General features: G+C 43.7%; 41 protein-coding genes (2 of these 41 only partly in view). 21 read left to right on the forward strand and 20 right to left on the reverse strand.

Annotation, left to right across the window (positions count from 1 at the left end):
• From AV939_RS04280 to AV939_RS04295, 4 genes are all read right to left on the reverse strand, one after another.
• Nucleotides 1–1,563, reverse strand: partial view of a putative bifunctional diguanylate cyclase/phosphodiesterase gene (locus AV939_RS04280; RefSeq protein WP_061997181.1) — the 5' portion only. It extends 390 nt beyond the left edge of the window; only the first 1,563 of its 1,953 coding nucleotides appear in the window; it begins with the start codon at nucleotides 1,561–1,563; its stop codon lies beyond the left edge, outside the window.
• Nucleotides 1,564–1,720: 157 nt separating this feature from the next.
• Complete coding sequence (locus tag AV939_RS04285) at nucleotides 1,721–4,591, reverse strand: ATP-binding protein (RefSeq protein WP_061997182.1); 2,871 nt, start codon at nucleotides 4,589–4,591, stop codon at nucleotides 1,721–1,723.
• Nucleotides 4,591–5,766: an ABC transporter substrate-binding protein gene (locus tag AV939_RS04290; RefSeq protein WP_061997183.1), complete on the reverse strand. Its 1,176-nt coding sequence runs from the start codon at nucleotides 5,764–5,766 to the stop codon at nucleotides 4,591–4,593. The genes AV939_RS04285 and AV939_RS04290 overlap by 1 nt, the downstream gene beginning before the upstream one ends.
• A gap of 175 nt (nucleotides 5,767–5,941) precedes the next feature.
• The gene (locus tag AV939_RS04295; RefSeq protein ID WP_057793712.1) at nucleotides 5,942–6,856 is read right to left on the reverse strand and encodes an AraC family transcriptional regulator; all 915 of its coding nucleotides are present in this window, start codon (nucleotides 6,854–6,856) and stop codon (nucleotides 5,942–5,944) included.
• Between the two features lie 84 nt (nucleotides 6,857–6,940).
• Here AV939_RS04295 and AV939_RS04300 point away from each other — a divergent pair, with 84 nt between their 5' ends.
• The gene (locus tag AV939_RS04300) at nucleotides 6,941–8,089 is read left to right on the forward strand and encodes an iron-containing alcohol dehydrogenase (RefSeq protein ID WP_061997184.1); all 1,149 of its coding nucleotides are present in this window, start codon (nucleotides 6,941–6,943) and stop codon (nucleotides 8,087–8,089) included.
• A 213-nt stretch (nucleotides 8,090–8,302) separates the two neighbouring features.
• Nucleotides 8,303–8,833 carry a 3'-5' exonuclease gene (locus AV939_RS04305; protein WP_061998158.1) on the forward strand — a complete coding sequence of 177 codons (531 nt, stop codon included), beginning with the start codon at nucleotides 8,303–8,305 and terminating at the stop codon, nucleotides 8,831–8,833.
• Nucleotides 8,834–8,861: 28 nt separating this feature from the next.
• On the opposite strand, the gene AV939_RS04310 is transcribed toward AV939_RS04305, so the two are convergent.
• Nucleotides 8,862–9,332: a hypothetical protein gene (locus AV939_RS04310; protein WP_061997185.1), complete on the reverse strand. Its 471-nt coding sequence runs from the start codon at nucleotides 9,330–9,332 to the stop codon at nucleotides 8,862–8,864.
• Between the two features lie 316 nt (nucleotides 9,333–9,648).
• On the opposite strand from AV939_RS04310, the gene AV939_RS04315 reads away from it, so the two are divergent.
• On the forward strand, nucleotides 9,649–10,176 hold the full coding sequence (locus tag AV939_RS04315) for a CYTH domain-containing protein (RefSeq protein WP_057793706.1): 528 nt from the start codon (nucleotides 9,649–9,651) through the stop codon (nucleotides 10,174–10,176).
• 204 nt (nucleotides 10,177–10,380) lie between these two features.
• Here AV939_RS04315 and metK read toward each other — a convergent pair whose 3' ends face one another.
• Nucleotides 10,381–11,526, reverse strand: coding sequence for a methionine adenosyltransferase (gene metK / locus AV939_RS04320; protein ID WP_057793704.1), 1,146 nt, complete (start codon nucleotides 11,524–11,526; stop codon nucleotides 10,381–10,383).
• A 388-nt stretch (nucleotides 11,527–11,914) separates the two neighbouring features.
• On the opposite strand from metK, the gene tkt reads away from it, so the two are divergent.
• The 5 genes from tkt (at nucleotide 11,915) to AV939_RS04345 (ending at nucleotide 19,757) form a co-directional block, all read left to right on the forward strand.
• Nucleotides 11,915–13,909 carry a transketolase gene (gene tkt, locus AV939_RS04325; protein WP_057793702.1) on the forward strand — a complete coding sequence of 665 codons (1,995 nt, stop codon included), beginning with the start codon at nucleotides 11,915–11,917 and terminating at the stop codon, nucleotides 13,907–13,909.
• A 17-nt stretch (nucleotides 13,910–13,926) separates the two neighbouring features.
• On the forward strand, nucleotides 13,927–14,937 hold the full coding sequence (gene epd / locus AV939_RS04330; protein WP_057793699.1) for an erythrose-4-phosphate dehydrogenase: 1,011 nt from the start codon (nucleotides 13,927–13,929) through the stop codon (nucleotides 14,935–14,937).
• Between the two features lie 77 nt (nucleotides 14,938–15,014).
• Entirely contained in the window at nucleotides 15,015–16,190 is a 1,176-nt protein-coding gene (locus AV939_RS04335) for a phosphoglycerate kinase (protein ID WP_057793697.1), read from the forward strand.
• A gap of 122 nt (nucleotides 16,191–16,312) precedes the next feature.
• On the forward strand, nucleotides 16,313–17,212 hold the full coding sequence (locus AV939_RS04340; RefSeq protein WP_057793695.1) for a fructose bisphosphate aldolase: 900 nt from the start codon (nucleotides 16,313–16,315) through the stop codon (nucleotides 17,210–17,212).
• A 424-nt stretch (nucleotides 17,213–17,636) separates the two neighbouring features.
• Nucleotides 17,637–19,757 (forward strand): alpha/beta hydrolase family protein, encoded by a 2,121-nt coding sequence (locus AV939_RS04345; protein ID WP_082604964.1) that lies wholly within the window; start codon nucleotides 17,637–17,639, stop codon nucleotides 19,755–19,757.
• 113 nt (nucleotides 19,758–19,870) lie between these two features.
• Here AV939_RS04345 and ppx read toward each other — a convergent pair whose 3' ends face one another.
• The 3 genes from ppx to AV939_RS04360 all read right to left on the reverse strand — a co-directional run bounded on the left by ppx (nucleotide 19,871) and on the right by AV939_RS04360 (nucleotide 24,139).
• Nucleotides 19,871–21,400 carry an exopolyphosphatase gene (gene ppx / locus AV939_RS04350; protein WP_057796332.1) on the reverse strand — a complete coding sequence of 510 codons (1,530 nt, stop codon included), beginning with the start codon at nucleotides 21,398–21,400 and terminating at the stop codon, nucleotides 19,871–19,873.
• Nucleotides 21,401–21,423: 23 nt separating this feature from the next.
• A complete protein-coding gene (gene ppk1, locus AV939_RS04355; RefSeq protein ID WP_057793693.1) occupies nucleotides 21,424–23,505 on the reverse strand; it encodes a polyphosphate kinase 1 in 2,082 nt (693 codons plus the stop codon).
• Nucleotides 23,506–23,632: 127 nt separating this feature from the next.
• Nucleotides 23,633–24,139: a glycine cleavage system protein R gene (locus tag AV939_RS04360; protein ID WP_057793691.1), complete on the reverse strand. Its 507-nt coding sequence runs from the start codon at nucleotides 24,137–24,139 to the stop codon at nucleotides 23,633–23,635.
• A 250-nt stretch (nucleotides 24,140–24,389) separates the two neighbouring features.
• Between AV939_RS04360 and AV939_RS04365 the strand changes: the two genes are divergently transcribed.
• From AV939_RS04365 to AV939_RS04385, 5 genes are all read left to right on the forward strand, one after another.
• On the forward strand, nucleotides 24,390–26,573 hold the full coding sequence (locus AV939_RS04365; protein ID WP_057793689.1) for an ABC transporter permease subunit: 2,184 nt from the start codon (nucleotides 24,390–24,392) through the stop codon (nucleotides 26,571–26,573).
• Entirely contained in the window at nucleotides 26,566–28,143 is a 1,578-nt protein-coding gene (pstA, locus tag AV939_RS04370; protein WP_061093574.1) for a phosphate ABC transporter permease PstA, read from the forward strand. The genes AV939_RS04365 and pstA overlap by 8 nt, the downstream gene beginning before the upstream one ends.
• A gap of 8 nt (nucleotides 28,144–28,151) precedes the next feature.
• Nucleotides 28,152–28,958: a phosphate ABC transporter ATP-binding protein PstB gene (pstB, locus tag AV939_RS04375; RefSeq protein ID WP_057793688.1), complete on the forward strand. Its 807-nt coding sequence runs from the start codon at nucleotides 28,152–28,154 to the stop codon at nucleotides 28,956–28,958.
• Between the two features lie 36 nt (nucleotides 28,959–28,994).
• Entirely contained in the window at nucleotides 28,995–29,711 is a 717-nt protein-coding gene (phoU, locus tag AV939_RS04380) for a phosphate signaling complex protein PhoU (protein WP_013785311.1), read from the forward strand.
• A 290-nt stretch (nucleotides 29,712–30,001) separates the two neighbouring features.
• The gene (locus AV939_RS04385) at nucleotides 30,002–31,270 is read left to right on the forward strand and encodes an inorganic phosphate transporter (RefSeq protein ID WP_057793685.1); all 1,269 of its coding nucleotides are present in this window, start codon (nucleotides 30,002–30,004) and stop codon (nucleotides 31,268–31,270) included.
• Between the two features lie 118 nt (nucleotides 31,271–31,388).
• On the opposite strand, the gene AV939_RS04390 is transcribed toward AV939_RS04385, so the two are convergent.
• The gene (locus AV939_RS04390; protein ID WP_057793683.1) at nucleotides 31,389–32,387 is read right to left on the reverse strand and encodes a universal stress protein; all 999 of its coding nucleotides are present in this window, start codon (nucleotides 32,385–32,387) and stop codon (nucleotides 31,389–31,391) included.
• Between the two features lie 199 nt (nucleotides 32,388–32,586).
• Between AV939_RS04390 and AV939_RS04395 the strand changes: the two genes are divergently transcribed.
• From AV939_RS04395 to AV939_RS04410, 4 genes are all read left to right on the forward strand, one after another.
• Nucleotides 32,587–33,495 carry a hydrogen peroxide-inducible genes activator gene (locus AV939_RS04395; protein WP_057793681.1) on the forward strand — a complete coding sequence of 303 codons (909 nt, stop codon included), beginning with the start codon at nucleotides 32,587–32,589 and terminating at the stop codon, nucleotides 33,493–33,495.
• A gap of 92 nt (nucleotides 33,496–33,587) precedes the next feature.
• Nucleotides 33,588–34,118 carry an RNA polymerase sigma factor gene (locus tag AV939_RS04400; RefSeq protein WP_057793679.1) on the forward strand — a complete coding sequence of 177 codons (531 nt, stop codon included), beginning with the start codon at nucleotides 33,588–33,590 and terminating at the stop codon, nucleotides 34,116–34,118.
• Entirely contained in the window at nucleotides 34,119–34,841 is a 723-nt protein-coding gene (locus AV939_RS04405; protein WP_057793677.1) for a hypothetical protein, read from the forward strand. It begins immediately after the preceding gene.
• 16 nt (nucleotides 34,842–34,857) lie between these two features.
• A complete protein-coding gene (locus tag AV939_RS04410) occupies nucleotides 34,858–35,769 on the forward strand; it encodes a hypothetical protein (RefSeq protein ID WP_057793675.1) in 912 nt (303 codons plus the stop codon).
• 110 nt (nucleotides 35,770–35,879) lie between these two features.
• Here AV939_RS04410 and AV939_RS04415 read toward each other — a convergent pair whose 3' ends face one another.
• From AV939_RS04415 to AV939_RS04445, 7 genes are all read right to left on the reverse strand, one after another.
• Nucleotides 35,880–36,395: a hypothetical protein gene (locus tag AV939_RS04415; RefSeq protein WP_057793673.1), complete on the reverse strand. Its 516-nt coding sequence runs from the start codon at nucleotides 36,393–36,395 to the stop codon at nucleotides 35,880–35,882.
• The gene (trhA, locus tag AV939_RS04420; RefSeq protein ID WP_057793671.1) at nucleotides 36,392–37,027 is read right to left on the reverse strand and encodes a PAQR family membrane homeostasis protein TrhA; all 636 of its coding nucleotides are present in this window, start codon (nucleotides 37,025–37,027) and stop codon (nucleotides 36,392–36,394) included. Before trhA ends, AV939_RS04415 begins: the two co-directional genes overlap by 4 nt.
• A 388-nt stretch (nucleotides 37,028–37,415) precedes the next feature.
• Nucleotides 37,416–39,020 carry a sensor domain-containing diguanylate cyclase gene (locus AV939_RS04425; protein WP_057793669.1) on the reverse strand — a complete coding sequence of 535 codons (1,605 nt, stop codon included), beginning with the start codon at nucleotides 39,018–39,020 and terminating at the stop codon, nucleotides 37,416–37,418.
• Nucleotides 39,013–39,456 carry a hypothetical protein gene (locus tag AV939_RS04430; protein ID WP_057793667.1) on the reverse strand — a complete coding sequence of 148 codons (444 nt, stop codon included), beginning with the start codon at nucleotides 39,454–39,456 and terminating at the stop codon, nucleotides 39,013–39,015. The genes AV939_RS04425 and AV939_RS04430 overlap by 8 nt, the downstream gene beginning before the upstream one ends.
• Before the next feature lie 10 nt (nucleotides 39,457–39,466).
• Entirely contained in the window at nucleotides 39,467–40,714 is a 1,248-nt protein-coding gene (locus AV939_RS04435; protein ID WP_057793665.1) for a hypothetical protein, read from the reverse strand.
• 244 nt (nucleotides 40,715–40,958) lie between these two features.
• On the reverse strand, nucleotides 40,959–42,377 hold the full coding sequence (locus tag AV939_RS04440; RefSeq protein WP_057793663.1) for a sugar porter family MFS transporter: 1,419 nt from the start codon (nucleotides 42,375–42,377) through the stop codon (nucleotides 40,959–40,961).
• A 32-nt stretch (nucleotides 42,378–42,409) separates the two neighbouring features.
• Nucleotides 42,410–43,624, reverse strand: a complete 1,215-nt coding sequence (locus tag AV939_RS04445; RefSeq protein WP_057793661.1) for a XylR family transcriptional regulator — start codon at nucleotides 43,622–43,624, stop codon at nucleotides 42,410–42,412.
• 172 nt (nucleotides 43,625–43,796) lie between these two features.
• Here AV939_RS04445 and xylB point away from each other — a divergent pair, with 172 nt between their 5' ends.
• Nucleotides 43,797–45,257, forward strand: a complete 1,461-nt coding sequence (gene xylB, locus AV939_RS04450; RefSeq protein ID WP_057793659.1) for a xylulokinase — start codon at nucleotides 43,797–43,799, stop codon at nucleotides 45,255–45,257.
• A 71-nt stretch (nucleotides 45,258–45,328) separates the two neighbouring features.
• Nucleotides 45,329–46,648 carry a xylose isomerase gene (gene xylA, locus AV939_RS04455; RefSeq protein WP_057793657.1) on the forward strand — a complete coding sequence of 440 codons (1,320 nt, stop codon included), beginning with the start codon at nucleotides 45,329–45,331 and terminating at the stop codon, nucleotides 46,646–46,648.
• Between the two features lie 334 nt (nucleotides 46,649–46,982).
• Here the strand turns inward: xylA and AV939_RS04460 are convergent, their stop codons facing one another.
• Nucleotides 46,983–48,752, reverse strand: coding sequence for a glycoside hydrolase family 9 protein (locus AV939_RS04460; RefSeq protein ID WP_057793655.1), 1,770 nt, complete (start codon nucleotides 48,750–48,752; stop codon nucleotides 46,983–46,985).
• A gap of 241 nt (nucleotides 48,753–48,993) precedes the next feature.
• Between AV939_RS04460 and AV939_RS04465 the strand changes: the two genes are divergently transcribed.
• On the forward strand, nucleotides 48,994–50,154 hold the full coding sequence (locus AV939_RS04465) for a helix-turn-helix domain-containing protein (protein WP_057793653.1): 1,161 nt from the start codon (nucleotides 48,994–48,996) through the stop codon (nucleotides 50,152–50,154).
• A gap of 96 nt (nucleotides 50,155–50,250) precedes the next feature.
• On the opposite strand, the gene AV939_RS04470 is transcribed toward AV939_RS04465, so the two are convergent.
• Both AV939_RS04470 and AV939_RS04475 read right to left on the reverse strand, forming a co-directional pair.
• Nucleotides 50,251–51,756, reverse strand: coding sequence for a tryptophan halogenase family protein (locus AV939_RS04470; protein ID WP_057793650.1), 1,506 nt, complete (start codon nucleotides 51,754–51,756; stop codon nucleotides 50,251–50,253).
• A gap of 63 nt (nucleotides 51,757–51,819) precedes the next feature.
• Nucleotides 51,820–54,876 carry a TonB-dependent receptor gene (locus AV939_RS04475; protein ID WP_082604963.1) on the reverse strand — a complete coding sequence of 1,019 codons (3,057 nt, stop codon included), beginning with the start codon at nucleotides 54,874–54,876 and terminating at the stop codon, nucleotides 51,820–51,822.
• A gap of 464 nt (nucleotides 54,877–55,340) precedes the next feature.
• Here AV939_RS04475 and AV939_RS04480 point away from each other — a divergent pair, with 464 nt between their 5' ends.
• On the forward strand, nucleotides 55,341–57,671 hold the 5' portion of the coding sequence (locus AV939_RS04480) for a glycoside hydrolase family 3 C-terminal domain-containing protein (protein WP_061997186.1). It continues 267 nt past the right edge of the window; the window shows 2,331 of its 2,598 coding nt (coding positions 1–2,331); the start codon lies at nucleotides 55,341–55,343; the stop codon falls past the right edge of the window.

The following is a 57,671-nucleotide window of genomic DNA, read 5'->3' on the forward strand; positions in this document are numbered from 1 at the left end:
CTCTACGCATTCAGGGGCAATGCTATATTGCTCTAATAGGTGTTTTACTTGGGTAGGAAATACCTCATTATGAAGCTCCACACCCGAGATGTTAATGCAAATTTGCCCTTTGAAATCATGTTCTTTTTGCAAGGTGACTAGCGCTTGAAAAGCATTTTCAATCACCCATAAATCAATTTCTTTGATAAGGCCGGTAGCTTCCGCAACAGGTATAAACTGGTCAGGACCAATACCTTCAAGCTCAGAGCTAATACCTTCAAGCTTAGGGCTATTACCTTCAAGCTCAGGGCTATTACCTTCAAGCTCAGGGCTTTGGCAGCGCAGCAGTACTTCAATCGCGACAATGCTGTTATCTTTACAGTCGAATATTGGCATATAAACTAAAGAGAAATGCGCGTCATTCAAAGCCTGCCTTAAGCCTTTCTCGATGCGTTGACGTTGGCGTAGCGTATCAGCTATATTTTGGGTGAAAAACTTAAAGCAATTACGACCGTTATGTTTTGCGTCGTACATTGCAGCATCGGCATGATGAAGTAATGTTGAAGGATCACAGGCATCATCGGGATAAACGGCAATGCCAATACTGGCATAAATCATATGTGTGACGTCATCCACTTCAAAACCGCCGTCGAAAATATTAAGAATACGTGTTGCCACGACACTGGCATCAAGAGGCGCTTTAATATTGGGCAACAATACAACGAATTCATCACCTGCTAGCCTTGCTAGGCTTTCCGTCTGCGGCTTTAAAAGCTGGTCCGTAGGGCGGATTTCTTCCCAAAGTCGTTCACTGAACTCAAGTAATAATCTATCGCCTGCTTCATGGCCGTATTGGTCATTCACCTGCTTAAAATTGTCTAGGTCAATATACAATAAGCCAATGCGTTGTTTATCTTTCTCAGCTCGGGACAAGAGGCGCTCTAGATTGGTTTTAAAACTCCACCGATTGGGAAGGCCTGTCAACGTGTCGTAATAGGCCATCTTGCGAATATCATCATCATGCAATTGCATAATCGTCTGGTAGGCTTGTTCCTCGGAGCGTAAGGCGGCCAAGCAAATGGCATTTAGAGCCAACATGGTTAGAATGAACCGAATTGCTTCTACGAGTGAGTAGCTAGTCATCATTAAAAGAGAAGCTGGCGTAAACAGCAGTAGAATACTGGCCACACTAAAAATCACAAACCAAAATACAGCAGGCCAAAAGCGATTGATAAAAAGACTGATGGCAACAATAGGGTAAACCCACAGTAACCCAGTATTATTTTTACCGCCTGTAATGATTAAGCTCATTGATAATAAGAAAAGAATACCACTTAGTATGGAGGCTGCACGCTCAACATTACCGGTACGTTTTAATAGATAAATATTAAGTAAGCCGACCAATGCGTTGACGATTAATATAGTGCCTAGGACTTCGGCGCCGTCGACTAAGCTAAAACTCCCTAACGCAAATAAGAAAATAACGCCTAATATAGTTAATACTTGACAGAGCCTGTAGCGCCGTCGGTATCGTACTGCCAACATTTCTTGTTGGCCTGCTTTAATTTCACCGGTGTGAGTCATATTTACCAAGGCTTCATTAAGTATTGATATTAAGCTATTGCTGCTTAACAGTATTTACTATCAATGAGTCAATTTTTCTGATGTGTGCAAATAGGATAGACGACAAATCTACCCTATTCAAAGTGCGTGTTATTTGGGGAGATGAGGAGGGGCTGTATCAGCTAGGCTGTAATTTGGCTTCGGTGCTTTTTTCCGCCCAGTAGTTTACTTTTTCTAGTAGGTCTTGAACGTCGAAGGGTTTACTTAAATAGTCGTTCATACCAGCGTTAAAACAGTCTTCTCTGTCACCTTTCATGGCATTCGCTGTTAGTGCAATGATGGGAGCATTTACATACCGCTCGCCCGCCTCACCGCGACGTATTCGGCGGGTTGCTTCAAAACCATCCATGTCAGGCATTTGGCAGTCCATCAATATTAAATCAAAAGTCACTTTCATTTTCTTTAAGGCTTCTAATGCTTCAATACCTGATTTCGCACTCAAGGTTTTGTGGCCGCTTAAATGCTGTTTCACAATGACCTGGTTGATGTCATTATCTTCAACAATAAGAATTTTACGTTTTTGTGTTGCGGTGTTGTTGCTATTAGCCGCACTTAGTTGGGGCGCTACTAGGCTATCGTCGCCCTCTTTCAGTATGATGTTAAAAGTGAAAGTACTGCCTTCGCCTTTTTCACTTTCTAAACGAATTTCACCATCCATAAGCTCACACAACTGTTTACTGATAGAAAGCCCAAGCCCCGTGCCACCAAATTTGCGTGTTGTAGACAGGTCTTCTTGGGTAAAGACCTCAAAAATCCCTGCTTGTTTTTCTTTTGCGATACCTATCCCCGAATCTTTGACTGCGCAGGTCAAGCGAAGCTTATCGCCATTGGCATGTTCTAAGGTGGTAGTGACGTCAATTTCACCCTTCTCGGTGAATTTAACTGCGTTACCAATCAAATTAGAGAGAATTTGCCGGAAGCGAACCGAGTCTCCAATGACCACATGAAAACCTTGAAGGTTAAAATGAAAATGAAGGCGAAGCCCTTTTTCTTGACACAAAATGGCGTATTGCGACTGCAAGCTTTCTAGGGTTTCTAATAAATCGAAAGGTTGATCATCTATTTGAAGTTGCCCAGCTTCAATTTTAGAGAAATCAAGAATGTCATTGACGATGTGCAGCAGGCCTTGAATACTGAAATTAGCAAGCGAGAGGTAGTGCTTTTGCTCGTCGTTCAATGGGGAATTCGATAGCAACTGCAGTACCCCAGAAATACCGTGAATAGGAGTACGTATTTCATGGCTCATACTGGCAAGGAAGCCAGATTTCATATGCGCCGACTCTTCCGCTTTTTGCTTCGCATCTTGCAAATAACGCTCGGCTTGTCGCTGTTGGGTCACGTCTTGTTGAAAACCAATATAGTGGGTGACTTCGCCCCCAGACTTTACTGGAGTAAGTATAAGCCTGTTGTAGAAAGACGTTCCGTCTTTACGGTAGTTAAGTATTGTGGTTTCAACAGGTTCACGGTTTGCAATCGCTCTGCGAATCAATGTTGTTGCATGGCTATCAGTACCCTCACCCTGCATCAGCCTGCAATTTCTACCAATAATATCTTCTTTACTGTGCCCTGTAAGACGGTGAAATGCATTGTTAACATAAATTATTGGCTGGCCTGTGCGTTTTATGTCTGAAATAACAATAGAAACGGTAGCTTCATCCATGGCGTGATTGAGAATTTGTACATGACTTTCAAGGGAGCGCTGGGTGCTATAATCAACCCCAACGAAAATAGCGCCTTTGATATTATGGTTAGCATCTTCAAGTGGCGTATTGGTCCATTTAATATGCTTTTCTAGTCCGTCTTCTACCGAGAAGTGTTTTAACTCTCCAGAAGATTTATTAATGAGCTTGTTGAGAATGTACTTAACCGTACCCTCACGTTCTCCGTACTGATCTTCACAAAAAGCATCGAAGCGTTTGTTGCTTAACATCACGCGATGCTTTTCATCTACCACTAAGAGCATATCTCCCATCGAATCAATAACATTAGAAAACTGTTCATTCGATAATGACATCTCTGCAAGATCTGATATTAAAGTATCAAATGCACTGCGAATATTAGCTAATTCTCGGGCTTCTTCTACAATCACTGACTCTTGAGTATCGGTATCTTTAATACGATTAACAATGTCTTTATAAAGGGTTGAAAGGGTATTCTCCGCAAGCAGCGCAGTGGTACGAATCATGTGAAAATTAACTAAGATAATACCTATAATAATGGCCAACATGAGTAGTGCTAACCAATACAAACCTTTTAGGGCGTTGCCGATAGGTTTAATGCTATACAGGGTTAAGTTCTGATAGCGAGAGTCCTGCAACACATAGCCCATGGTATCCACGTCACTAAACGGAGTGCCTGGAATGATAAATTCAGGATCACTGCTGAAAAGTACTAACCCATTTTCATCAGTCACGACTTGGTTAGTTAGTCGAGGGTAGGGGGCTAATAAGGCTTGAAGGCTTTCCACGTACATGACTAGCGCACCTTCTGCAGCGCCGCTTAGCAAAACAGGCACTGAAAAAAGCACCCCATTTTGGGTGATTGAAGAAAATGATAGCGAAGCGCCAAGGGTCTTTTGCTGCCATGCAGTATCCAGTTTTTCAGAAATAGAATGACTCCAATTTTTCTGAATAACCATTTCGCCGGAAAAGTCGTATAACGCAAATTCTACATTACGGGTTTGGGTTAACTTTAACGATCTGAAGAACATAGGGAGATAATTATCCCGCTGTTCTAAATCCACCATTGAGTTGATAATAATATCGTTAGACGCAAGGTCAGATAACTGCCGGGTGGTATCATTAACGATGAAAGAAAGATCTTGCTTTAAGCCTTCAATAGACTGTTTTTGAACGCTCTCAATTTGCTGCTTGGCAAAAAAGAAGGTAAACGCAAAAAGCATTAACGCTACAATTAAAATTAACCCAAACAAACGGGGCAGCATACTGGTTAATAGGCGCTTTCTAAGCGGTGGTGGCTGGAATTGCATTACTGATTTTCCAGAACGACCAAGTTACCTTTTTTATCAAATGAAGCCATAAAATAGTCCTTAGCCATTAATGCGTCATGCTGTGTGGGGGTAAATGCTGGGTCATAAGTTTTCAATGCACCCTCGAAAGTACCTAAGTCTTCTAATGTGTTTCGTAGCGCATCTACATCCGTGGTACCCGCTTTTGTTACCGCTAATGCTAGCATATTGACAAGGTCATACGCGTGCGCAATGCCTGTAACCGCGTGAATAGCTTCAGGAGCGATTAAGCCATATTTGCGGTGGTAAGCTTCTAACAACTGCTGGGCTTTTGCGTGCTTCTGATAGTCAAAATGAAATGTTTGCAATACCGACAAATTCAGTAAGTCGGGCTCTACATTTAAACGCTCGATAAAGTTGCCTGAAGCAATGCCCCAATGGGAAACAACAGGCAAAGCTGTAAGGTTTTGGGCGGCTAATTCGTTCACTACCAACGCACCTTCAGGTGCATTAGCAACTAAAATGATGGCTTCTGCTTTGTCTGACTTGATAGCAGATATATCTTCTTCAAATTTTTTCTGTTGCCAGTTAATCCAGCGGGTAGTGGTTATGGTGATCCCCATTTCGGCCGCAGCCAAGCTGAGCGATGTCTCGTTAGAGCGCCCCCACCCAGTACGTTCTAAAATCAGTGCTACACGTTTAATACCGCGAGAAGCAACATGCTGAATAAGTACTTTTCCCGCCTCGGCATCACGGACTGATACGCGAAATACATTGTTGGGAGCATATTGGTTGTCTACCACTTGCGTACCCGCCGCCCAAGGAACGAGATAAAGCAAGTTAAGTTGATGAATAGTCTCAAGCTCGGCTAATGCCACAGGGGTATGTACGCCTCCTATTACCGCGATTAAATCGCTGTTGGTGGCGAGCTGTTTAATATTGTGAATACCGCGGGCAGGGTTACCTCTGTGATCTTTTAAGAGGATATCAACCGGACGGCCTAGCAAGCCCCCCTTTTTATTAATTTCATCTACCGCAAGTTCAACGCCTCGTTTAATGGCTACACCACCGTCCACGGCAACAGCCGAAAAGTCAGCATCTATACCAATATAGAGTGGTGTAGACGTCTCACTGCCGTTGGAGTGAAAACTTAACGTCAATAACGTTAACAGCCAAAATGTGAAACGTAAGCGCATAAAATCTTGAAGTTGAGGATAAGGCTAGTAATTGTATAGCATTAATTGGTTAGTTTTACCTTCCAAATCTTATTCTTTCGTCTATTTTTGTTTAATTATTAGCCATGCATAAACCGCACTTTTAGCAAGGTTTTGTTAGGCGAAAAACAGCCTTAAGTGAGTTATATTACTGCAATTAATTCGCAGATTGACGATCTTGGACTGGGGTGAATTGGTAGTATCGCTTAAACTCTCTAGAGAATTGCGATAGGCTGTTGTAACCCACCGCTTCGGCCGCGTCTCCCACTCGATGACCTAGCGCGATTAACTCTCTGGCTTTAGACAATCTAAATTTCTTTATATATTGGACGGGTGAGTCCAGCACGACATCACGAAATGCGCGGTGGAAACCAGATACACTCATGTTCACACTCGCAGCAAGTGAATCTACATTTAACACCGATGCATAGTCATCATGAATCGTTCGTAATGCTTGTGCGACTCTCGCATAGTGGCCGTTGTCAGTTAATCCACATAGTACGTGACCAGCTGGGCCATTGAGAACATAGTATACAATTTCTCGCACAAAACCTGCGCCCAGTGCCTGTGCACTATTACCGTGTGTTAATGCTTGTAGTAGTCTGCGTGTAGCATCGGTAATATTTTCATCTAATGACTGCTGACTGACTGTAAACGTAGGGGCGGGGCTGTTTTTTTCCTTGTCGTCACGCCATTGGGAAAGCTCTACCAGTAACGATGCGGGAATATCAATGACCAAACCTAATATGCAATCGTCATTGTCTAAGGTGGCAGCACATTGCGCAGGCAAGGGCACACCGAAAACAATGTAATCGCCTTTCTTGTATTCGATTTCACGATTATCAACATACAAGCGTTTAGTGCCTTGTAACATGATAATAATACCCGACTGATAAAGTAGCGGCTGCTTGGGGCTTCCGTGAGGATCGCGGAAAACTCGCACTCCTTCTATATCCGTTTTGCTCACGCCATTCAGTGCCGATTTACCTTTAGCGTTTAAAAACTGTTTCAGAATTTGGCTTAAAAAAGCCAGCTCAGTAGTGGAAACTGGATTGTTTGTAGAAATAGGCAAATTTTTTCCAGAAATAGACGGTTTGTTTACACGTAATGGCACTATTATGCATTAACACAGGCATGCAATGACAGAGGAAAGACCATGAAATTTTCATTTAGTAACCCAACTCGCATTCAATTTGGGCAAGGACAAATTGGCTCAATCAACACCCTTATTCCAAAAGACAGCCACGTTCTTGTGTTGTTTGGCGGCGGTTCGATTAAAAAGAACGGCGTTTACGACCAAGTAGAAAAAGCATTGGAAGGCTATAACTGGGAAGCTTTCGGTGGCGTTGAACCAAACCCAACCATTGAAACCCTAGACAAAGCTGTTGCCCTAATCAAAGAAACTGGTGTTGACTATATTCTCGCGGTAGGCGGTGGTAGCGTGATTGATGGCGCTAAGTATGTGGCGGCAAGTGCCGTGTATGACGGCGACGGGTGGGACATTCTAACTGGAGAGCACAAGGTTGATAAGGCACTACCTATTGGCGCTATTCTAACCTTGCCGGCAACAGGTTCTGAATCTAATGGTGGCTCTGTTATTAGCAAGAAAGCGACTAAGCAAAAGTTGGCGTTTATGTCTCCGTTAGTTTATCCGCAGTTTGCTGTATTAGATCCAGATGTAATAAAAAGCCTTCCGCATCGCCAGGTAGTTAACGGCTTAGTGGATGCCTTTGTTCATGTTTGCGAGCAATACTTAACCTTCCCGCAAAATGCTCCGGTTCAAGATGGTTACGCTGAAACCTTGCTAAAAACCCTAATTCAACTTGGCGGAAAAATTGATAATAAAGATGACGCATGGCGCGCTAACCTTATGTGGTCAGCAAACCAAGCACTGAACGGCCTCATTGGTTCAGGTGTTGCGCAAGATTGGGCTACGCATATGATAGGCCACGAACTCACGGCACTTTATGGTGTAGATCATGCTCGTTCATTGGCGATTGTTCAGCCGTCACTACTACGGGTTCAACTTGAGACCAAATCAGCGAAGTTAACGCAGATGGGCCAAAACGTGTTTGGTTTAGCACAAAGCGATGATATTGCCCTTCGCACTATCGATGCTATAGAAGCGTTCTATCAAAGCCTTGAAGTGGCTACCCAGCTTACCGAGCATGAAGGCGACAAGCAAAGTGCAGTGAATGCCGTGCTGGAAAACTTAAAAGGAAATAAGATGCTTTCCCTTGGCGAAACGGGTGCTATTACCCCAGAGGTAAGTGAGCAAATTCTTAACTTGGCGGTGGCTGAGTAATACCTATCTAAAAGTGGACTATCACTTTATATACAGCCTGCCTTCTGATTGTGTATTGATACAAACTGGCACGATTCTACTATTAACAAGGTAGATGAAGTGTCGGTTTGTTTTTTAATTATACAACAGAAGTATGATTTTCAATTCCGTTTGCGCTTTCTGAGTTCGTTTATTAAGTTTAAAGAAGGCAAGGCGTATATCACGCCAGCGCAGATGGGAGTTAGCTTGCAAAGAAATTATCCCCCTTCCATTATTGATGTGGAAGCCAGTGGGTTTGGTGCCCGTAGTTATCCTATTGAAATAGGGATAGTGCGCTATGATGGTGCAAAGTGGTGCAAACTCATTCGTCCCGTTGATAGTTGGGTTCATTGGGATCAAGAAGCAGAATCTTTACATGGTATCACCAGAGCCATGTTGAACACTTACGGCGTTTGCCCGGTCAAAGTGTGTCACGAGCTTAATGCCTTTCTAAGCAATACCATTGTGTATAGCGACGGATGGGTGGTAGATAACCCTTGGCTCATAAAACTTTTTGCAGCAGCCTCGGTACAAATGTCTTTTTCATGTCGAGCATTGGAGTATGTCTTGAGCGAACCTCAAATGGCGCTTTGGCATGACGTAAAAACAAATATTGAATCGCAAAGCGACGATCGCCGCCATCGAGCAAGTACCGATGCGAAAGTTATTCAAAGCACGTATGTGGAAACTCGTAATAAAGTGGAAGCGGCAAAGCACAAAAGTTAGTACCAGCTTTTAGTAATGCTTTTTAAAATCAGAAAAAGTATTGAACACCTAACGTAAGCGCATTGTTTTCTTTGTCTCCCACCTCTCGATGTTCAAATTCTAACGCCATATTCAAACCGCTCTCGTCACCAACTAGCCAACCTAATCGAGTAAACGTGCCTAAGTCTTCAGGTATGTAGCGCCATTCAGGATAGTATTGCAAAGGTGAGTGAGTCGTATTAAACGACGCATATACTTGCTGTTCAAAAAGTAGCGTTAAAGCACGCTGGGCGCGAATAGAAAGTTGACTGTTTTTGCTGGCGTTAAAATGATTATCGTAGCCAGGTATGGATTCAAGGCGCGTTTCATTAAAGCGACTTTTAATTTTCCACTTTGCTATTTTTTCGCTTTTGAACACGATGGGGCCGTAGTAGCCATCCCAATCAGCAGCCTCGCTGTAAGTGGCACTCAAAGGGGCAAGCAATATTAAACAAACCACGCAAGTTGGGTAAGTTTTCATGAATAAATTCCTAGTCGAGTGAGACAGCGTAAACGTGTTCTTTTGAATACCGATTATTATAAATTTAAGTGGTAGCTTCAAAGCCACAAAGGTTTTGTTCGCCCTAAGTGCCTAACTTTTCCTTAAAAAAATGACACAAAACTGAAACAAAAAATTAGAGCTGAATAGTAAGTGTAGTCTTTTATCCAAAAGGTGAAAAATAAACTTGTTAGATATTTCTATTGTGAACTAACTTTTAAAGGGTAGTAGTAAGACTTACTTCAATTGAGTGGGCAAAGCAGTACTTTCAAATAGGGAACATGGCCGGAGGTGAGTGATGCAAACGGAATGGGAATTTGAACGAAAGTTTTTAGTAAGTTATGTGCCAGAAGGTTTGTTAGATACACGAAAACCTGTGGCAATTAGACAAGGTTATTTAGCCACCGAGCCGGATAAGCATATTCGAATTAGGGACGAAGGTGGCAACTACACCATGGCCGTCAAACAAGGTGTTGGCCTTAAACGCAGAGATACGCGAATTGCGTTGGACTCTGAGCAATTTGCTGATTTATGGCCGTTAACCCAAAACATGCGGGTGGAAAAGCAGCGATATCGTATCGACTTTTTTGGTGCACAGCTGGTGGTAGACATTTTCACCGGTAATTTAGCACCTTTGAAAGTGGTGGAAGTTGAATTTGACAGTGAAATGAGCAGTCGACAGTTTTTACCGCCAGATTTCGCTGAAACGGAGGTAACCCATAAGAAAGAATTTCAAAATGTCGCGTTAGCGCGATTTGGTTTGCCTGATATGGTTATTGCAAGCGGCAGTATGAATAGTGCTTCTATTTTTGCAGGATCCATATAGTCCTATATAGCCATTATATAATCACTATGTAGCGAAGAAACTGCCTAGATATGGCTTGAAGATAGCCAAGGTTAAATAGATAAATATCTGAAATTAAAAAGGGTCGCTTTACTTTATAAAGTGAAGCGACCCTTTTTCTGTCTTTAGCTTTCAACAGCCTTGAGCTAGATAAACAGCCTTCGGCAGACTATACCGCTGAGCAAACTATACCGATGAACGAAGTGCTTCAGCTTTATCAGTCGCTTCCCACGGGAATGCCTCACGGCCGAAGTGACCATATGCAGCAGTAGGTAAGTAAATAGCACGCTCTAAATCAAGCATTTTGATTAGCCCATAAGGGCGTAAATCGAAATGTTCGCGTACCAACGCCACTAAGGTTTTCTCATCAACCACGCCAGTACCGAAAGTATCAATGCTAATAGAGGTTGGCTCGGCAACACCAATGGCGTAAGAAACTTGAATTTCGCAACGCTTAGCTAGCCCTGCAGCAACAATGTTCTTAGCAACATAACGGCCAGCGTATGCTGCGCTTCTGTCTACTTTTGAAGGATCTTTACCAGAGAAAGCACCACCACCGTGACGGGCCATACCACCGTAGGTATCTACAATGATTTTACGACCAGTTAAACCACAATCACCAACAGGTCCGCCAATAACGAAGCGACCGGTAGGGTTAATGTGAAATTGAGTGTTGCTATTAAGCCACTCGCTAGGAAGCACCGGTTTAATAATTTCTTCCATTACTGCTTCACGTACTTGTGCAGTAGAAACAGAATCACAATGCTGCGTAGAAAGTACTACCGCATCAATGCCTACAGGCTTGTCGTTTTCGTACTTAAAGGTAATTTGGCTTTTCGCATCTGGGCGCAAAAAGTCTAGCTTGCCAGACTTTCTTACTTCAGCTTGTTTTTGAACCAAGCGGTGAGAATAAGTAATTGGCGCTGGCATCAGTACGTCAGTTTCGTCACTGGCGTAACCGAACATAAGGCCTTGGTCGCCTGCACCTTGTTCTTCTAAACTTTCGCGGTCAACACCTTGGTTGATATCTGGCGACTGTTTACCGATAGCGTTTAACACTGCACAAGAGTCAGCATCGAAACCCATATCAGAGTGAACGTAGCCTATGTCTCTTACGGTTTTACGTGTAATTTCTTCAATATCAACCCACGCTGAGGTAGTGACTTCACCACCTACTAATACCATTCCGGTTTTAACGTAGGTCTCACAGGCCACGCGGGCACGAGGATCTTGCTCTAGAATAGCATCTAGAACCGCATCTGAAATTTGATCGGCGATTTTGTCCGGGTGTCCTTCAGACACAGACTCGGAGGTGAATAAATGCGTGGCCATACATGCTCCATAAGCGTTTATTGTTCAAAATAGGTGAGTATTGTACTAAAACAAGGTATAAATACCAGTCTTTACTTCTAGACGTCTAAAAGTCCTTTCGTTACGATTTGTTGACAGTGGCGGATCACTTTTGCAGACAATTAAGTAAATTTAGCCACGCTTACCCAAAGAAGCGATATTGGCTAGCAAAGGAATGATGTGAATATTCATTATTTTAGCCAACTTTCGGTAATGGCAATGAAAAGCCATTGAACTGAATGGTGGCATGGGTAAGAATAACGCCCACATTAAGATATACAGCAATGCAGCGCTTTAAGGTTGAACAAAGGGATTTTGCCCACAGTGTTCCCTTAGCGAAATTCAGCTACAAAATAAATCAGGAGACAACATGCCCTCTCGTCGTGAACTTGCCAATGCCATCCGTGCTTTAAGCATGGACGCTGTTCAACAGGCCAAATCTGGTCACCCAGGCGCCCCTATGGGGATGGCTGATATTGCCGAGGTATTATGGGGTGATTTTCTATCACACAACCCAGCAAACCCGTCTTGGGCAAACAGAGACCGCTTCGTGCTTTCAAACGGTCACGGCTCTATGCTGTTGTACTCTTTGCTTCATCTTTCAGGCTATGAACTGCCTATTGAAGAGCTTAAGAACTTCCGTCAGCTACATTCTAAAACGCCAGGTCATCCAGAATATGGATATGCACCGGGTGTTGAAACTACCACTGGCCCATTAGGTCAAGGCGTAAGTAATGCTGTGGGTATGGCGCTAGCTGAGAAAGTATTAGCAGCGCAGTTTAACCGTGACGGTCACGATATTGTCGATCACTACACCTATACTTTCATGGGCGATGGTTGCCTTATGGAAGGTATTTCTCATGAAACTTGTTCACTTGCGGGTACATTAGGCCTTGGTAAGTTAGTGGCATTTTGGGATGACAACGGTATCTCAATTGACGGTGAAGTTGAAGGTTGGTTTACCGACGATACGCCAGCACGCTTTAAAAGCTACGGCTGGGAAGTGATTGAAGGTGTTGACGGTCATGATTCAGAACAAATTAAAGCAGCCATTGAGCAAGCTAAATCGAACAGCGCTCAGCCTACGCTAATTTGCTGTAAAACGGTGATTGGTTTTGGTTCGCCAAACAAAGAAGGCACTGAGTCTTGTCACGGTGCACCATTAGGTGATGACGAAATCATTGCTACTCGCGAAAAGCTTGGGTGGAAACACGGTGCATTTGAAATTCCAGACGACATTTATGCCGGTTGGGATGCGAAAGCCAAAGGTGGCGACGCTGAAAGTGCGTGGAACGATGCCTTCGCAGCATACGAAAGTGCTTACCCTGAATTGGCGGCTGAATTTAAGCGTCGTGTAAATGGCGAATTGCCAGCCGACTTCAGCGATAAAGCAGACAAAATCATTGCTGATTTGCAAGCTAACCCGCAAAACATTGCGTCACGTAAAGCATCTCAAAATGCATTAAACGCCTTTGGCCCATTACTACCAGAGCTTCTAGGCGGTTCTGCCGACTTAGCGGGTTCAAACCTAACTATTTGGGATGGCAGTAAAGGCGTTGAAGCCACTGACGCTTCTGGTAACTACATTTACTACGGTGTACGTGAATTCGGTATGTCAGCCATGATGAACGGTATTACCCTTCATGGTGGTTTTAAAGCCTACGGCGCAACTTTCCTAATGTTTATGGAATACGCCCGTAACGCTGTACGTATGGCGGCGTTAATGAAGCAACCTGCTATTTTTGTATACACCCACGATTCAATCGGTTTGGGTGAAGATGGTCCAACGCACCAGCCAGTAGAACAAGTAGTGGCACTACGTGCTACACCAAACCTAGATAACTGGCGTCCATGTGACCAAGTTGAATCGGCTATAGCATGGAAGTTCGCAATTGAGCGTAACGATGGCCCTTCAACATTGATTTTCACTCGCCAAGGTTTGCCACAGCAACCTCGTGATGCCCAGCAATTAGCTGATGTTACTAAAGGTGGTTATGTGCTTAAAGATTGTGCAGGCACGCCTGAATACATCTTTATTGCCACTGGTTCTGAAGTTCAACTTGCCGTTGAAGCAGCTGATAAACTAACTGCAGATGGTAAAGCGGTTCGCGTAGTTTCAATGCCTTCTACCGACGTTTTCGACCGTCAATCAGCGGATTACCGTGAAAGCGTGTTGCCTTCTAGCGTAACTAAGCGTGTTGCAGTTGAAGCACTATCGAAAGAAAGCTGGTACAAATATGTAGGTTTCAACGGCGCCATCATTGGTATGGATACGTTCGGTGAATCAGCACCAGCGGGTGACTTGTTCAAACATTTTAATATTACTACTGATGCAGTGGTAGAGGCAGCATTGTCTCTTAGCTAACGAGGTCACCGCAGTCTATGGTAAACATTGCCATAAACGGGTTTGGTCGTATTGGTCGTAACGTATTGCGCGCGCTTTATGAAAGCGGGCGCAATAGCCACTTCAACGTGGTTGCGATTAATGATGTGGCTAAGCCAGAAGGTATAGCTCACTTATTGAAATACGATACCGCCCATGGGCGGTTCGGTTTTGATGTGACATTAGAAAACGAAACACTTAACGTGGCAGGCGATGCTATTCGCTTGTTAGCACAGCCTGATATCAACTTACTGCCTTGGCGAGAAATTGGGGTGGATATTGTACTGGAATGTACAGGTAAGTTTGATGATAGGGCATCAGGTCAATCGCATATTAATGCGGGGGCAGGTAAAGTGCTCTTCTCTTCTCCGGGTTCCCCCGATTTAGACAATACCGTGATTTTTGGTACCAACGACGACACGCTAAAAGCGGAGCATAAGTTGGTGTCTAATGGGTCGTGCACAACCAACTGCATTGTGCCGGTTATTCAGGCGCTAGACGCAGCCTTTGGGGTTGAAAGCGGTACGATTACGACTATTCACGCTTCTATGCACGATCAGCAAGTTATCGATGCTTACCACCCAGATTTACGCCGTACTCGCGCAGCCAGTCAGTCTATTATTCCAGTAGACACACGGTTAGCCGCGGGAATAGAACGTATTTTGCCTAAATTTGCAGGTAAATTTGAAGCTATTGCGGTACGGGTGCCAACCATTAATGTTACTGCAATGGATTTAAGTGTAACCTTAAGTACGCAAGTAACCATTGCTGACGTTAATCATGCATTGAAGCGAGTGAAAGCAGGGCGATTGCAGGGTATTTTAGATTACACTGAAGAGCCGTTGGTTTCTGTTGATTTCAATCACGATCCCCACTCTTGTATAGTGGATGGTACCCAAACCCGAGTAAGTCACAAACAACTGGTAAAAACGCTGGTGTGGTGTGACAACGAATGGGGTTTCGCAAACAGAATGCTCGACACCGCGCAAGCAATGTATGACGCAAGCTAATTAAGAATTTTGCTGCCAAGGTTGGTAGCGCCAGCCTTGGCAGCTTTCACAGTTATTCGATTAACAAGGGAAAGACAATGGCAATTCCAAGTATGAGTGATTTGGCCTTAAACGGTCAGCGCGTATTAATTAGACAAGACTTAAACGTGCCAGTAAAAGATGGCGTAGTGACCTCTGATGCGCGTATTAAAGCTTCGATCCCTACTATTAAAGCCGCACTAGATGCTGGTGCTGCGGTAATGGTAATGTCGCATTTAGGCCGCCCTACAGAAGGCGAGCCAGCGGAAGAATTCTCACTTCAGCCTGTTGTGAATTATTTGAACGACGTGTTGGACGTACCGGTTACCCTAGAAAAAGACTATTTGGACGGTGTTGATGTAGCACCAGGTTCTTTGGTTGTTCTAGAAAACGTGCGCTTTAATGAAGGCGAGAAAAGCGACGACGAAACCCTATCAAAGCAATATGCCGCCCTTTGCGATATCTTCGTAATGGACGCATTTGGCACCGCGCACCGCGCACAAGCTTCTACCCACGGTGTGGCAAAATTTGCCACTAAAGCGTGTGCAGGCCCACTTCTTGCGGCAGAGCTAGATGCACTAGGCAAAGCATTAGATAATCCTAAACGTCCAATGGTAGCCATTGTAGGCGGGTCTAAAGTATCAACTAAGCTTACTGTACTTAAAACCTTAGCTGAAAAAGTTGACCAACTTATTGTTGGCGGCGGTATTGCCAATACATTTATTGCCGCGCAAGGTCATAATGTAGGTAAGTCTTTGGTTGAAATGGACTTAACTGAGCAAGCGAAGCAGTTAATGAGCGATGCAGTCGCCAATGGCGGGAATATTCCAGTGCCTACCGATGTAGTAGTGGGTAAAGCCTTCGATGAAAATACAGAAGCAACTCTTAAAGCCGTTAGTGATGTCGCTGACGATGATATGATTTTTGATATCGGCCCAGATTCATCAAAAGCCCTTGAAAGCATTATTAAAAATGCGGGTACTATTGTATGGAATGGCCCAGTAGGTGTATTTGAATTTGAACAGTTCAGTGCAGGTACAAAGGCCTTAGCCGAGGCTATTGCTGATAGCGATGCGTTCTCAATTGCAGGTGGTGGTGATACACTGGCAGCAGTAGATAAATATGAAATCGCTGATAAGATATCTTATATCTCTACAGGTGGTGGAGCATTTCTAGAGTTTTTAGAAGGCAAAACATTACCTGCAGTAGCCATGCTAGAAGAAAAAAACAAATAAAATTAGCAGACTACTAAAAAATCGATTCCGATTTTCGCCGGCGATACATTGAAGTACGTCGGCATATAACGATAAACCCTACACCTGTTCTTAGAGCAGTATTATAAAAAAGGAGTGTTGCAATGGCATCACAAGCACAGCAGGCCATGCTAGATAAACTTAAAACGCAAGTTGGTTTTATTGCAGCTTTGGATCAAAGCGGCGGTAGTACACCAAAAGCGCTACGTTTATATGGCATTGAAGAGTCAGAATACAGTTCTGACGAAGAAATGTTTAACCTTGTTCACCAAATGCGTACACGTATTATCACCAGCACCCCTTTCAGTGGCGAGCGGGTTTTAGGCGCTATTTTATTTGAAAATACCCTAGACCGTGAAATTGAAGGCATGTCTACTGCGCACTATCTGTGGCAGAAGAAGCGCGTTATTCCTTTCTTGAAAGTGGATAAAGGGCTTGTTGAAGAGAGCAACGGTGTACAGGTGATGAAGCCGATAGTTGGTCTAGATGCGTTACTGGCTAAAGCCGTTGCCCAAGATGTTTTTGGTACTAAGATGCGTTCAGTGGTAAAACTGGCAAATCATCAAGGTATCAAAGATGTAGTAGAGCAGCAGTTTGAAGTAGGTAAGCAAATTATCGCAGCAGGTTTAGTGCCTATCATTGAGCCTGAAGTGGATATTCATAGTCCTCAAAAAGCGGAAGCAGAAGCACTGCTTAAACTTGAAATTCTTACTCAGCTTAATTTGTTGAGCGAAGGCCAAGAAGTGATGTTAAAGCTAACACTGCCTAATGAAGCTAACTTCTATAAAGAGCTTGTTGATCATCCTCGTGTACTTAAAGTGGTAGCGTTGTCTGGCGGTTACAACCGTGAAGAAGCCAATGCGAAGCTTTCAGAAAACCAAGGCATTATCGCAAGTTTCTCAAGAGCGCTAACTGAAGGTGTTTCTGACAAACAGTCTGATGACGAGTTTGCAGCTACACTAGATGGTGCGATTGAAGGTATTTACCAAGCTTCAAAAGCATAAGCTTTATTATTGAAAGGGGCGCTGAGAGCGCCCTTTTTTGTTAGCTATCTCCATCCCCCCCCTAATTGGTTAAAAATCACACCAAAACTACCCCAAATTCATCTTACAACCAGGTTTACTCACCGTTTATTTTTAAAACAGATGATTTATTCCGTAATACCAGTCCGCATAGATAATTACCCTCTCAGCGAGACTTAAAATGTTCGTAATCGCGGCGTGCACAACAAAGAGTACGGACATTTTAAACTCGCCCTTCGGGAAGGTCTGGCAAGCTTCCTAGCTTCATTCTGGAAATTTGAAAGGGAACAGCCATTCCTGTATTCCCACGCTTTGCTAGGAAACTTGCCAGCGCCTTCTGAGTGGGCGATTATCTATGCGGATTGGTATAGGATAAAGAAACACCAATAAAAATATCAGGGGTATCATGTTTTCAACTCAAATTGTAAGTTGTCAGCGAAGACGAGGTAGACGAGATTTTCGTGTTACAACAGGTTTAACCGTATTCTTTCTATGTATCTGTGCAGGCCTTTCATCATTCTCGTACGCTGATGATGTGAAGGAAGATACTGATAATGATATGTTTTTTCAATCTGAAGATATATTCGATTTAGAGTACGTGAGTGATGTACGGGTATCGCCCAATGGTAAACAAATCGCCTACGTTCGTCGTTCTAATGACATTATGACAGACAGCACACGCTCGAACATTTGGCTGGCGTCAGTGGATGGAAAGTCTCATCGCCCATTATTATCATCTAAGAAAAGTTACTATTCTCCAAGGTGGTCGCCAGATGGTAAGCGGCTCGCCTATTTGTCTAATGAAGAGGGCAAACCTCAGCTTTATGTGCGTTGGATGGATACGGGGCAAACGGCGCTAATCACCAATGTTACGTCATCCCTTGGCAATATCACCTGGTCTCCTAACGGTAAACATATCGCATTTACCATGAGTGTGGATGTTGAAGAAAAGCCCCTAAAAGTTAATTTGCCTAAGAAGCCAAAAGGCGCAAAGTGGGCGCCTAAATTTGAGTACATTACCAAAGCGCGTTATCAAGCTGACGGTAAGGGAATTTTAGAACCTGCTTATACGCATATATTTATTGTTTCAACTGATGGTGGCACGGCTCGGCAACTCACCTCTGGTAACTATCATCATAGGGGAGGTTTAAGCTTCTCTCCTGATTCGCAAAAAATATTCTTTGCGGCTAATCGCAGCGATAACTGGGAATATGAGCCGGTGGAATCCGATATCTTTACGGTAAATATGCAAGGTGTTATTGAGCAGCTTACCGACTTTAAAGGTACGGAGTCCGCTCCGGTAGTATCACCGAATGGAAAGTATGTGGCGTATTCACGTCGTAGTGACGATAAAGTCATGTATAAAAACCGCTATTTATACATCATGAATGCAGATGGTACTGAGCACAAAAACCTTACCGCTGATATCGATAATTCGGTGTCTAACTTTCAGTGGAAAGGTAACAAGAGTATCTACTTTCAGCAATCGGTACGCGGCCTCGCTCAAGTTGATGTTGTTACGCTATCTGGCAAAGTTAAATCTGTTGCCAAAGGCTTAGGGGGCACTACGTTAGGGCGCCCTTATGTATTTGGTATGTATCATGCTGCAGACAACGTAGTGGCTTATACCAAAGGGCGTACCGATCGCCCCGCAGATGTGTTTGTTACCACACGTAGCGAACAACAACTTACGTTTTTGAACGAAGATGCGCTAGGTCATAAGCAGCTTGGTGAAGTTAAAGAAATTATGTATCGCTCATCAATCGATGATGAGGAAATTCAAGGCTGGTATATCTTACCGCCTGATTACGATGAAACTAAAAAATACCCGCTTATTCTAGAGATTCACGGTGGACCAAACTTGGCGTACGGGCCGGTGTTCACTGCCGAGCTACAGCGTATGGCAGCAGAGGGCTATATTGTATTTTATGATAACCATCGCGGTAGTACAGGATACGGCGAGCGCTTTGCACTGCTATTGCAAGGTAAGTACAGTTCTAAGTACGATTTTGCAGACCATATGTCTGGCGTTGATGCTCTTATTGATAGAGGGCTAGTCGACCCTGAAAAGCTCTTTATTACAGGCGGCTCTGCAGGAGGAATAGCATCAGCTTATGCTATAGGGTTAACCAACCGCTTTAAAGCGGCTGTTGTTGCTAAGCCGGTTATTAACTGGCTTTCAAAGGTACTTACTGCTGACTCAGGGCTATATCAAATTCCTTTCCAGTTTCCCGCTAAACCATGGGAAAATATCGCGCATTACTGGCAGCGTTCGCCGCTTTCGTTAGTAGGAAATGTGACAACGCCAACCATGTTAATTACCGGCACAGAAGATAAGCGCACGCCTTCATCTGAAGCCGAGCAGTTTTACCAAGCGCTTAAGCTTCAAAAAGTGGATACGGTATTAGTGAAAGTGCCCGGCTCCCCCCATGGCATCGCTTCGAAACCTTCCCGAATGATAGGCAAGGTAGAGAATATATTGGCATGGTTTAAGAAGTATTCCGCCGAGCACAATGACGAGCATTAATTGATTGCACGCTTTTGTAAAACCTAAAGCGTAAAACGCAAAAAGGGAGCATTAATGCTCCCTTTTTATTCTTCGCAAACCGGCTTATTTGACAAAGATTATTTAAACGGGGTTTACTTAATAGAAAGCGTTAAGTCTAACGCTTTCCAATAGGCACTTTCTCGAACCAAGTCGGCTGCCAGAATAGGCTTTTCTTCCAACCAATCTTTAGGAAAAGTAAGGCTTAAGCCGCTCTTATCTACATCAATTTCTAGATTGGGCAAGAAGCCCTCTTGGCGTTTAATATTAAGCAACGCGCCAATGCGCAACAAGGCGATAAGCTTTTTAACCGCAGCTAAATCATACAAATTAAAATTAGGAAGGTCGTTAGCCCGTACTTTCTTTCTATGAAAGCGTACTAGGGTTGCCAATAATTCCTGTTGTTCTTGCGTAAAGCCAGGCATATCAACGTTAGCCAGAATATAGGCACTGTGGCGCTGTACACCCCGAGAGTTAATTTGAATACCCACTTCATGCAACAACGCCGCCCAACCCAGCATACTTTTGAAATCGTGATGTTTAAGTTTCCATGCCTTTTCAGCATGACTAAAGAGGTTAAGTGACGTGTTAAGCACAAGCGTGGCTTGTGCGGTATCAACATCGTAGCGAGTGGCCAAGCTGCTGGCAGTTCTGCCTCGTATATCGGCATGATGCAGCTCATCTTCCATCTGGTAAATCACCCCTTCACGCAAGGCGGCAGGGGAATAAACTAAGGTATCTATTTCTAGGGCTTTAAATACTGCAATTAAAATAGCCAAGCCGCCAGCAATAACCACGCGTCTATCTTCGGTTAAGTCCGGGTAGCTAAGCTTGTCGATATGGCCTGCACTAATAAACTGCTTCATTAGGTTACGTAGGCTTTTAAGCGTAACGGGTATATCGTGATCGTTGGGCTTATCTTGTTGACACAGCGTAAACAAAGAGCGGATCGTGCCCGATGTACCAATACATTGCACCCAACCTAGCTTGCGGTACTTATCTTGAATAAATTCCAGTTCTTGTTCAGCAGCAGTAATCGCCAGCTCAAAAGATTTGTTCTTTAAAGTCCCATCTGGGAAAAAGCGCTTGGTGTAGCTCACACAGCCCATTTGTAAGCTTCTACAAATAAGTGGGTTAAACCCTTCGCCAATGACAAATTCTGTAGAGCCACCGCCAATATCTACCACCAGCTGCTGACCATCAGCATGGTTGGTATGTGCTACGCCAGAGTATATCAAACGGGCTTCTTCTACCCCCGAAATAACTTCTACGGGGTAGGGCAGAATATCTTTTGCAGCATTAATGAAGTGGTGGGCGTTTTTTGCTTTGCGAAGCGTGTGGGTAGCGACAATACGCACCGAGTCGGGTTCAAAACCACGCAGGCTTTCAGCCACAATACGGAGCATTTTTAAGCCGCGCTCCATGGCTTCGTCCGACAGAATATTATCGTCGTCTAAGCCTTCAGCCAATCGCACTTTTTGCTTAACTCGATGCAGAATTTGCACAGACCCAGCAACAATACGCGCTACCACAAGGTGAAAGCTATTCGAGCCAATATCTAACGCGGCTACCTTATTAACCTCACGGCTTTCAACGGTATCAAAAACAGATTCATGCTGAGTCATTTCATGCTGAGTCATTTAGGGTTCTATTTTCCTGCTTCTTTTTCTTCTTCTTTCACAAGATAGTCGTAAATCTCTATCTGTGAACGTAATTTTTTACGATTGCCTCGGGCAACGTACTTGTTGCTTTGTTCCTTGTCAATCACTCTCGCTTTTAGCGTATCACGGAATTGTATGTCCATAATATCGACAATGCGCTGTTGCAGGTTTTTATCGTATATAGGGCAACCGACTTCAATGCGATTATCCATGTTACGGGTCATCCAGTCAGCAGATGAAATAAACACTTTCCTCTCGCCGCCGCCTTCAAATACCATCACCCTAGGGTGCTCTAAGAACCTATCGACAATAGAAATAATCTCGATGTTTTCGCTAATACCTCTTAAGCCCGGTATTAACGAACACATACCACGTACAATGCCGCGAATTTTCACCCCAGCTTGGCTGGCACGATACAAGTCATCCATCAATTCATTATCAACAAGGTTATTAATCTTGAAGGTGATTTGCGCAGGGCGGCCTTCTTTCAAGTGTTGAATTTCTTGACGAATAAGCGACTGAATACGGGTTCTGGCGTTTAAGGGGGAAATCTGCAAATGCTGGAATTTATACCGGCGGAAAGGGTATTGAATTAAATCGAACACGGCTACTGCTTCATTTGCTAACTCTTGGTTTCGCGTAAATAAGCTGTAATCGGTGTAGATTTTGGCGGTTTTTTCGTTGAAGTTCCCTGTGCCGAAATGCGCATAGTTAATCATCGCACCACGTTCTTCACGGGTGATCACGCAAAGCTTCGAGTGAATCTTTAATGTGGGCACGCCTAGAACCACGCGAATACCCGCATCAGTCATACGTTTCGACCACTCAATGTTGGCCTCTTCATCAAAACGGGCCCGAAGTTCAACGACTACGGTAACTTTCTTACCGTTATCTACCGCATCAATTAGCGAGTTGATAATACGAGAGTTGCTGGCCACACGATAAATATTAATGCGGATAACTTTTACGCTAGGGTCGAAGGCCGCTTGACGTACAAATTCGGTAACATGTAGAAATCGGTGATACGGGTAGTACAGCAGAATGTCGTGGGCGGTAATGGCATCGAATACCGTATTGAATTTAGAAAAGGCATTGCTGTCAATCGCCGGTAGTGGTGCGTGCTCTAAGTATTCGCGGCCCACATTTGGAAAACCAATGAAATCTTTAAAGTTACGATAGTGCCCCGCAGCATGCATGGTATCGAGTTTAGTTATACGTAAACGCTTGCGTAAGTCCTGCATCATATCTTCAGGCATGTCGTTATCATAGATAACCCGAACAGGCTCGGCAATTAAGCGCTGTTTCATGCTCTCAGACATTTTCTCAACATAACTTTCATCAATCTCGTCATTGATAGAGTACTCGGCGTCTCGAGTCATCTTGAATGAAAACGACTCTACCTCGTCGAATTTCACAAAGCCGCGGAAGATGTCTTCTAAGCAAAGCTGAATCATGTCATCCAGCATAATAATATGTTTTTTCTTTCGGCTTTTTTCCGGCGGAATAAGCATAAAGCGAGACATGTCAGATGTAGGCACCTGAATAACCGCATAGCGAGTATTGCGGTCTTTACGGCGCAGGGCGACATACAAATAGACAGATGTGCCATTTAGTCGGCTCAACAAATCCATCTTCTTATCAATAATAATAGGGGCAATATGGCGAAGCACCTTATTTACAAAGAAATTGCGCACCCACTGCTTTTGATAGTCATTTAATTCATGCTTTCGCAAAATGTGAATATTGTAACGTGCAAGCGCTTTCAATACGTCTTTGTGGATATGGTCGAACTTGTCGGAAAGTTGTACTACTTTTTGCTGGATAATAGCCATTAACGCTGTTTGTTTTTCAGCTTCTTCTTCGTTGCCATCATTTTGGGCAATAGTAATTTGGCGCTTCACGTCAGCAGCACGAACACGATAAAATTCGTCAAGATTGTTGGAGTAAATACCTAAGAACCGAATACGTTCTACAACAGGGTTGTTCTTATCAGCAGCTTCCTGCAAAACCCTTTCGTTAAATGCTAGCCAGCTAAGCTCTTTGGGATAATATAATTCTGGGTTATCCATAATTTATCGTTTTTTCACTTCTTAAAATGGCCAAAGACTGACATCAGTCAGTGACATTACTGTGACAACCCTTAGATATAATAGGGTTAATTCGTAGTCCTTTACCTCAACGAGGTGGTTCTAAACCTTACTGCTTGGCCTGTATATCCACTACCAAGTCGTTCGCCAACGATTCAAGGGCATCTTGCAGTGCATCGTCATCAAAATCTTCAGGTACTGCAATAACCGCATTGGCCTTAAAGATTAAACTTCCCCAGTTAGGCGCGCTTTCGCAACGTGATGAAAAGTTGAGGATGTTAAGGTTAAATTGGTTTAGCACTGAAGTTAGCTCTTGCACTATGCCTGCTTTGTCGTTGCCCATAACATCAACGGTTAGTTGGTTCGTTAATGTATTGCTCGCGGTATTAACTGCCACAGACTGAACAGACAAGTCGGAAATAGCGTTTAGAGCATCGACCAGTTTTTCGTTCTCGTCAGCGGGAACATGTACTTCAACAAAACCGGTAAACATGCCTGCCATATGCGCAAAGCTTGAACCTTGCCAATTGCCTTTGTGCTTGTAAATGCACTTAGCTAGCGCATCAACCAAACCCGGTTTGTCTTTACCCATAATACTGATAATGAGCGATTGCATGAGAAACTCCTATTTCAGAATCTGTAGAAATACGTTTGCTACTGTGGTTTTACGGTAATACCATAAGTCACACTGAAAAAACGCTACTGGTTAGTATTGCTAATAAAACTTGATAACAACAGTGGTTGAGGCAGCCTACTTTAGGCGTTATTCACCCGAATTAACCTAAAAGTTTTCGCTTGCTATTAGCATAACAAAACTTACACTGCTCACCAGTGTAATTTACACCTGATAATATTATTAAATAAGAATGACTTCCTATAGCGACAGCATCAATAGAAAACGCCAGCGCAACGATAGGTGGGGGCGGTATATCGTCACCGGCTTTGGTGGTTTGGTATTGCTGACGCTGGTTATCTTAATTTCGCACCTAGTCAGTCAGGCTTTACCCTTGGCGTTAGTGCCTAACATTGAGAAAGAGCACCAGTTCGCATTACCCCAAGGCAGCCATGTTGAAAACGCCGGCGATTTGCTTGGTGGCCAGTTAGTGGTAATTAGCGGCGAGGAATGCCGCTTTAGCTTATTTGGTTACAGCGATAATAATATCACTAAGCATCACGACTATATTCGCCCTTGTGATCATCAATTGTCGACCACCTCATTAATGGGCGAAAATGCAATTGTAGATATTTCCGCTGGTGGACAAGTTCGCGTGGTGCCCGTCAGGTCGTTAGCGTATCGCAGTGTATTGATTGCGAATAATTCAGATCCTATAGCTCAGTCTTCAAGCCTAGCATCCTCGACAATATCTTTTGCACTACCGAGCAAATATTGGTCACAAACTTCGTCCTGGCATTTTGCTTTGTCGTCTAAGTGGTCGGCAATAGCGTTACATACACCATCAGGTACTTTTATTCGCTGGGTTAATCAACTTAATCCCACGCAAATGATTGATAAGTTCTTTGCCAATGTCGATAAAGTACATTTGTTACCTGGTGCACAAATGATGTTGGTAGAAAAAGAAGCACATTTGTTCCTTTCACGTCTTTTTGAGGACGAATCAGAACTCTCGCTATTAACGTCTTTTAATAAGCCCAGCAGCCACGACACTTCTATTTTAAGCCTAGAAAAAGACAGAACCTTTTTCTTGCAAGATGGCGCTAGCCACGTTAGCCGGTGGGTAATACATCGCGATGCTAACAAGCTTGGCTTCATTGAAACTTACCAGTTCTCGTTAAATGTGGGCGAACGGTTGGTTGATATAAAAGAGCATGCCAGTATTAATGTGGTGGCAGCGCTTACTGATAAACATCGCCTACTATTTATCAATCGAGTATCAGGTGAAGTGGTCACAACCATTGATTTACCTGAACCTATACAGTCAGTTTCTTGGTTCGGTAACCGACTTTACGGCTACAATGATGACGCTATTTTCATTTGGCAGGCAAACCACCTAAGCGGTATTACGACGTGGCGCTCGCTATTTGCACCGCAACATTATGAAGGATATACCGATGTAGATACGGTGTGGCAAACCACAAACGCCACCGATTTCCAAGAAGCAAAGTTTAGCCTTACGCCATTAATAATAGGTAGCATGAAGGCATCACTACTGGCGTTATTTATTGCCATTCCGGTAGCAATCGGTGCAGCCATTTACACCGCCTTTTTTGCTAAAGAGCGACTTCGTCATGCCCTAAAACCCGCCATTGAGATGCTAGAAGCTGTCCCCAGTGTGCTTATTGGCTTTATCGCCGCCATTTGGCTATCACCCATGGCCGAACAATTTCTCTTCTCTTTTGCTTTTTTTCTTATTGTTATTCCATTTGTATTGATTGCAGTAGCCTTTGTTCAACGCCCCATTGCCGATCGCTTGCCGGCTAAAATTCGACATGGTGCTGAGTTAGGCTTTGCGATACTTGGCGTATTTATATTGGGTTATATAAGTGTGGTATGGGCGCCAGAGTGGTTCTTTAGCGTAATTAATGTAGATGGTTTTGACATGCTAGCCGCTGAGTCTGATAGCCCTATAGGTAAAACGACGATAGTTGTGGCGTTAGCGCTGGGCGTCGCTATTTCACCGAGTATTTACTCTATTGCTGAAGATGCCATAGGTGGTGTGCCCGATGAATTAAAGCATGCTTCGTTTGCGCTAGGGGCTACGCGGCTTCAAACCCTTAAACATGTGGTATTGCATGTCGCCTTTCCAGGTATTACGGCGGCGATTATGCTTGGATTTGGTCGCGCATTCGGGGAAACCATGATTGTACTTATGGTGACAGGGAACACGCCGATATCAAGTTGGGGCTTAATTGAAGGCTTACGTGCATTAACGGCCAACTTAGCCATTGAATTACCCGAAGCCGATGTATCATCGGCGCATTATCAAATTCTTTTCTTTACCGCTGGCATACTCTTTGTTTTTACTTTTGTTGTAAATACGATTGCTGAATTTACTCGTCAACGCCTACGCAGTAGATCTTATTATGAATAATATTTTCAATGGAGGCTTTAACGCCGTTCATCGCCAGTCGTTAGTTATATCGTTAACGGCGTTTTTGACGAGCTTGCTATTAATTGCTTTGGTCAGTGTGTTGTTCCTTATCACCTTTCGTGGCGGTGCGTATTTTTGGCCCGAGCCTATTTACAAGGTGACCTATAAAGTTGCTACAGCCAATGAAAGCGCTCAGTCCGACAGTAGGATGTTCGCTCAGCTTTATATGGCTGACGAAGATGAGCAAATCTATCAAGTTCACTTTGCTGACGAGCAAAGCCCGTATGGTTCACAAATGCAGTTGGCCAGCGCGCATATCATTAACAAAGAACTTGCTTATGGCAGTGCCGAAATAAAAGTTAAAGACGGGCGTTTCGTATTGGGGCAGCCTGAGTTTTTAACCACACCGGACAGCCGACGGGAAGACTTATCGCTATTTTCAGATATTCAAGACAGAGTATCCGCACTAAGTGCGCAAATTGAGAAAATCAGAAGCGAACGACTATCGCCCATTCATGAGTCGTTGGCATCACTAGATAGCAAAGGTGTGGATCAAAATGCGCCGGCAAGAAAGCGCTTAGAGACGCAGTTCGAACGCTGGCAGCACGAAGTTATTCACCTTGAGGAAGAGCGAGACGAATATGAACTCAGTGTTACTTTTGCCAATGCGCAAGCGTACGCTATTCGAGTGTCTGAAATTAAAAGCGTCGATTATGTAAGCCAGCTTAACTATTTTGAAAAGTGGCAGGTGGCATTGAGTCGTATCGCGACCTTCCTGACTGATTCGCCCAAACAGGCGAATACGTCTGGTGGGGTGTATCCCGCGCTATTTGGCACTGTGCTAATGGTATTTTTAATGACCATTATAGTGACGCCGTTTGGCGTGCTGGCAGCGATTTATTTAAGTGAATACGCTCCTGATACGCCGTTTACCACCGCCATAAGAATAAGCGTTAGCAATATGGCAGGCGTACCTTCCATTGTTTATGGGGTTTTTGGTTTAGGCTTTTTTGTTTATACCTTGGGCGGCAATATAGATGCACTTTTCTTTGCAGATAAATTGCCCGCACCCACCATGGGAACCCCGGGTGTGTTCTGGGCGAGTTTGACCATGGCTATTTTAACCTTGCCGGTCGTTATTGTTGCCACCGAAGAAGGCTTGCGACGAGTCCCCGAGGGGTTAAAACGGGGGAGTTATGCCCTTGGTGCCACCAAGGTTGAAACTATCGCTAAAACCATTCTGCCCATAGCGTCACCTGGAATAATGACAGGCGTTATATTAGCGATTGCTAGGGCGGCTGGTGAAGTCGCACCTTTAATGTTAGTTGGGGCGGTGAAATTTGCCCCAACGCTACCTATAGACGGTGAGTTCCCGTATCTGCATCTAGAACGGCAATTCATGCATTTGGGCGTACTCATTTATGATGGCGCTTTTCATAGTCATACTGATGCGAAGAACTCTTCAATGATGTTTGCCGCCTGCTTGCTGCTATTAATCGTGGTATTTGTATTGAATGTGCTTGCAGTTATACTAAGAACGCGGTTAAGAAAGCGCTATTTACAAGGGTAACCTTTTACATGCTGAAGTTGTTTGAACGCAATACGCTCAACGTGGCTGACATCACAGATGACACCACGGCTATCGATGTGCGTAACCTCAATTTATGGTTTGGAAATAAGCATGTGCTTAACGACATTTCAATGCGTATTCCAAAAAATAAGATCACCGCATTAATTGGCCAAAGTGGGTGCGGTAAATCTACCCTAGTAAACTGCTTTAACAGACTTAACGATTTGTACGATGGCTGCAAATACGAAGGCGAAATTATTATTGGTGGTCGCAATATCAATAGTAAAAAGGTGAACGTATCGCGGCTACGCACTCAAGTAGGTATGGTATTTCAGCGGCCTAACCCTTTTCCCATGAGCATTTACGATAATGTTTGTTACGGGCTTCGCTTGCAAGGTATTAAAACCCGACGCCACTTAGACGATGCGGTAGAAAGTGCGTTAAAAGAAGCTGCATTATGGGATGAAGTTAAAGACAGATTGTTTGAATCGGCTAACGCGTTATCTGGCGGTCAGCAGCAGCGCTTAGTTATTGCCAGAGCACTAGCCCTTAAACCCGATATTTTGTTACTAGATGAGCCTACCTCGGCGCTTGACCCATTAACGACCTTGTTTATTGAAGAATTAATGGCTGAGCTTAAGAAGCGTTGTACCATCGTGATTGTTACCCACAATATGCAGCAAGCCTCAAGGGTTTCAGATTACACGGCGTTCTTCCATCAGGGGCGATTGGTTGAATATGCAGACAGCGATTCGCTATTTACCATGCCAGAGAAGAAACAGACTGAAGATTATATTACTGGCCGCTATGGCTAACTAGCTAAAACAGCAGTAGCGAATAGGAGCGATACAATGCGTCAGGTTGCACTGAATACCCATATTTCCGGAACCTTTAATATCGAGTTAGAAAACTTAAGAAACTCGGTGTTAACCATGGGCGGCGAAGTAGAGCAGCAATTACTTGATACCTTGAAAGCACTCAAATTAAATCACCCTGGCTTGGCTGAAAAAGTAGTGTTGAATGACCTTAAGATTAATTCTATGGAAATTCAGATAGACGAAGAGTGTATTCGGATTATTGCCAAGCGCCATCCTACCGCAAGCGATCTTCGCTTAATCATGACCATATCTAAAGCCATCACTGACATTGAAAGAATGGGCGATGAAATAGAACGTATTGCTAAGCTGGTCACCCGCAACAAATTACCTAGCTCTGACACTATCAAAAGCAGCATGTTGTTAATCGGCGAGCGAGTAGCGGCGATGATGCGAGGTACTTTCGATGCGTTTGCACGTCAGGACGAAAGTGCGGCTTTGGCGGTGTATAAACAAGACAACCGAATAGACAGCGAATATAAACGCTTGCTCACTTACACCACCACAGAAATGGAAAAAACCACAGAAGATATGCAAGATTGGCTAGACGTATTGTGGGCCATGCGTTCATTAGAGCGTATTGGTGACAGGTGTAAAAACGTGTGCGAATACGTGGTTTATTTAACCAGAGGGACAGATGTAAGGCATACGCCGCTAGAAAACATTCACCAAAAGTTAGAAGATTTGAGTTAAAAATTGCTCAAAAACTGTCACAAAACCGCAATACTTGCCCAAATTATCATCGTATGAATTTAATTCCGTTGCGTTTTCTGTTTTTTCGTAGATTTTCACTATGGCTCTGCAGACGATTACGCTATCATGCGCCGCAGCAAAGTATAATTCGTGCAAAAAATAATCTAAGCCTTTGCTAAGAATCGTTTTGCCGTGTAACTATCATTTTTTGTCTACATCACAGCCGCACATTTGTCGGGTGATGTGGCAGTAGCTAGCTTAAATCGCGTAAAGATCAGGAGCGGTTATCCGTGGAATTTTTCGAGAGTTATGGTCTCATTCTTATTCTCCTTGCTGCCGGTGTCGGCTTCATTATGGCTTGGGGTATTGGTGCAAATGACGTCGCCAATGCAATGGGAACATCTGTTGGTTCTAAAGCGTTAACGATAAAACAGGCAATTGTCATTGCCATGGTTTTTGAATTCGCCGGAGCATACTTAGCGGGTGGGGAAGTTACTTCTACCATTCGTAAGGGTATTATTGATCCAGAGTATTTTTCTGCTATTCCTGAGTACCTTGTGCTCGGTATGATTTCTTCCTTGTTTGCAGCAGGTATCTGGTTAGCCTTTGCATCTTGGTTGGGATGGCCTGTATCTACCACTCACTCTATTATCGGCGCTATTATCGGTTTCACCGCAACTGGCGTAAGTATGGACGCGGTTGCATGGGGCAAAGTAGGTGGTATTGTTGGTAGTTGGGTAGTAACGCCTGCTATTTCGGGCATTATTGCTTACCTCATCTTCATGAGTGCCCATAAACTTATATTTGAAACCAAATCTCCGTTTGAAAATGCCAAGCGTTATGTTCCGTTTTATATGGCACTAGCAGGCTTCATTATGTCGCTAGTTACCATTAAAAAAGGGCTAAAGCACGTGGGCTTAGAAATGAGTGCCATGAACGGTTATATATTGGCTGTGGTTATCGCTATTATTTTGGCCATCATTGGTAAGTGGTTTATTGGTCGCATGAAGTTCAGTGGTTCAGAAGACGCTGATTTACAAGCTGCCAACGTAGAAAAAGTATTCGCCTTACTGATGGTAGTGACTGCCTGCTGTATGGCTTTTGCGCACGGCTCAAACGATGTTGCTAACGCTATTGGGCCATTGGCTGCGGTAGTGAGTGTTGTGACATCTGGCGGAGAAATTAATGCCAATGCTAACTTAGCATGGTGGATTTTACCTTTAGGTGGCTTGGGTATTGTGCTTGGTTTAGCCATATTCGGTCATCGCGTAATTAAAACTATTGGCCAAGGTATTACTCATCTTACGCCAAGCCGTGGTTTCGCCGCTGAATTAGCCGCCGCCACAACCGTAGTGATAGCGTCAGGCACAGGCCTTCCTATTTCGACTACGCAAACCTTGGTAGGTGCAGTTTTAGGAGTAGGGCTTGCTCGAGGCGTGTCTGCGCTTAATCTTGGGATAGTAAGAAATATCGTGGTGTCGTGGATTGTTACCCTGCCTGCAGGCGCTATCCTTTCTATTATTTTCTTCTTCGCACTAAAAGCAGCCTTCGGCGTTTAATTGCCTATTAAAGCTTGAAAACAAAAAACCGCGTTAAACGCGGTTTTTCGTTTTTAAATAACGCGTATTTTTAAATAGCGAGGTAGCCTGGGCTTATTGTATGTTTACTCTAAAGCATTTACTCTTCAGCTTGTTCAGGTTCATCAAGCTTGATGGGAGAGTCAAACCCTTCGGGCTTAATGCCTACCACGGCGCAGTTAAGTTGTTGAATAGTCTCTTCTGCCGTTCCGCCCATAATAAAGCCTGGAACCCCAATACGTGCCACCGTACCCATTACAATCACATCAGTGTTAAGTGATTTTGTGGTGGCCGCAATTTCTCTTCGAGGGTACCCATGCACGATATGCCTTTCAGGTTGCAAGAAATCGATAATGTCAGGGGCTAGCTCACTTTCTAATTCGCTCAATAACGATTCGAGGGCTAGCTCTCTTTCATCATGAATTTTTGCGAGATCGGTTTCCATTTGGTCGTTGTCTACACTAATAAAACCATCTCGTACAATGTTCTCAGGAACCGCATCAAAAACGTGCACAATATGAAGCTGGGCAAATTCCAACATGGCGATGCGGGCAGCATGGCGTAATATATCTAAATTCAGCTTTTTACGAATTGAGATTTCATGTTTAGGATAGTGGTAATTTAAATCCAGTGCCGCCACCACGTTTTTATATTGGCTACGGTTCTTCTTGCTTAACACCCAAACCGGACAAGGGCATTTACGAAACAAGCGTATATCTAGCCCTCCAAAGAGGCGGTCTAAAAAGCCCTCTTCACTTCGTTTAATAACCAAGTCGTAATTATGCCTTAGCACGTCGGTTACAATATCAATAAGTGGGTGTCCAATTTTAACCACAGTTTGCACAGGGTACTCTTTCGACCAAGTCTCTTCCTGCTCACTTAGCCAATGTTTAGCCTGAGACTCCATAGATTGGTGAGAGTCAATATAGGCAAATGACTCCATGACCATGTTGGCATTAGGCGGCAGAGCTTCTAATGTAAGCATGATAGTTAATGATGCTTGGTTGCTCTTTGCAATATGAATGGCCTGAGCAACCACATCGTCTTGTCGATGTGAGTCACTAAGTACACATAAAATATTAGTAAAATGGCTGTCCATAGAAATCCTTAGCTATTAATGCGCTATATGCTCTTATACTTCATCCTAACGCTTGAATTGCATGCTTGCTACCTTGAAAACATGATTTACATCATAACAAAGCTCGATTTCATAAAAGGGTAATAACCGTATTCTTATTGGGTCTTTGTAATCTTTGTGCTAGATTAAAACCTAATTTTCTAATCAGTAAAGAGTTGTTATGAAGTGGCCTAATCTCAAACACTTACATTACCTAGTTACCTTATATCAAGAGCAGCATTTTCACCGTGCTGCCCAGCGCTGTAATGTAAGCCAATCTACATTGAGCACGGCAATTCAAAACCTAGAAGAACATTTTGGTAGCCAGTTGCTTGAACGGGAACACAAGACTTTTGTGTTTACTTCTTTGGGGTTAGATATTGTTGAGCGAAGCAAGTTGTTGCTGCAAGAAGCCGGTGAGTTGGTGGAATACGCACAAAATGCGGGAAATTGGCAACGAGGCACACTCAAATTAGGGGTTATTCCTACCATCGCGCCCTTTTTGTTTGAAGGTATGCTGGGAGCATTTAACGCATTCTTGCCTGACATTAACGTAGAGATGCAAGAAGACACCACCGAAAAGCTGCTTCAGCAGTTAATCGATGGGCGATTAGATTTACTTATTTTAGCGTTACCGATGGAAACCCCAGGATGTAAGCAAATGGTATTGGGGCACGACCCGTTTCATCTTGTGGCCCATGAAGAAATGGCTGACAAACTGCCTGACCCCGTCGATATTTCTTCTTTACCTAAGAAGAGTATTTTCTTGCTTCAACAAGAGCACTGTATGACCGGCCACGCGGTAAGCGCATGTAACCTGCAACACAGCGACCAAATTAGCTCGGTAGCGGCCAGCAGTTTGTACACCTTGGTTCAGTTAGCAAACAGTAAAATGGGTTATACCTTCTTACCCGAGCTTGCCATTAATCAATCAATCTTGGCTCATACTCACCTAAAAAGCTTTGCTGCCGAAGAGCAAGGCTTCAGAGAAATAGGTTTAGTGTGGCGTTCAGGCACCACGCGTATGCAATTGTTCCGTCGTATTGGCGAAATTATCTCTCCACTTCTACCTGTCCCCACCCTTAAATAATGTTTTTGGCGAAAAAGTTTCAAACTTTTTCGCCCACTGCTTCGACTCTAAGAGTAGGGAATATAAAAAACACCTATATCGCGGGGAACGCAGTGTTCATAAAACGGGATGAAAAGCTCGTACAACAAGCATTAAAAGGCAATAGAAAAGCGTGGTTCACGCTTATTTCACGCTATGAAACGGCCATGTACCAATACGGTATTCGCATGACTGGAACTAGCCATGACGCCTCTGATTTGATGCAGGATATCTTTGTTTCGGTTTATCGAAGCCTAGCGAATTATCGCGGCGAAGGCACATTTAAGAGCTGGTTGTATCGAATAGCCCATTGCCGATGCATGGAGTTATACCGAAAGCGAAAAGCATTTACCGACATTGATGATATTCCAGAGCCTTTATGTGAAACATCATGCCCTGAAATGCAGCTTACTAGCGACCGTCAAAGTCGGGCGGTAACGCAAGCTATGCAAGCTTTGCCGTTGGCACAAAAAGCCGTGGTGGAGCTCAAATTCTTTGGGCAATTCACCTTTGAAGAAATTGCAGAGCAAATGGATATTTCGGTGAATACCGCCAAGTCGCGTTTGTATAGCGCACTAACCAAATTAAAGTTGGAGTTGGAATAAATGAATCAACCTGATCATACCAATGAAGCATTAATTATCGCGTGGGTAAATAACAGCCTTACCCAAGAGCAGAAAGCCACATTTACTAAAAAATACGCCCAAGATAGCGTGTTTGCGGCGGCGGCTGATAATGCCAGTTTACTGGCTGGCAGCGCCAGTGAATTTGTTGCACCGCCATTGCCTGATTGGAATAAAGCGCAGCTATTTCCGGCACAAGATAAATCTAGTTGGTTTCAGTGGCAAGGCTTTCCTGCACTGGCTTGTGCGCTATCAGCAGTTGCTATTGTATTAGTGTTTACGGGAATGCCTAATAAAGATAATGGGAAGTCTTTAGCGGCGCAGGCACCTAACAATGTGGATGCTGAGCAGCTATCGAACTTGGTTGCCGAACAAGTACGTGTGCAAGTGCAGCAGCAAGTAATTCAGCAGCGAGAAATGTACCAAGAAGCCAACCAAGTGTTATTTAAAGAATATGCACAATCACTTGCGGCACAGCAACAGCAGACGAGTGCCGATCTTACTCAGTATTTATTGGCCTCTAGTCGGGAGGCACGTAAGCAAGATTTTGCCGAGTTACTTCAATTTATTAACGATCAGCGTATTGATGATCAGCGATTTTACGCCCGTCAGTTCAGTAAATTACAAGATGAAATTGATGGCATAGGTATGGGGTATAGCGTTGTGCTTCCCAACTCGAATTCAGCGTCTTCAGAAGACGAATAACCAACAGGTAGCCCTTATGAAAAGACTATTATCTCTATGCTTACTCACCAGTGTTAGTGCGTTAGCTTTTGCGCAAAGTAACTCCACTTCGTATGCTTCATTGTCAGATGAATTGGAAATTATGTCGGGCGTAATGAACACCGCTTTTCGTCAAAACGCCAACCCGAAAGGGTGGCGGGTATCGCGACTAGAAAGCAGTTATCTGGCAGGGCAGGGGGCCGTGTTCACGGTATCTGTACGAGGCAAAAGTGCTGATTGGATCCGCGATATTGAAACCATGGTGGAAGGTATGCCAACCCCTCCAGCAGCACCGGTTGCTCCAGAAGGTGGCGGTATTGTTTTTGAGCTAAGCCGCGAATGGGAAGATTTTGCTGGTGAAGCAAGCCGTCGAATTGCTGAGGTTTTTGAAGATAATAATGACCAAATACGTGATATTCGCTCTCGCTCTAGAGAATTGGCATGGGAAACCCGCGAGCTAGAGCGCCGCAAGCGCGATATGTCTTTCGAATTACGACAAGCTGACGACAATAGAAAAGAAGCACTTCAAAAAGAAATGCAGGAACTCGAGTCATCTTTAGCATCTATAAATGCTCAGTCGGCGGAACTGGAAGAGGAAGCGCGTCAATTAGAAGGTGAGCAACAGGCGAAGCTAGCTAAACAAAAGGAGAGCCGTCAGCAAGCTTATCGTTCATTTTTGGCTAACTTTGAAGCCAGCATTGGCGGCACATTTTGCCGATTCGGCTCAGGACTTCGGGGGTTACCTGAAGGAGAGCACGTCAGCATGATATTAAAAGACTTTGAATACGGCGATGATAACAACAAACACGACCGAATTTATGTGTTTAGCAAAGCGAATATAAAAGCGTGTGTGCAAGAGCGGATTGATGCCGAAGCGCTATTGACCAGCGCCACTATCTACACGTTCTAACTGTAGCTTGGGCTATAGCTGTAAGAACTATAACGCTTAGGGCTAAAACCATAAGCTATAGCTTCGACATCGGCGCTTAATTAACAGCGCGAACTGAGTACAAAGCGTCATTAAGGGGCGGTATGACCAAGCTCTGCCGCCCATTGTAGTTCACCGCGCGACAACCCATTTGCCGAATTAGCTCCAAAGCTATGCAATGCGCTGTAGGCACTGTTTGAAGGCACACGGCAGTAATGACACAAGGCATAAAATAATAGGCTACAGCGATGCTGTGAACCATCACAGTGTAGATACACGCTGGCACCTTCAGTGAGCATTTGCGACAGTTCGTGTAAATATTGATGTAAGTGAACATCGTCGGTAGGTGATTCTGCGGAAGGGTGCAAAAAAGGCAACCATATCCATTCTAACCCGGCGGCTTTAGCACCATCGCGAATAATAGGGGCATCTTCCTCACCGGTTTGTACCGTGGCAAGGTGGGTAACACCCAGCCCTTTCAACCTAGCATAGGTATCTGATGTCGGTTTTTGTCCCAGACAGATTTTTCCCGCGCTAAGTGAAAACCACGCCAGAGAAGTTTGGCTACTTGACCCTTTAGATACAGATGATGATTCGATTTTATTCATACCACATAATAATATATTGAGAAGTAATGGCAGCTGCACCCGCCCAATACGAATACATGCCAGATAGCATGGGTGTATTTTACCTTTTTTGCCACATAAAAACACACTCCAAGGCTGAAGCATAAACCACCCGCGACCAGCAACCATAAACCAGCACCGGGTAGCGCAATATAAAGCGGGTAAATAAGGCCAATAGCAATCCACCCCATCAACAAATAAGTCATCACGGATATTTTTGGAAAACGGTGCTGCGCAACTAATTTAAAAGTCACGCCACCTAGTGCCAAACACCAAATTACCGCTGTCATAGTAATTCCGAGCACGCCTCCAATCGACACTAATAGTAAAGGTGTGTAAGTACCTGCTATCAACAAATATATTGCACTGTGGTCGAATAGTTTCAACCAACCCTTTGCTCTATGGTTCGATGTTGCATGGTAAAGGGTAGAGCTCAAAAACATAAGAATGAGTGTCGCGCCGTATATTGCGGCGGCGGTAATGGTTAGCGTGTTGTCTGCGCGGTAGAGTAAAAATACCATGCCTACTATGGCAGCAATAAACCCCACACCATGACTAATACTATTAAGCCATTCTTCCAATACAGAATAGGCTTTTGCCGTAATGCTTGTCATGACTTCCTCCAACTCTGTTTTAATCTAGCGCCCATAATGACACGTGCGTACTATTACTTATGTACTCATATTTTTGTATCTTGGCGCCTATCATTTATATAACGCAAATTCTTTCAGCGTACACTTGTTCGCTAAATTGTAACAGAAGCGTATTCAGCGAGTATGACAATTTTAAATGGCGCGATGATGAAAACGTGGTGTTTAGTATCTTAGATACTAAAAGTATCCGCCACATATCTCATAGCGTGTGAATAGCAAATAGCAAAAGTATTGAACGCAGAGTCTTGTTTAAATATTGAGGTTAGGTATTTAAGACAAGTATTTGAATTAGCTAATTGGGAGGCGGAGGAACACTATTGGTGAGGCGGTAAACTCAATTGGCTTCGCTTTACTGGTTATCGCTGCTGCTTAACCCCTCGGGGTCAGCAAAAATAAGATAGTTGTCTGGGGCAGCTACCTTATTTTGCTTGGCTTTATACATAGCGATATCTGCTAGCTTTATTAACGTATTCATGTTGCGACTCATGCGAGGGTAAAACGCCACCCCCACGCTCATAGAGACCACTGTGGGTGCAGTATCATCATTAAAATAAAACGGCTGCTTCACCCCTTCATTCACCTTTGATATGACTGTTTCAACAGACTTTTCGTCTTCAGCCTGTAAAAGCAGCACAAATTCATCGCCGCCCCAGCGAACCGCCACATCAACTTTGCGGATTTTTTCTCTTAATTGCTCAGATACAAAAATAAGCACTTCGTCGCCCGCATCGTGGCCGAAAATATCATTCACGGCTTTAAATCCGTTTAGGTCAATTAACGCTAGTGCAAAGTGGTGGCCTTTGCTCATCAGCTTAGCAATGAGCTTTTCACCACCATTTCGATTGTATATTCCGGTTAGTGAGTCGAAGTCCGCTTGCAATGCCAGCTTTTGCAGTTCACGTTTTCGAGTTGAAATATCATTGAAGGTAATTTGATAAAAACGCTCACCATCGTCAGTAATTAATGGGCTAGCAATCAACTGAACCCAAATGGCGGTTTTATTGGCTCCTGACTTCAATTTGAATTCGCCCGTGGCAAACTCGTTGCGTGAAAATGCCTCTAGAAGTGAGGTTTTTATTGCGACAGGGTTTTCAAATAACTCTTCTAATAGTTCGCCATAGTCCTGTTTTTCTTCAAGACCGATTTTTTCAACGAGGTCGATAAAAGCTTTATTCTTGAGTTCAATTATTCCACTTTCAGTCATTAACACCGTGGCTGACTTCGCATTTTCAAAAAGCATTCTAAAACGCATTTCCAAAAACTCAATTTCTTCTCTTAATTGCCGTTCTTGAGAAAACTGTTCTTCAACCTTGCCTAGCAGCTCATTGGTATCATGCACAAGTGCACCAATTTCACTGTCAGTGTGGTATTCAGGCACAGCAATACGCTGGGTTGTACCTGGTGTGATTTCATGTAGTGAACGCCCCACACGAAGCATGGGTGAAATGATGATGTAGTAAGTAATGATCAAGGCAACAATACCCACAACAAGCGCTTCTATGTATAGCGAATAGCTGTTGTCGGTACTGATTTTCTCGGCTTGCTGGATGATATGATCGAAGTTTGGGTAAATGTTAACTTCCGCTAACGATTCTTCAGGTATGAAAGGGTGTCGAACTAAAAATACCCGAGGCTCAGTGCCTTTGTTAATCGCATCGGTAACATTAAGCTGGTAATACAAAGCGTCACTTTTGATAGACGCTGCAAGAATTTTTTCACTCTTAACTAATCCGTTTATCGCCTCTTTGGCTAAATCTTCTTCTTCTAAAAATGAAGCTATGGACGCGGTTGCGCCAACGGTTCGATAGAGTTCTTCGATATCGTGGTTTGCTTCAGTGATCTCGTTCTCGTATGTGATGCGATAAAAAAACTCCGCGGTGGTAAGTACCACCAACATGGCGGCAGCCACCAAGAAAAGCGAAAAACGAAAACCTAAACCTCGAATATTAATCAAAGCGATACACTACCTTCATCTTGTCGGTAACAGACGACTCATAAATGTAAGCTAAGGCCGATTCATCCTTTTCGAGTCGCTGTTTAACGTCATCTATTGTCAGTTCGATTTCAGGTGGTTTAACCCGACCGGAAAACTTTAACCTAGCCCAATAGGCATTAACGCGAGCGGGGGGTAAGCCGACTAATGCCTTGTAAAATTGCGCTTTAAGTTTAGCTTCGAGTTCAATGTCGATGGGCGTAGCTTGTTTCCCATTGGGAAACGCAGAGTACTTGCCCATAAAAAGATTAATTAAGCCTTTTTTATCCAATACTTCCACATCGTTTTTTGGATTTGTAACGACGACAATCTTCTCTGATGTGTATGCAAAGCAAGTGAAGCTGTGTAATGCTATTAATGCAGTAAAGATGAGAGAGATGAGACGATAAAATTTCATATCCCCACCCCTAAAAACTAAAGTTTAGTGCGAGAAACAGGGTATGAGCAATGTTGTCTTCATCATCATCGACAACTAGTCCTTCTCGGGCTCTAAGGCCGCTTCCTCTTGCTTCTATATCGGTTCTTTCTACTTGCACTTTAAAGGCTAAATTTTCTTTTACATCCCAACGCCAGCCTAAGGAGAATGATTGTTGATAATGTGCCAAGGTACTGGCGACTTCTTCTACAAACACGGCTAACTCGGCTGTATTCGCATTAATCGGAAAGTTGGGCTGTTCTTCGCGTAAGAAATAGGCGTCTGTTTTTGCAAACGAATACAAGCCATAGAAGGTATGCGCACCATGGAAATAGCTTATATTTACAAATCCATTTAAAGAAGGCCTTAATGCAATTGAGTCAGAATCAATATGAGACAACTCGCCAGAGACTTCCCAGTCGCCTAAGAAGCGATTTAAATAAACAGAGGTGTATTGAATAGACGCACCGCGTAAGCTCAATGAATCTGCGAAGGCGGTGGCACCACTCCAGAACTGCTGTAACTGTTCCACGCCAGAGGTAACCAATGCTATATCTGCGTTATCATTTTCAGCTTCAATTCGTGTGTGTTTAAATGCAACACTCCAATCAAATGAGGCAAGTTCAATACCTACAGAGCGCAAATCATTAAAGATTACTGGGCTATAATCGTTTCTGGTATAGTCGCTTTCACCTTGGCCCCAGAAGGTTTTGATTTTTAAGTTAAAATCGCGATAGGGTTTGAGGTAGCTGATATCCGCTCCATCAAAACTTCTGGCTGGCACAATGCCATAAACTTCTGTAGGCACTTTTACCCAAGGATAAGCAATCGAGACGTCTCTGGTATCACTAAAGTGAAAGATATCGGCGGCAAGTCTTCCTGCTCTTAATTGCCACGAAGGCGTGATGCCGTATCTAAGAAAGGCCATTTGCGCAATTGAGTCTAGGTTTTGTTCATCTTGTTCTCGATAAACAAATTGGCCAACAAAATCGAGGTTAGCTGAAAAGCTGTAGTCGACTTGTAAGCCAATTAAACTCAAAGGTTTAAAGGCCAAACCGTCTTTTTTAGCTGATTCTGCTTGTGAGCGGTCGGTGCGGAATTGATAAGTCCGAGTATCGGCGGTTGCTGAAGCTAACGTCCCAAACCCGCTAATTTTGAGTTTTTCTTGTTCTGCTAAAACGCTAAAAGTTGTCAGCAAGCTCATCATTATTGCAATGAGAGAAAACTGCTTTTTTATCATTTATCTTTACCTTTATCTTGCCCATGTGGAAGATGGTTCTTGCGCACCCTGAAAGTTCTTAAATTTTAGTATTGTTGCTACTTCAAGCATAGTAAATAAACGAAAAAAAACGACTGATAAATCAGCCGTTTTTTTCTTACTTATATTATATTGTAAATATTAATAGACCAGATAAGGCGTATGAACTTACCAGTAGCGCCTTTTGTTCCTACAAAGGGCTTTGAATACACAGGCTCCGGAGCTGTTACCCTTTCATCTCCTCTAATTCTAAGCCCTTTGTTTCATACACATAGCGAAGGACGAAGCCGATAGAAAGCAGGGCAAAGAAAGCATACAGACCATAAGCACCCGCAAGCCCTATTCCTGCAAGAAGCATTGGGAAAGACCAGGTGATAACAAAATTAGTAAACCACTGCACTAACCCAGTTACGGCCAAGCCAGAGCCTCTTAGCTGGTTTGGGAACATTTCGCCTAGCATTACCCACATTACCGGGCCCCAAGAAAAGTTGAAGCAGAAAACATAAAGATTGGCAGCGATAAGTGCAACAGGCCCCCAGTCATTCAACGCCAACCTTCCATCAACATGTTGTTCTGAATTTAGGAACGCTAACGTTACCACGGCGAGAGACACTGTCATGCCTATAGAGCCCCACTTGAGCAAAGGTTTTCTTCCAATTTTGTCAATAACAGATAACGCCACAACACATGCAGCAATGCTGATAGCCCCGCTTATAACATTAATAAGTAGTGCATCTGCTTCTGAAAAGCCAACCGCTTGCCACAATACGGCTCCGTAATAGAAAACAACGTTTATGCCGACTAACTGTTGAAGTGCAGCTAGCCCAATCCCTACCCAAACGATTGGCCTTACTTTTCCAGAGTTTTTATCGATAAGGTCTTTTAATTGTGGTTTATGATCTTGCGACAAAGAGGCTTCAATTTCGGCCAGTTTATTTTGTCCACTAGCCCCATAAAGTTTGTGCAATACTTCGCTCGCTTGCGCTGTTTTTTTCTTAACCACTAAAAAGCGTGGGCTCTCTGGTATAAAAAGTAACATCAGGAAAAAAAGTAACGCTGGGATGATTTCCATCCAGAACATCCAACGCCAAGCTTCAAAGTTTAACCAAAGCACTTGCGTAGAGCCTGATGCATAGTCGGCAAGAAAATAGTTACTTAGAAAAGCAGCGAACAAGCCGCTAATAATGGCTATTTGTTGAATAGACGCAAGGGTACCGCGATACTTTGCCGGTGAGACTTCTGCAATGTAAGCCGGTGCCATGACTGACGCAGCCCCTACAGCAAGGCCTCCAATAATGCGAAATAAAACGAATTCTAACCCGCTGCCTGCTATGCCTGATCCCCAAGCGCTGATAAGGAAAAAGACTGCTGCGACAAGGAGCAATGACTTCCTTCCGTATCTATCGGCTAAGCGACCGGCAAAAAATGCACCTACTGCACACCCAAGTAGCATGCTGGATACATTAAATCCTGTACCGACGCTCTGTGATTGAAACGCTTCGCTTAGCCCATCAACTGTTCCGTTAATGACACCGCTATCGAACCCAAATAAAAAGCCCCCTATGGTAGCCACGATAGTAATAAATAGAACGAAGCCATTACCCGAGGCTTCGATAGGCAGGTCAATATTTGTTGTAGTGTCCATATTATTATTCTCTTTAAGGTGAGGTTCCGATTTCAAATGACTTTTATGACTGACGAGCGAGGCTCATCTTCAAAATGATTTGGCTGTGAATCTTGGCGGTACTCAACGGGGGTTTTATCAAAGTGCTTTCGAAATAAAGCATACATATACTGAACCGACGGGTAGCCGCATCGCTGCGCTATATCACCACTATTAGCATCAGTTTCTTTGAGCATTTGACATGCGCGGCTTAGTTTCTCGTTATGTATTTCTGTATGAATGCTGTGGCCTCTTTCTTCCCGAAATCGTGATTCTAAGTTAGATCTTGAGATGCCTACATGATCTAGCACCTGATCTACTTTAATTCCCTTACACGCATTCATGTGTATGAAATGGGATGCTTGCATCACAAGTGGATCTTTAATCGCTTTGAAGTCGGTAGACTGACGCTCTGCTACAGTTACAGGTGGCACTAGCAATTGCTTGTTTTTTATCAATCTTCCGTTTAATTGCTTGTGCAATAATCGTGCTGCCTGATACCCCATTTCCAAGCTGCCTTGCCGCACAGATGTTAAGCTAACTCGGCTTAAAAAACGTGTTAGTTCATCGTCGTCAATGCCTATGACGGCAAATCTTTCGGGAATAAGAAAGCCTAGGTGGTCGCACGCCTGAAGTAGGTGGCGCGCGCGGGAGTCTGTCACTGCCACTATACCGGTGGGTGAGGGCAGGCTTTTGAGCCAATCGGTTAGACGTTTCTGAGAATATTGCCACGTTTCGGCTCTCACTGCATGACCCCGATAGACATAGCATTCATAGCCATAATGTTTCGCGAGAGACAGCATGGCCTGCTCTCTTTCTTGTGCCCATCTTTGCTCTCTACTGATTGGCGAGCCGTAAAAGGCAAACCTTTCAATTCCCTTGTGCCGCAAATGATTGAAAGCCGCTTCCACTAAAGCGTAGTTATCTGTTGCTACATAGGGCACATTTGGATAGCTAGCGTCATCTTGGTAAGAGCCGCCTATCGCAACTACCGGTACTTTGGTATTACTCAGCGCTCGTTCGATAGCAGGGTTGTCAAAGTCTGCAATAACGCCGTCACCACTCCACTCATCAAAATGTTCTAGACGAGTTAAGAAGTCTTCTTCTAAATACAAATCCCAATCGGCATTTGATGATTGTAGGTAGCTTCCGATACCTTCAATTATCTGCCTATCAAATATCTTACTCGCATTTAAAAGCAGCGTAATACTGTGCGCTTTTTCGACCATGGTTCATTCCTGAATATAAACAAATTACGTAAAGCTAATTACGTTTATTGGTTTTAAATATACTAAACGAGTAAGTGGTAATTAACAAAACGATTACAAAATTTCATAATTGATATTGACGCTTTTAGTAATCAATATTTAACGCATAGCTTTATATAACCGCGGAAAGACTATGTACTTAGGAATAGATTTAGGCACATCCAGTGTAAAAACAGTGTTAATGGATGAGGCAGGGATAATTAAACTCTCAGTGAGCCGGCCTCTTAATATTTCTATGCCTAAACCATTGTGGTCAGAACAAGATGCTGGCGAATGGTGGCAGGCAACATGCGATTGTTTGGATGAGTTATCTAAACAGATTAAATTGTCTAACGTTAAATCAATAGGGTTAAGCGGACAGATGCATGGCGCAACACTGATTGACCAGTCAGGAAGCGTGCTAAGACCTGCAATTTTGTGGAACGACGGACGTTGCGTTGCCGAATGTGAGGAGCTAAGCAAGGCCGTTCCTGATTCAGCTATGCGCACCGGCAATATTATTATGGCTGGGTTCACTGCACCAAAACTGCTTTGGGTCAAAAAGTACGAACCCGAGGTATTTGCGAATGTAAGTAAAGTACTGCTACCCAAAGATTTTTTAAGGTATCAACTCTGCGGCGAACTTGCTTCTGATATGTCTGATGCTGCCGGCACCATGTGGTTGAATACCGAGACTCGTCAATGGGATGAAGTGTTACTAGCTGCATGTGGTCTTACTATTGATAACATGCCCGCACTTTTTGAAGGAAATGAAGTCACCGGCACACTGAAAGCTACACTGGCTAAGCGTTGGGGTATGCATGATGTCGTGATTGCAGGTGGCGCAGGGGACAATGCCGCAGGAGCGATAGGCTGTGGTATTTTCGAGCCCGGACATGCCATGTTGTCACTTGGAACCTCTGGGGTTTATTTCGCCGTTACCGACAGATTTTCAGTAAATACCGCTCAAGCTGTTCATAGTTTCTGTCATGCATTGCCAGACAGGTGGCACATGATGTCCGTCATGCTCAGTGCGGCAAGTTGTTTAGAATGGTATTGCACGCAAAGTGGCTACGAAGATGTAGCCGAAATGTTTTTAGACGTACAGAACAATACTTCCCACTTAGATCCTCAAATCCCACTATTTTTACCTTACTTAACGGGTGAAAGAACACCTCACAATAACCCAGCAGCAAAGGCCGCATTCTTCGGTGTATCTGTGTCGACTCGCCGTGTACATATGGCTCGCGCTGTTGTTGAAGGGGTATCAATGGCGCTTGCAGATGGCATTGATGCAGTACACCAAAGTGGCGTGACGACAACGTCTATTAGTCTCATTGGAGGGGGCGCTAAAAGTATATTCTGGCGACAGCTTCTCAGTGACATTAGTGGGTACGACTTAGAGTACCGAGAGGGTGGCGATGTAGGGCCAGCATTGGGCGCAGCACGATTAGCAAAGCTTGCTGCCAACCCAGATTTATCACCCAGTGATGTTTGTTTTAAGCCGCATCTTGAGGCGTCCTACACACCTCAGAAAGAAATTCACAATGCATACCTCATCAAGCGCCAAAAATTCAGAGAACTTTATTACGCAGTAGAGCCTTTTTTCTCGTAGCGACGCACGCAAGCCACGGAAAATTAAAATCCTATTGTCATTTATTACGCATTCTAGAGAAAGGAAAAAACATGAATAACTACTTCGAAAATATCCCAGCCATAAAATATGAGGGTGCAGAATCGACAAACCCTCTTGCCTTCAAGCACTATAATCCGAAAGAAGAGATTGGTGGGAAAACGATGGAAGAGCACCTGCGCTTTGCGGCGTGCTATTGGCATAATTTCTGTTGGGATGGCGCTGACGTATTTGGCGCTGGTACGTTCAATCGACCTTGGCTTGCAGCGGGCAATCCTATGGAGCGTGCCAAGCAAAAAGCCGATGTGGCCTTTTCTTTTTTTGAAAAGCTAGGCGCACCTTTCTACTGCTTTCACGATATTGATGTCGCACCTGAAGGTGAGTCAGTCAATGAATACATTCGCAATCTTTCAGAGATGACAGATGTGCTTGCGCGTAAGCAAGACGAGACGGGTATGAAGTTACTTTGGGGTACAGCAAATGTATTTAGCCACCCACGTTATATGTCTGGCGCTGCAACAAACCCGAACCCAGAAATATTCACTCGTGCCGCAACCCAAGTTTATCACGCCATGAATGCAACAAAGACGCTTGGCGGTGAGAACTATGTATTGTGGGGTGGTCGAGAGGGCTATGAAACACTGCTAAATACAGATCTTAAACGAGAACGTCAGCAATTTGGTCGCTTCATGAATATGGTTGTTGAGCATAAACACAAAATTGGTTTTAAAGGGCTATTGCTCATCGAGCCAAAGCCGCAGGAGCCTACTAAGCATCAGTACGACTACGATACGGCTACCGTACATGGGTTCTTAAAAGAGTTCGGGTTAGAGAAAGAGTTTGCGGTTAACATCGAAGCGAATCACGCCACACTTTCTGGGCATTCTTTCCACCACGAAATAGCGACAGCGTTTGCGCTAGATATTTTTGGTTCCATTGATGCGAACCGTGGTGATCCGCAATTGGGCTGGGACACCGATCAATTCCCTAACTCGGTAGAAGAAATGACTCTTATTTGCTACGAGATATTGAAAAATGGCGGCTACACATCAGGGGGCTTTAACTTCGATACCAAATTACGACGCCAAAGTTTAGATGCTGAAGATTTGTTTTTAGGCCATATAGGTGGCATGGACACCTGTGCGCTAGGTTTAAAGAAAGCCTATGAAATGCTTTCAAATGACATACTCTCAGAGAATGTGAAAAGTCGCTATGCTGAATGGGATTCAGCCTTGGGGCGTAACATTCTAGAAGGTAATATGTCTTTAGCATCCTTAGCTGAACATGCACAAACCAATGGATTAGAGCCTAAGCCGGTTTCTGGTAAACAAGAGGGCTTAGAGAATTACGTAAACCGAATTATTTATAAATAAATTGGTGTGAAAACGTAAAAAAGCTGCCAAATGGCAGCTTTTTTCTTTTAGACGAGAAGCCTTAGAAGAAAAACACTTAGCCTAGAACGGTTTATGACATGTTGTTCTAACCCATACTTACTACACCAATTAGAAACTCCTACCTAGTGGTACGCAGCCACTTGCGTCAACTCACCGTTGTTTAGGGCGTTTCATGCCAAAGCGCTTAATAACAAAACGCTTGATAATAGAGCTTAGTGCAAACCGCATTCACCAAATGAAGCACAAAAAGCGCAGCGGAATCGACATTCGATACCGTGCGCGTTCAGTTTGATTTAGGTATCACCAAGCAGGTCTACTGTGATAACGCGTTAATAGCACCTAGCACATATACCAAAGGGGCGTTCCAATTAATGGCAATCTCATTGGTAGAAAAGCTGCACCAATCGTCAATGTAGGAGTCTGCTGGTTTAAGGTAGGGGTAATCGCATTCATCTTGACGCCCGGCATGCGGACCACCTACCAGCATGCCGGGTATGGGCGCTATCACCCCATCGCTTGCTGATATGCGATGATGTGGCGACATAGGCGTGAGGCTTCCATAGCCCGTAACAAAGCTATAGCCGGTTGGGTTCATACCGAAAATATAAGAAATGCTGTCGTAGACGGCATCTTTATATTTAGCATTGCCGTTGAGTTCGTAGGCGGTTAATAGAATTAAGGCTTTATTCAGCAGCACACTATTACTCCCCCATACAAAATCATCTTCTTGCATTGGCACTAAATAAGGTGAAGTGGGTATCTGCTCGGTAATATTCTCTGCCAGCTTAATAAAAGCAGATTCTAGCCGAGCAAATTCTGAAACTGACAGCATATCCTGCGCATTCTTTAATAATGAAATGAGGCCTAATGTTTCAACATCGGCCCACCCAGGTACACCAAAATTCACTTCATTATCTATAATCGAGCTGAGGTAGAGGGTATTCCCTGTGGCAATAAATAACTCGGACGCCGCCCAGAAAAACTCGTCAACAAACTTGTCATCGCCATACTCGCCGCTTTGTACATCGTCAGGTTGAACATAACGAACATCTGGGTTGAGCACAGCCCATTGCCAAGCGGCTTCAGCCTGTAGTAACCATTGGTTGGCTATATTAGGTGCTAGGTCTTTATAAATACGGCTCGCCGTGGCCATGGTAGCGGCAAAATCTAACGTTGCGCTCGTCGATACACCAATCATAAAGCGCTGCGACTTATCTTCATGGGGCATCTCTATACCCGCCCATTCCAGCGTAGTGAGTTTGTGAAAGACAGCGCCGTCATGTCGCTGCATACTCGCCATCCAGTCTAGGTTCCATCGTAGTTCGTTTAGTAAATCGGCAACGTCATCACCTGATTCTGGGATAGCGACGTCTACTGCTTGATAGTATTGAGGGAAATGTTCGTAGGCAGCAAGTAGTGTGTAAGTCGCAATGCCAGCATTAACACTATATTTCCCGTAGTCGCCTGCATCATACCAGCCCTTTTCAGAGGACAAAGTGGTAAGAGCATCCATTGAAGAGGTAGTTGCAGAGTGGTGCACATTTACTTGAGTATCCGGATGACCAACTGGTCGTTTCCATTGCCCTGCATATTCTTCGCTTAGCGCCATACCAGAACGATTAAAATAGTAGGACTTTAATGCAGCGCGAAGGGCGTCGTCATAAATGGTTGGGCTTATTGAAAATGGCAAAGAGGGCGGTACACCTTCAACGTCTATGTAAAACTCTCCAACATCATCGAAGTCACTAAAACGGGCTAATTTTAAATATGGGTCATTACTGAGCTCCCACACCTTCAACTCTTCCAGCTCTCCTTGATAGACAATGTCATCGCTTGTTGCGCGTTTTATTACAAAGTTGCCTGATGTAGAGGTTGGCACTAGGGCATGCTTTTTCCCACTTGGCAGGTATCCCACCTGATTAAGTTTAATACTCAATGGTTTTTCTGAACGGGCTTGTTGAAATTTGGATTTGCGATTGTCATCTGAACATCCGGTCATAAATAAGCTAGTCAGACCTGCGAATAGCAAAAGTAAAAAGGTTCGGCTTTTAAAACGCAAACTAACAGATAAAAAACGATACATGAGAGACCCTAGTGTTATATAGTTTTTAGTTGTTACATTTTTGTCAAAATGCAAAGATATGTCGTCTTTCTAAAGGCAGTAAACGTAAAAATAAACGCTTGATACCTGTATTTAAACGAATTTAGTCATGTTTAGTTGAAGGCTAAGAAAAAACATTCTATTTACACGCTTTAGGTTAATTCGCTTCTTGCGTCACGGTATTGAACACGTTATAAAACAATAAAAAAGTGTTTGGTTATTAATGAAAGCCGTTTTATTTAACATACATGATCTGGTGTTGCTATTTACTGTTTTTCAGTGTCTCTTATTTGCTCTTTTCTTGGTAACACTTAAGCGTGGCAAAAGAAAAACACATTTATTGCTTGCCGCCTTTTTGCTTTCACAAGCTGCAATTCCTTTAGATAATCTCATCAACTTTGGTGAAATGTTCCGGTCTACGGCTTTGTCTTTTTCACCTAACCTATTCTACTCATTCGGGCTAGCTTACTGGGTTGAAGCGCCATTATTACTTTTTTACATTCGAAGCCTAATATACAAAGACTACCAATTTAGACGTTATGACCTGCTTTTCTTGCTGCCTTTCGTTGCCTATAGCATTTATTTCGCGAATACCTGGTGGCTAGAAGAAGAGTTAGTAAAAATTGCCGCATTGCAGGGAGATACCATTGCTAATACTCCATTCGAAGAACGGGCAATACATTTTTTCCGTGAAGCCTTTCGAGTGGCATGTGGCGTGCTGTGTTTAATAGAACTGAATAATTACCAGAAGCAGTTGAAACAACAAGTAGCAGAAACGGAGAGTGTCGATTTGACGTGGTTAAAAGCGCTGGTAGTGGGCTTTTTAATCGTCAGAGTTGTGGCAGTATTAACAGCGCTTGCCATTATCTCCGCGTATGAATTGGGAGTCTACATCGACCATGAATTTTTAGGCCTAAGTTCAAACTATGCTGTCTTGTTAATGATATCTGGATTGATATTCTTTAGTGCGGGGTATTCCACCATATTTAGAGGCATTGACAGTAAACTGACTCCTGCAGCGACAAAAGAAAAGCCGAAAATCGACCTTCGCCAGGTTGATAAAATTACCCGATATATGCGTTTGAATAAACCCTATTTAAACCATTTGCTAACATTAGAAAATCTTGCCAACCAGCTGGATATTCCACCACGGGTGCTGTCTCATATTATTAATCATCATTTTAATAAAAACTTTTTTGAGTTTATTAATCATTACCGAATAGAAGAGAGTAAATTGCTATTGGAAAGCGAGTCGAATCGCCGGGCGACTATGCTAGATATAATGGATTCTGCGGGCTTTAACAGTAAAGCTACGTTCAATACATTTTTTAAGAAATTGACGGAGAAAACACCTACTCAGTATCGAAAAGACTACTGGGAATAGACGGCAACACTTTCGTCGCTGCATAGCTAGGCAACTGAGCAGCATGGGTTAAGTGACATGAACGTCACTTGAACCATGCTACTTTGTCACTAACTGCTACTTTACATTAAGTTGTGCAATAAAGTGTGCATGTTCGGGAAGTAAAGACGCTGACTTATTTATTACACTTGCAATGTGGCTAAGTCGCTCATCAATTAATGAAGTACTCATTCTATCGACTAGCGGGTGGTATCCTTCACTTCGCAACCCTTGTCCATGCATAACGGCAAGCCAGGATGTCTCATTAAATAACTCATTGTCTATGCGGAAAATGCGGCCTGAGTCTTTGTACAATTGCACTTTTTGCTCCAACGACTCACTCAATGATATGTTGCGACAGTAACGCCAAAATTCACTATCGTTTCTTTCTGTTAAAGCATAGTGCAACACAATAAAGTCTCTAATCTGTTCAAACTCTTTTGTGGTTTGCCGGTTGTACATATCAATGTCACTTTGACAAAAACGGTTGCTAGGAAAGAGTGTCATCAATCGTGCTATCGCAGATTGGATCAAATGCAGTCCGGTAGACTCTAGTGGCTCAATAAATCCAGCTGATAGCCCTATACCTAAACAGTTTTTTATCCAACTTTGAGGACGCATTCCCGTTTTCCAAGCTAAGAAGTTGGGCTCAGCTAAAGGTTCTCCTTCTAATTGTGCCATCAGATCATCTAGCGCGGCTTCTTTTTCAGTAAATTTACTCGCGTACACATAACCATTTCCAATTCGATGTTGCAACGGAATTCGCCATGTCCAACCAGCGTTTTTTGCTGTTGATTGGGTGTAAGGTTTTAACATGCTATCGGCAGATTTACACGGGATAGCAATGGCACTATCACAGGGCAATAGGTCACTCCAATCATTAAATGTTGCGCCCATTTCTTTTTCCAAGAGCAAGCTTCGAAAACCACTACAATCAATATAAAACTCACCATCAATACAGTGCCCGTTCTGAAGCGTTAGCGTATTGATATGACCATTTGGGTGCTTGGAAACCGCTTCGACTTTGCCCTTGATATGCCGAACTCCGCGCTTTACTGCAAAGTCGCGTAAAAAGTTAGCGTATAAAGTACTGTCAAAATGATATGCATAGCTCATATTGGCTAGGGGAGAATTGTTCTGCGCATTAACCTTGCCAAACCGCCCACTTTTAGCCGCCATCGCTTCAATTGAATACGAACAAAGATCCCCACCCGCACCTTCATTGAATCGCTTGAGCCAAAAATGATGAAACGGCAATGCTTCCATGTTAATACCGAAGGTGCCGAAGGGATGAAAATAGGCGTGACCTTTGCGCTTCCAGTCTTTAAATTCGATACCGAGCTTGTAAGTCGCGTTAGTGGCACGGATAAAGTCCGCCTCATCGATACCCAAAATTCGGTTAAATAGCGTAATTTGAGGGATGGTCGCCTCACCCACAGACACCCCTTTAATGTCCTCGCTTTCAATAAGCGTGACACTATATTTTGAGAGGTCTAACACCTTGCTAAGTGTTGCTGCGGTCATCCAGCCTGCCGACCCGCCGCCTACAATCACGATAGACTTAATAGACATTGATTGAGACATAACTACCTCATAACGTTATAGGTATGCCACGTTTGTGACATACCTGATTTATTCTCAAAACGGTTAAAAGGTCCCTTTGGCGACCAAGCTTATTCGGCGGTCGTTAACAAACCACGACCGACCCACTTGATTCCCTTCTGCATCAACTTGCATAGAGGTACGAGTGACCGTATTGCTTAAATTCGTGCCCTGCAAACCCAATTCTATATTGTCTGAGAACCGGTAAAAAAACGAACCATCAAGCTGTCCATTTGCCTCATTGAAAATAGGAAGCTGAGTAATGACATCTTTTGTGGTTAACAGGTATTCGGAGCGCCAATTATAAGCTAGGCGAGCGTTAAACCCGTTCTTCTCATACATAGCAACAATGTTCACGTTGTCTTTGGAAAGCCCCTCAAGCGGTAAGTTATCAAAGGCAACGCCTTCCCCTTCAGAAGAGTCTGGCTTGTCTGGCGATAACCCAGGATTCGGTGAGCCCTCATCTTTCACATACGTGTAGTTAAATTGAAGTCCAAACCCACTCCACGCGCCAGGTAAAAAATCAAAAAACTGCTGATAAGCAATCTCCACACCTTTTACACTGCCTTCATCGCCATTAGTGGCGCCATCAACTTGAACGACTTGCGTCACGCCATTATTCTCATAAACGCGATCGGTGGAGCCGTTTATAAAGTAGTTACTTAAATCTTTATAAAAGAACGATGTGGTTAACGAGCCAACGGTTTCTGGAAAATACCATTCAAAAGCGAAGTCGTAGTTATTGGCTTCCATCGGCTTAAGAAAGGGGTTACCAGATTTTGCGGTATAGCGTTGGTATTGCGCACTGGTTATCTCTCTATCGTCGCCTTCACCTGAGTACTCAATCTGCAAATTATCGCCCTGTATTTCAACGTAATTGCGAAGGTTTCCAAGATCAGGCAGCGCAATGGCCTTAGAGTAACCAAAGCGCAATAGCATATCGTCGTTCAAATTCAGTTTGAGATTGAAGCTGGGTAGTAATTTACTGTAATCACTCACTGCTGTTTGTTCCGTTGAGGCAGCATTACCGAACGCGGCTTGATCAGATGGTAAAAAGTTTTCAGGATCATCATCTTGAACAGCTAGATTATCGGGGAATGTAATAAACCCATCCGTCTCATTTTCAATTTTAACGTAGCGTGCCCCCACATTACCGCTGAAAAAGAGCCCTTTAACTTCCCCCTCGAAATTACCTTGTATGAAAAAGGCGTTATTCGTTTCAGTAGTTTCGTTTATCTCATTGGGTAAAAAGTCACCTATAGCACCTGGTCTGCTTGCTAACGCTACCCAGCCTGGCATAAGGCTTGCGAATGTGGACTTGGCATCACGATAATTATCGGCAACCGACTCATTAGGAAAAAGAAAGGTATTGCCGCCAGGTGTCGTCAAAACACCCCCCCTTGCGAAGTCGTCGAATGACACGGCTTCGTATAAATCTCCTAGCCCTGCGCCAAGTTCATCACCTTGGGCATCGAACCAAGCATTGCCGTTCCCCGCCCACGCCTCAGACAACCAGCCCCAGTTAAATGTGGATTGGCGGGTGGTTTGTTGTCTTTTGGCATAACGGGTGCCCACTTTTACAGATGTAAATAAACCGTCTTCGAACGTATATTTAGCATCTAACGCTACGGCCGCTTCATCGCCCTCGTTGGCCGAAACATGGTCCATCGCACTGCGCCAAAAATAATTATAAGGGTTGGTGAAATGCGTTTCGTCGTTGGCGTTAGCGGGGTCGGTTAAAAATATATCAGGGGTGCTGTCTCCGTTATTGGTAATTCCAACCACGGTACGAGTGGCGCCCATTACCGAGAAATCAACAATATCTGAGGTTGACTCTACGTATTGCAAATCCGCGCTAAACGCCCACTCATCATTAGGGCGGTAGCGCACATTTAATCCAATATCATCTACCACGGAATGTTGCTCTCTGGCACGTGTAATCATTGCGTGTTGAGCACCGAAAATGCCGCCGGGCTGACGCTCGGCATCATTTCCTCTCCAACCCGCGTTAGACGTAATTAATCCCGATTCGAACAAACCCTGCTCGTCGATATCAAAAGTTGTACCCTCTGCTGGCACAAGGTCATTTATGACTGCATCATCTGCCAGTTCAATAGCGCGCTCGGTCCACGACAAAGATGAATCGGAGCGTATAAACTGTGCCGTAGCGAGTATGGTGTCATCTACGTTTTCCCATTGGAGCGCTGCTGCTAGCCCTTGACGCTCTCGAAGGTCTTGTTTCCGGGTTAAACGAGTGGTGCGAGGCACCATGACACTTTCGCCATCAACTAAGTGGTTTTGTGTTTCAAATCGCCCTACTTGGGTACCGTCCGATTGCGCTTTAAGTGTGGAATCTGAAAAGTTTAGCAGCAAGCCCCATTTGCCATAGTCACTTTCAAACACATCCGAATACAATGCAGAAAAGGTTGGGGTAGTTTTCTCGATAAAATCGCTATAGGTGGCATCGGCTGAAAACGCTAAAATACGCTTGTCACTATCAAAGGGTTTGCGAGTGATTAAATTTACGGTACCCGCAATACCTCCTTCAATCATCTCTGCCGATTGATTCTTATACAACTCTACGCCGCCCATTAATTCAGGAGGAACATCCTGAAAACTAAGTCCTCTTCCAGAGTCGGCAGTAAAGGTATCGCGACCGTTAAATTCACTTCTAGTGTGGGTTAACCCCCTGACCACAACGCCACTTCCTTCAACGCCGAAATGGTCTGGGTCGTTGGCGCCCGCAAAACGTTCAATGGAAACACCAGGTAATCGAACGATAGCTTCCAGCACACTCCTATCAGGCAATGCGCCAATATCCTTTGCTGATATTGCATCAAGAAAGGTATCACCGTAGCGCTTAAGTAATTGTGCGTCTGCTAAGTTTTCCTTTATACCTCGAACCTCAATGACCTCAACATCTTCTACGTCGTCGCCAGTCTGGTTTTTTTTAACGTCTTCTGAGGGTAAATTCGACTGCGCAAAAGCGAGTTGGGGTTGGAAAGCTAATAGCGTACTTAACAGGGCGCTGGATACAAGTGAGAGTTTAAAGCTAGGCTTTCTCACTGTATTAGTTATTGTTGATTTATTATGTGTTTTCATTTTTTTTCCCTAGTCACATTTCCAATAAACACCGAAGTGCTTAATCTCCATTTAAAAAATAACAACATAAATACAACAATTCGCCCAGCATAGTCGCGATTGGCTAATTTGAACGCAAAAATTTACACTAATGTAAGGTTTTGAATTTAAACTTATGATTTTATTAGTTTAAATTTTGGGTTTAAGTTTGTGTAAAACGCATAGATGAACGCCTTTAAAATTGATAGAGGCAATAAATAAACATATTTGTTACATTTATTTATCATTATGATGGGTTGGGAGTGCCGGTTTCATTGGGGTTGCAGCGTATAGGGCGCAACGTAGGTTTATTTATTGCGCTTTCTCGTAAAGTAGCAGTGAACTGAACGTTCAAATACGCAAAAGTGACATTGGTTTGACGATTTTTATTTTTCAAATGGTTAGCGTAATCATCCCTTAGGACAAGACATGAGACATTTAAATTCATGAATCGAATAATCAAAAAACTGCCTGAGCGAATTCTTATATCCGCCTGCTTTTTACTTACTTCCCACAGTCATGCTGAAACACTGCCATTTCAAAACCAATCGCTGCCGGTTGAGACTCGTGTCGCAGATTTAGTTGACCGCTTAACCTTGGAAGAGAAAGTGAGTCAATTATTTGATAAGTCAGCAGCAATAGAGCGCCTTGCCATTCCCGAATACTATTGGTGGAACGAAGCATTGCATGGGATAGCAAGAGCAGGTAAAGCAACCGTATTTCCTCAAGCTATTGGTATGGCGGCGACCTTTGACGAGCCTCTTATTTATCGTATAGCATCTACAATTTCAGATGAAGGGCGTGCTAAGCACCACGAGTTTTTACGAGAAGATACCAATGCAATGTACGGAGGCCTTACTTATTGGTCGCCTAATATTAATATTTTTCGCGATCCTAGATGGGGCAGAGGCCAAGAAACTTACGGAGAGGATCCGTTTCTAACTTCTCGAATGGCGGTCAATTTTGTAAAAGGCCTTGAAGGTCAGGATCCCACCTACCTTAAGTCGGTCGCCACGTTGAAGCATTATGCTGTTCATAGTGGCCCGGAAGTTTCTAGACACAGCGACGATTACGCAGCGTCTGAAAAAGATTTAACGGAAACCTACCTCAGAGCATTTGAAGACACGATTGCAGCTACAAATATATCATCTGTAATGTGCGCATATAACCGAGTTAATGGTTCGCCTGCTTGTGGTAGTGAAGCGCTTCTTCAAAATACGCTACGAGATAAATTTAATTTCTCCGGTTACGTTGTTTCAGATTGCGGCGCTATTGCTGATTTTTATGATGAAAATTCCCATCATGTAGTGGACAGCCCTGCTCAAGCAGCCGCGAGTGCCTTAAAATCAGGTACAGACTTAAATTGCGGAGACCATCACGGCAATACATTTAGCTATCTAATAGAAGCCGTGGCAGAAGATTTGGTAGAGGAAAGTGATATTGACCAAGCGCTTACCCGGCTACTTACTGCACGCATGAAACTGGGAATGTTTGATAACAGCAGTACACATGCATATACCAAAATGCCTATGTCAGTGGTTGGGTCGAAAAACCATCTTGAATTGGCACGAGAAGCGGCAGAGAAATCCATGGTTTTACTTAAAAACGATGGTGTGTTGCCTTTGAAACGCAATAGTAAAATAGCACTTATTGGGCCGAATGCTGACAATCCCGCCATACTTGTGGGTAATTATCATGGCACACCCGTGCAGCCGGTCACGCCGAAAGAAGCCTTTTCGCAGGCACTGCCTTCAAACCAAATTGGTTACGCGGCAGGAAGCAGTATAACTGAAAACATTTTTACGCATTTTAGTCCTGTCCCTTCCAGCGTTTTCACTCATGTAAATATGCAAGGCGAATCAAAACCAGGTTTAGTTGCTAAGTATTACCCATCGAGTCATTTCAATCTTCAGCCAAGCAAACGGCACGTTGAAATGAACATCAATTTGAAGAGCGAAGACATACCTTTCAACAAAGCATCAAATCAAGAATTTGCAGTGCGATGGACGGGAAAAATTACCCCTCAAGAATCTGGTAATTATTACTTTAAAATGAAAAATGTAGAGGTCTATCTAGACGGTGAGCTTACAGACGAAAGCCGCTATCTTGAAGCAGGCAGGTCTTATGACTTCAAAGCTGAATCACTTATTCGGCGTTTTTGGCACAGCAATGTGATTGAACCAGAGATCAGCTTCAACTGGTTAATAGAGGATAAAAATTTAGATAGTGAAGCGCTTAGGGTGGCAAAGGAATCTGATGTTATCGTATTTGTCGGGGGCATTAGCGCGGAATTGGAGGGGGAAGAAATGCCTCTTGAGATTGATGGGTTCTCCCATGGGGATAGAACGAATATCAAATTGCCCGAGAGCCAATCATCACTACTAAAAGCGCTTCATAAACTAGGCAAACCCATGGTTATGGTTAACATGAGCGGAAGCGCAATAGCGCTAAACTGGGAGGATAAAAACCTCAACGCTATTATTCAAGGCTTCTATCCTGGAGAGCAAACTGGGCCAGCACTACTGAACCTTCTTTATGGTGATACCAGTCCTTCCGGCCGACTACCGGTAACCTTTTATTCTTCGGTTGACGACTTACCGGACTTTAAAAATTACAATATGGTAAATCGAACCTATAAGTATTACGAGGGAACCCCGCTTTATCCATTTGGTTACGGTCTTAGCTATGCAGACTTCCGTTACGATAAGCTAAAGATCACTCGCTCTGAAAAGGGTCTTAATATTGCTACCACGTTATCTAATAAAAGTGATATCAGT

Source organism: Alteromonas sp. Mac1, assembly GCF_001562125.1.
Taxonomy (GTDB): Bacteria; Pseudomonadota; Gammaproteobacteria; order Enterobacterales; family Alteromonadaceae; genus Alteromonas; species Alteromonas stellipolaris.

Excerpts from the sequence above, each read along its gene's own strand:
- AV939_RS04285 (WP_061997182.1), bottom strand. The coding sequence starts at position 4,591 with ATGCAATTCCAGCCACCACCGCTTAGAAAGCGCCTATTAACCAGTATG.
- AV939_RS04290 (WP_061997183.1), bottom strand. The coding sequence starts at position 5,766 with ATGCGCTTACGTTTCACATTTTGGCTGTTAACGTTATTGACGTTAAGT.
- AV939_RS04300 (WP_061997184.1), top strand. The coding sequence starts at position 6,941 with ATGAAATTTTCATTTAGTAACCCAACTCGCATTCAATTTGGGCAAGGA.
- AV939_RS04305 (WP_061998158.1), top strand. The coding sequence starts at position 8,303 with ATGGGAGTTAGCTTGCAAAGAAATTATCCCCCTTCCATTATTGATGTG.
- AV939_RS04310 (WP_061997185.1), bottom strand. The coding sequence starts at position 9,332 with ATGAAAACTTACCCAACTTGCGTGGTTTGTTTAATATTGCTTGCCCCT.
- AV939_RS04315 (WP_057793706.1), top strand. The coding sequence starts at position 9,649 with ATGCAAACGGAATGGGAATTTGAACGAAAGTTTTTAGTAAGTTATGTG.
- metK (WP_057793704.1), bottom strand. The coding sequence starts at position 11,526 with ATGGCCACGCATTTATTCACCTCCGAGTCTGTGTCTGAAGGACACCCG.
- tkt (WP_057793702.1), top strand. The coding sequence starts at position 11,915 with ATGCCCTCTCGTCGTGAACTTGCCAATGCCATCCGTGCTTTAAGCATG.
- epd (WP_057793699.1), top strand. The coding sequence starts at position 13,927 with ATGGTAAACATTGCCATAAACGGGTTTGGTCGTATTGGTCGTAACGTA.
- AV939_RS04335 (WP_057793697.1), top strand. The coding sequence starts at position 15,015 with ATGGCAATTCCAAGTATGAGTGATTTGGCCTTAAACGGTCAGCGCGTA.
- AV939_RS04340 (WP_057793695.1), top strand. The coding sequence starts at position 16,313 with ATGGCATCACAAGCACAGCAGGCCATGCTAGATAAACTTAAAACGCAA.
- AV939_RS04345 (WP_082604964.1), top strand. The coding sequence starts at position 17,637 with ATGTTTTCAACTCAAATTGTAAGTTGTCAGCGAAGACGAGGTAGACGA.
- ppx (WP_057796332.1), bottom strand. The coding sequence starts at position 21,400 with ATGACTCAGCATGAATCTGTTTTTGATACCGTTGAAAGCCGTGAGGTT.
- ppk1 (WP_057793693.1), bottom strand. The coding sequence starts at position 23,505 with ATGGATAACCCAGAATTATATTATCCCAAAGAGCTTAGCTGGCTAGCA.
- AV939_RS04360 (WP_057793691.1), bottom strand. The coding sequence starts at position 24,139 with ATGCAATCGCTCATTATCAGTATTATGGGTAAAGACAAACCGGGTTTG.
- AV939_RS04365 (WP_057793689.1), top strand. The coding sequence starts at position 24,390 with ATGACTTCCTATAGCGACAGCATCAATAGAAAACGCCAGCGCAACGAT.
- pstA (WP_061093574.1), top strand. The coding sequence starts at position 26,566 with ATGAATAATATTTTCAATGGAGGCTTTAACGCCGTTCATCGCCAGTCG.
- pstB (WP_057793688.1), top strand. The coding sequence starts at position 28,152 with ATGCTGAAGTTGTTTGAACGCAATACGCTCAACGTGGCTGACATCACA.
- phoU (WP_013785311.1), top strand. The coding sequence starts at position 28,995 with ATGCGTCAGGTTGCACTGAATACCCATATTTCCGGAACCTTTAATATC.
- AV939_RS04390 (WP_057793683.1), bottom strand. The coding sequence starts at position 32,387 with ATGGACAGCCATTTTACTAATATTTTATGTGTACTTAGTGACTCACAT.
- AV939_RS04395 (WP_057793681.1), top strand. The coding sequence starts at position 32,587 with ATGAAGTGGCCTAATCTCAAACACTTACATTACCTAGTTACCTTATAT.
- AV939_RS04405 (WP_057793677.1), top strand. The coding sequence starts at position 34,119 with ATGAATCAACCTGATCATACCAATGAAGCATTAATTATCGCGTGGGTA.
- AV939_RS04410 (WP_057793675.1), top strand. The coding sequence starts at position 34,858 with ATGAAAAGACTATTATCTCTATGCTTACTCACCAGTGTTAGTGCGTTA.
- AV939_RS04415 (WP_057793673.1), bottom strand. The coding sequence starts at position 36,395 with ATGAATAAAATCGAATCATCATCTGTATCTAAAGGGTCAAGTAGCCAA.
- trhA (WP_057793671.1), bottom strand. The coding sequence starts at position 37,027 with ATGACAAGCATTACGGCAAAAGCCTATTCTGTATTGGAAGAATGGCTT.
- AV939_RS04430 (WP_057793667.1), bottom strand. The coding sequence starts at position 39,456 with ATGAAATTTTATCGTCTCATCTCTCTCATCTTTACTGCATTAATAGCA.
- AV939_RS04435 (WP_057793665.1), bottom strand. The coding sequence starts at position 40,714 with ATGATAAAAAAGCAGTTTTCTCTCATTGCAATAATGATGAGCTTGCTG.
- AV939_RS04440 (WP_057793663.1), bottom strand. The coding sequence starts at position 42,377 with ATGGACACTACAACAAATATTGACCTGCCTATCGAAGCCTCGGGTAAT.
- AV939_RS04445 (WP_057793661.1), bottom strand. The coding sequence starts at position 43,624 with ATGGTCGAAAAAGCGCACAGTATTACGCTGCTTTTAAATGCGAGTAAG.
- xylB (WP_057793659.1), top strand. The coding sequence starts at position 43,797 with ATGTACTTAGGAATAGATTTAGGCACATCCAGTGTAAAAACAGTGTTA.
- xylA (WP_057793657.1), top strand. The coding sequence starts at position 45,329 with ATGAATAACTACTTCGAAAATATCCCAGCCATAAAATATGAGGGTGCA.
- AV939_RS04460 (WP_057793655.1), bottom strand. The coding sequence starts at position 48,752 with ATGTATCGTTTTTTATCTGTTAGTTTGCGTTTTAAAAGCCGAACCTTT.
- AV939_RS04465 (WP_057793653.1), top strand. The coding sequence starts at position 48,994 with ATGAAAGCCGTTTTATTTAACATACATGATCTGGTGTTGCTATTTACT.
- AV939_RS04470 (WP_057793650.1), bottom strand. The coding sequence starts at position 51,756 with ATGTCTCAATCAATGTCTATTAAGTCTATCGTGATTGTAGGCGGCGGG.
- AV939_RS04475 (WP_082604963.1), bottom strand. The coding sequence starts at position 54,876 with ATGAAAACACATAATAAATCAACAATAACTAATACAGTGAGAAAGCCT.